Here is a 55,760-nt window from a genome sequence, read left to right on the forward strand (position 1 = left end):
CGACTGGCCCGAGTTCTTGTTGTCGGCCGGCACGGTGATGCCGGTCTTGGCCTTGATGGCCTTCAGCTGGGTGCCCCAGTCGGCCCATTCGGTCGGGCAGTTGTAGCAGATGGCGGTCTGCGCCATGGCGCTGCCGGCGACGAGCGTGGCGGCGACCAGGCCGAGGCGGGCCAGGCGGTGGAAGCGGAGGGACATGATGGGGAAGCTCCTTGGATGGAAATAGGCAAAGAACAGGAAAAGCTCAGGGGCGGGGCATTGCGGCGTTGTTGTCGTCTTCGTGCGCCGCAGCGCACGACTCGCCGTCTCGGAAGGAATGGGGTAGCAGAAGGCTCGCATCGGCCTGCAGCGCGGCGCCGCTGGCCATGGCCTGGATCAGCAGCTCGACGCCGTGCCGGCCGATGTCGCTGTTGGGCTGGGCGATGGTGGTGAGCGCGGGCGTGAGGTCTTCGCCGAGCGCGATGCCGTCGAAGCCGATGACGCTGAGATCGCCGGGCACCGACAGCCCGCTCAGGTGGGCGGCGCGGATGCTGCGGATGGCCAGCAGGTCGTTGGAGCAGATCAGCGCAGTGGGGCGGTTGCGCGACTGCAGCTGGCTCGACAGCGCGTCGACGGCCGCCTCTACGAAGGGCACCTCGATGAGCGCGGGAGCCGCCAGCCCGGCCTCGGACATGCCCTTGCGATAGCCGCGGTAGCGCTGCTGCGCGCGGTCGGACGCGGCGAGCGTGCCGCTGACCATCGCGATGCGGCGGTGGCCCAGCAGCACGAGGCGCGTGACCGCATCGGCCACCGCGGCTTCGCTGTCGACCGACACGCAGGGGTGGTCGGGGTGACGGTTGTAGGCCAGCACGTAGGGCACGCCGGCGGCCTGCAGGCGGGGCAGGGCGGCCGAGGTCGAGGGGTTCGACACCACGAGGATCAGGCCGTCGACGTTGCCTGCCAGCAGCAGGTGGACGGCGCGTTCTTCTTCGTCGAGCCGGTAGCCCGTGGTGACCGGAATGATCGCGTAGCCGCCCGCGATGGCCGCGCGCGCGATGCCCTGCAGGCATTCGGCGAAGGTCGGGTTCAGCAGCGTGGGCAGCACCACGCCGAGCACGCGGCTGCGCTGGGTGCGCAGGGTGCGCGCGCTGGCGTTCGGCACGTAGTTGAGCTCGTGCGCCACGCGCTCCACCAACTCGCGCGTGGCGGGCGTCACCTTGTCGGGAAAGTTGAAGGCGCGCGAGACGGTGGCCACGGAGACCCCGGCTTTGGCTGCAACGGCTTGGATGCTCATCGTGCGGTGCTCATGTAATCGATTACATTGAACCGCGGCAGTATGTCTTTGTTATGACATCGGGAGAAAGCGGGAGAAACCCTCGGCTTCGGCGGGGTGTGAGGTGCGCTCAAAGAAAAAGGGGCCCGGCGGGCCCCTTTTCCATGAGAGAGATGGCGAGACGGCTTACTTACCCCGTCGAACCCGCCGGATCTCGTCGACGATCAGGCAGATGGCCCCGAGCGTGATGGCGCTGTCGGCCGCGTTGAAGGCCGGGAAGTACCAGTTGCCGGCATGGAAGCTCAGGAAGTCGACCACGTAGCCGTGCATCATCCGGTCGACCACGTTGCCGACGGCGCCGCCCAGGATGCAGGCCATGGAGAACGAGAAGAGCTTCTGCCCCGCGTGCGACTTCAGCATCCACACGATGAACACCGCCGCGCCCACGCCGATGGCAGTGAACAGCCAGCGCTGCCAGCCCGAGTGGTCCGCGAGGAACGAGAAGGCGGCGCCCGTGTTGTGGGCGCGCACGACGTTGAAGAAGCTCGTCACGTAGGTCGCGTCGCCGAGCTTGTAGTAGCCCAGGATCAGCGTCTTGGTGAACTGGTCGATGATCACGATGATCACCGCCAGCCCGAGCCACGGCCAGATGCTGCCGCCGCGCGAACGCGAGGCCGACGACATGGTGCGGGCGCCGGCCATCAGGCAACGCTCCGCGATTCGCCGCTGCCGTACAGGTTGCTCGTGCAGCGACCGCAGATCGTCGGATGGGCCGGGTCGTGGCCCACGTCGTCGCGGTAGTGCCAGCAGCGATCGCATTTCTGCGCGGTGCTCGGCGTCACCACCGTCGACAGCGCCTCGCCCGCGGCCAGCGCGATGGCCGAGGTGATGAAGACGAACTTCAGGTCCTCGCCCAGCGTGTCCAGCAGCGCGAAGTCTTCGGCAGGCGCCGTCAGCTGCAGGTTGGCCTGCAGCGAGGAGCCGACCTTGCCTTCTGCGCGCACGGCCTCGATGTCCTTGTTGACCACGTCGCGGATCTCGCGGATGCGGTTCCACTTGGCCAGCAGTGCCTCGTCGGGCGCGGCGAACTGGCTGTAGGTCTGCGTGAAGATCGAGTCGCCCGGCTTGCCGGTGCCAACGATCTTCCAGGCTTCCTCGGCCGTGAAGCTCAGGAACGGCGCCATCCAGCGCAGCATTGCCTGCGAGATGTGCCACAGCGCGGTCTGGGCGCTGCGGCGCGCCAGCGAGCCCGGGGCCGTCGTGTAGAGGCGGTCCTTCAGGATGTCGAGATAGAAGCCGCCCAGGTCTTCCGAGCAGTAGATCTGCAGCTTGGCCACCACCGGGTGGAACTCGTACACCTTGTAGTGCGCGAGGATCTCGGCCTGGAACTGCGCGGCGCGCGACAGCGCGTAGCGGTCGATCTCGAACAGCTGGTCGAGCGGCACGCCGTCTTTCTCGATGTCGAAGTCGCTGGTGTTCGCCAGCAGGAAGCGCAGCGTGTTGCGGATGCGGCGGTAGGCGTCGACCACGCGGGCCAGGATCTTGTCGTCGCCCGCGATGTCGCCCGAGTAGTCGCTCGCGGCCACCCACAGGCGGATGATTTCGGAGCCCAGCTTGTTGCTGATTTCCTGCGGGTCGATGCCGTTCTTGAGCGACTTGCTCATCTTGATGCCCTTGGCATCGACCGTGAAGCCGTGCGTGAGCAGGCCGCGGTAGGGCGCGCGGTCTTCCAGCATGCAGGCGATCAGCAGCGACGAGTGGAACCAGCCGCGATGCTGGTCGTGGCCCTCGAGGTACAGGTCGGCCTCCGGCCCCGTGTCGTGGTGCACCGTGGGGTGCGTGCCGCGCAGCACGTGGGAGAAGGTCGAGCCCGAGTCGAACCACACCTCGAGGATGTCGGTGCTCTTCGTGTAGTGCGGTGCGTCCTCGGCGCCGAGGATTTCTTCGGCCGTCACGCGGCTCCAGGCCTCGATGCCGCCCTTCTCGACGATGTCGGCGGCCTGGTCGAGGATTTCCATCGTGCGCGGATGCAGCTCGCCCGAATCCTTGTGCAGGAAGAACGGGATCGGCACGCCCCAGCTGCGCTGGCGGCTGATGCACCAGTCGGGCCGGCCGGCGATCATGTCGTGCAGGCGCGCGCGACCGTTCTCGGGGTAGAAGCTGGTCTGCTCGATGGCGTCGAGCGCGGTCTGGCGCAGCGTCTTCGGGGCCTTGTCCTTGGTGAACACGCCTTCGCCCTCGTCCATGCGCACGAACCACTGCGCCGCGGCGCGGTAGATCACCGGCGTCTTGTGGCGCCAGCAGTGCGGGTAGCTGTGCGTGATGGTCTCGGTGGTCAGCAGGCGGTTGGCCTCGCGCAGTGCCGCGATGATCTCGGGCACGGCTTTCCAGATGTTCTGGCCGCCGAAGAGCGGGAAGTCGGGCGCGTAGCTGCCGTTGCCCTGCACCGGGTTCAGGATGTCGTCGTAGGCCACGCCGTGGGCGATGCACGAGTTGAAGTCGTCCAGGCCGTAGGCGGGCGAGGAGTGGACGAGGCCGGTGCCGTCGGTGGCGGTGGCGTAGTCGGCCAGGTACACGGGCGACAGGCGCTTGTAGCCGGCGTCCACGTCGTACAGCGGATGCTCGAATTCGAGGCCGCCGAGCTTCTCGCCCTTGACCGTGGCCAGCACCTTGCCGTCGAGCGCGTAGCGCGTCATGCACATCTCGACCAGCGAGTTGGCCACGATCAGCAGGCCGCGCTCGGTGTCGACCAGCGAGTACTCGAGCTCGGGGTTGAGGTTGATCGCCTGGTTGGCCGGGATGGTCCAGGCGGTGGTGGTCCAGATCACGGCGAAGATGTCGCCGAGGATCGTGTGGTCGGTGCCGAAGGCCTTGAGCACCTTCTCGCGCTCGTGCGCCTTGAAGGCGACGTCGATGGTCTGGCTCTTCTTGTCGGCGTACTCGATCTCGAACTCGGCCAGCGAGGAGCCGCAGTCGAAGCACCAGTACACGGGCTTGAGGCCGCGGTAGACGAAGCCGCGCTCGATCACGCGCTTGAACGCGCGCAGCTCGCCGGCCTCGTTGGCGAAGTCCATCGTCTTGTAGGGGTGGTCCCATTCGCCCAGCACGCCCAGGCGCTGGAAGTCGGCCATCTGCTGGGCGATCTGCCCGGTGGCGAAGGCGCGGCTCTTGGCCTGCATCTCGTCGCGGCTCAGGTTGCGGCCGTACTGCTTTTCGATGGCGTTCTCGATCGGCAGGCCGTGGCAGTCCCAGCCCGGCACGTAGAGCGCGTCGTAGCCTTCGAGCTGGCGCGCCTTGGTGATCATGTCCTTCAGGATCTTGTTCACCGCGTGGCCCATGTGGATCTGGCCGTTGGCGTAGGGAGGGCCGTCGTGCAGGATGAACTTGGGCGCGCCGTGGCGGGCGTCGCGCAGGCGGTGGTAGCGACCTTCGTCGTTCCATTCCTTCACCCAGCCCGGCTCGCGCTTGGGCAGGTCGCCGCGCATGGGGAAGGGGGTGTCGGGCAGGTTCAGCGTGGAACGGTAATCTTTGGGGGAAGCAGCGTCAGACATGTTGGATGCGAAACAGGGGGCTTGGACAGGCTCAGCCCGAACTGCATGAAGCGTGTCGGTGCGGAAGGTAAAGCCGTTCGCCCTGAGCTTGTCGAAGGGCGGCAGCACGGTGCGTGCAGGGCTAAATTCGGTCCCGCGTGGTCTGGCGGTGGGTTTCGGCGTGGGTCGATGCGAAGAACGCGCGAGCGTCGCGGCCATCCTTCGCGATGCCCGCGGTGAGGGCTTCGAGGCTGGTGTAGCGCAATTCGTCGTGCAGTTTGTGCAGGAGTTCCACGCGCACGATTTTACCGTAGGCCCCTTCGGCGCCCAGATGGGAGGGCCACTCCAGGCAATGGGTTTCGAGCAGCACCCGCCCGGCATTGACGTCGTTGGCGTCCAGCGAGGGGCGCACGCCGAGGTTGGCAACGCCCGGCAGCGGCTGCTCGGACAGGCCATGCACCAGCACCGCGAAGATGCCGCTGGCGGCCGGTTTCCAGTGCTTGAAGCGCAGGTTGAGGGTGCGGAAACCGTCGTCCTTGCCCGGCGCCGAGGCGCCCAGCGCCCGACCCAGCTTGCGGCCGTGGACCACGTGGCCCGAAATTGTGTACGGCCGGCCCAGCAGGGTGTGGGCGTCGGCCATGCGGCCTTCGGCCAGCGCTTCGCGCACGGCGGAGCTCGAAACCCGCAGGCCGTGCACCTCGTAGCTGTTCATGCGCGCCACGTCGAAGCCGTGGGCATCGCCGGCGGCGTCGAGCATGGCGTAGTCGCCGGCCCGTTTTGCGCCGAAGCGGAAGTCGTCGCCCACCAGCACGTAGCGCGCCCCCAGGCCGTCGATCAGCACGTTCTGGATGAATTCCTCGGGCGACTGGGAGGCCAACCGGGCGTCGAAGGGCAGCACGATGGTCTGCGCAACGCCGCAGGCGGCCAGCTCGCTGAGCTTGTCGCGCAGCGTGCCGATGCGCGCCGGCGCCAGGTCGGGTTTCTTGGTGACGGCGGCGAAATAGTCGCGCGGATGGGGCTCGAAGGTGAGCACGCAGCTGGGCAGCCCGCGCTGGCGGGCCTCGGTCTGCAGGAGCGCGAGCATGGCCTGGTGGCCACGATGCACGCCGTCGAAATTGCCAATGGTGAGGGCGCAGGCGGGGGCTACGCCCGGGTGCCGGAAGCCGCGAAAAACCTGCATCGGTGAGTATCTTTTTGATAGCGCCTTTCGCCCGTCGATTGGGCGAATCAGGCCGATTTGTCACAAAGCCGGTATATTGTGACGCAGTGCGTTGACCGGCGTGGGTCTCCAACGCGCTCCGTGTCCCTGGTCTTTCCGTGTTCTCTCCCTTTTCGAGGAGGCGTGTGTGAAGGTCTTGAAGCTGTCGGCCCAAGGGCTGCCCCAGTCATGGATTTCGCTGGAACAGGCGGTGATCCACTACGCGGCGGACGAAGTCCGCTGGGAGGTGGGCGCGCAGGTGGCCGTGTTCCGTGGCGGCCACAACGCCATCACCGGCGAGCAGTCGCAGATCGCGATCAACAGCATCATCGGCACCAAGGGCGTGCCGCGCATCAACCCCTTCGCCCAGCGGCCCGGACTCACCAACAGCAAGCTGTTCGCGCGCGACCGCAACGTTTGTGCCTACTGCGGCGGGCACTTCCACGAAGACGAACTCACCCGCGAGCACATCATCCCGTTCGCCCAGAGGGGAATCGACACCTGGATGAACGTGGTCACGGCCTGCAGGCCCTGCAACCACCGCAAGAGCAGCCGCACGCCCGAGCAGGCCGGCATGCCGCTGTTGTATGCCCCCTACGTGCCCAGCCTCTGGGAAGACTTCATTCTGCGGAACAGGCGCATCCTGGCCGACCAGATGGAATTCCTGATGGCGCATCTGCCCGAGAGTTCGCGGCTGCACGATTCCTAGCTGTTTCAGCCTCAGCGCTTCCAGTCCGGCGGGCGCTTCTCGATGAAGGCCTGGACGCCTTCCAGCGCGCTCTCGTCCATCATGTTGCAGGCCATGGTCTGACTCGCGTCGGCGAGCGCGGCCTCGATGCCGGTTTCGAGCTGGCGGTAGAACAGGGCCTTGCCCAGCGCGAGCGCGGCGCGGGGCTTGGCGACGATGCTGGCCACCAGCGACTCGACCGCCGCATCCAGCTCTGCGGGTGGCGCGACCCGGTTCACAAGCCCTTTCTCGCGTGCCTCCTGCGCGCTGATGAATTCACCCGTCACCAGCATCTCGAAGGCTTCCTTGCGCCCGAGGTTGCGCGAGAGCGTGACGCTCGGCGTGGCGCAGAAGAGGCCCACGTTCACTCCGCTGACCGCGAAGCGCGCATCGCTCGACGCCACCGCGAGGTCGCATACCGCGACCAGCTGGCAGCCTGCGGCCGTCGCGATGCCGTGCACGCGCGCGATCACCGGCACGGGCAGCTTCTGGATCGACAGCATCATCGCGCCGCAGCGCTCGAACAACTGCTCGTAATAGTCGAGCGAAGGGGCGGCGCGCATTTCCTTCAGGTCGTGGCCTGCGCAGAAAGCCTTGCCGGCTCCGGCGATGACCACCGCGCGCACGGTGGTATCGGCGGTGATCTGGCCCAGTGCCTGCTCGAGCGCGCCCAACATGCCTTCCGACAGTGCGTTGAACGAGGCCGGCCGGTTCAGCGCCAGCGTGACCACGCCGCGTGCGTCGCGCGACTGCAGGACGAAGGGGGAATCCGTGTCGGTCATGGCCTGGCCCGCCTTCGCTTCAATAGGTCAGCTCGAGCACCGTGACGTGCTCCTTCACCGCGGGCCAGGTCAAGCCGGTGATGCGCTCGCCGTTGAATTCGCCCGTCACCGCGCGCGGCTGCTCGGCCGTCGCGAGGCGCAGCCGCGAGCTCGACACGCCCGAGCCCTTGGGCGGAACGCCCGCGGGCGGGGTCTGGCCGTCGAAGCGCATGGTGTCGCGCTGGGCGTCGAAGTAGCCGCGGGGCCGCGTGAAGACGACGACCGCATTGGCGCTGCCGTCGGCCGGCGTGACGCGCTCGGGTCGCAGGTTCACGACGCTGCTGCTGCGCGGGAACGGGCTGCGGTAGATGTGGGTGGTGCCGTAGCTGGGCGTGGCAAGCACGAACTCGTAGGCCGCGTCACCGCGTGCCTTGAACGGGCCCCAGCGGCCGTCGGCGCCGACGGATTTCGTGAAGAGGGCTTCGCCGAGCCGCGCGCCGGTGGCGGGGTTGACCGCGTAGACGGTCACCGTGGCGCCATTCAGCGGAAGGTTTTCGGCGCCGATCGCGCGGCCGTTGAGCACGACGTCCGCCTCTGGTGCAACCTCGGTGCTGCGCGGCGCCTGCCCGGTGAGGAACTGCCATGTCGCCGCGAATGCCGCGGGCGAGAACGAAGTCTCGCGATGATCGACGCGCGGCAGCACGATGTTGGTCGCGCCCTTGAGCGCCGGTCCATCGAAGCCGATGTTGGTCGGCTTGCCGGGAGCGCCGATCCACACGCCGTCGGGCTGGGCGTACTTGTCGTTGTTGTCGGAGCGCAGGGTCAGCCATTTCACGCCGGGCGTGACTTCCTCGCCATTGGGCCCCTTCGGCTCGTTGAGCTGCTGCATGAAGCCCGAGAGCCCCGAGAACTCGTTGTTCTCGCGAAAGCCCTTCACCGCCCAGATGCCGTGCGCCGGGTTGCCGCCCAGCACCACATGGCTCACGACCGCGGCGCCGCCGCCGTTCTGCACGTAGTTTCGGATGGTGTTGCCGCCGCGCGAGTTGCCGATCAGCACCACCTTGCTCGCGCCGGTGGCCTTCAGCACCTTGTCGACCTCGGCCTTGAGGAACACCGCCGATTCGCCTGTGGAACTGCGTCCGGGCTGGGCCACTGCGTCGTCGTCGCGCGCGACCGGGTTGGGCTGGTCCACCGCGAACAGCCGCTCGCGCGGCCAGCCGTTCGACTCGAAGCGCCAGATCGTCGTCTGCCAGAGCGCGGCCGAGTCGCCGTTGCCGTGCATGAACACGATGGGCGGGCGCTCGGTGTACGACGGCGTTGGAGAGGTGGCGCAGGCGGTCAGCATGGCGGCGGTGGTCCCGGTGGCAGCCATGGCGACGAGAAGAGTGCGGCGGGTCTGCATGTTGTCTTGTTCCTGGATTCCTGTGGTGGGGGCCAAGTGAAAACGCCCGCCGGCGCGAAGGCGGGCGGGCGTTGGATGCTAGGTGAAAAAGACCGTCAGGCGAAGACGCCGGCCGTGTCCTGCATGCGGGCCGACACTTCGCCCAGATGGTGCAGCGTGTCGCCGAAAGTCATTTCCATCTGCGTGAGCTTGCGGAAGTAGTGGCTGCCGATGTACTCGTCGGTCACGCCGATGCCGCCGTGCAGCTGCACCGAGTTCGCGGCGATGTAGCGCATCGACACGCCGAGCTGGTACTTGGCGCGGGCCAGCGCCTGGCGGCGCTCTTCGGCCGGGGCGTTGAGCTTGAGCGTGGCGTAGTAGCTCATCGAGCGGGCGAGCTCGAGCTGCATCTTCATGTCGGCGACGCGGTGGCGCAGCGCCTGGAAGCTGGAGATGACCACGCCGAACTGCTTGCGCTGGTTCAGGTATTCGACTGTGAGGTCCACGGTCTTGTCCATCACGCCAACGCCTTCGGCGCAGAGGGCGGCGATACCGACGTCCACCGCGTATTCGAGGGCGGCGAGGCCGTCGAGCGTCACCAGCGTGGCGTCGGCCTTGTCGAACACGACCTCGGCGGCGCGGGAGCCGTCCTGCGTGCCGTAGCCGCGCGCTTCCACGCCGCTGGCGCTGCGCTCGACCAGGAAGAGGGCGATCTTGCCGTCGACCTTGGCCGGCACCAGGAAGGCATCGGCCTCGTCGCCCACGGGTACCACGCCCTTGGCGCCGGTCAGCGACCAGCCGCTACCCGCCTTGGCGGCATGCGCCTCGCACACGTCGAGGCGGTAGCGTGCCTTGCGCTCCTGGTAGGCCAGCACCACGATGGCCTGGCCGCCCGCGATGCGCGGCAGCCAGTTTTCCTTGGTGTCGGCACCGGCGTAGCCGCTGAGCACCGCGCCGGCGATCAGCGTCTGCGCGAAGGGCTCCAGCACGATGCCGCGGCCGAGTTCTTCCATGACGACCATGCCGGCCACCGGGCCCATGCCCAGGCCGCCGTCGTCCTCGCCGATGTAGAGGCCGCCCAGGCCGAGCTCGGCCAGTTCGTCCCAGGCCTCGCGCGAGAAGCCGCCCTTGGCCTCGATGCCGCGGCGCCGCTCGAAGTCGTAGCCCTTGTCGACCCATTTGCGGACGGCGTCGCGCAGCTGTTCCTGGTCGTCGGTGAAATTGAAGTCCATGCTTTTTGTCTCCTCAGCCCAGAACCGTCTGCGCGACGATGTTGCGTTGCACTTCGTTGCTGCCACCGTAGATGGTGGTCTTGCGCATGTTGAAGAAGGTCGACGTGAGCGGTGCGAGCGCCGGGTTGCCGCCCGGGAAGTTGCCCTGCCAGCCGGCTTCCATCGCCTCGCGGATCAGCGGCAGCGAGTAGGCGCCGCCGGCCAGCATCATCAGTTCGCTGTAGCGCTGCTGGATCTCGCTGCCGCGGATCTTGAGCAGGCCCGCCACGTCCAGCGAGTTCTTGCCCGAGGTGGCGGCCGAGAGCACGCGCAGCACCATCATCTCGAGGGCGACGACGTCGACTTCCAGCTTGGCGATCTCGTCGCGGAAGCGCTGGTCGTCGTAGACGCCTTCGGCCTTCGCGATGCGCTTGAGGCGCTCGAGTTCGCGCTTGGCGCGGTTCACGTCGGCGATGTTGGTGCGCTCGTGCGAGAGCAGGTGCTTGGCGTAGGTCCAGCCCTTGTTCTCCTCGCCGATCAGGTTCTCGGCGGGCACTTCGACGTTGTCGAAGAACACTTCGTTGACTTCATGGCCGCCGTCGAGCAGCTTGATCGGGCGCACGGTGACGCCGGGCGACTTCATGTCGAGCAGCAGGAAGCTGATGCCGGTCTGGGGCTTGCCCTCGTTGCTGGTGCGCACGAGGTTGAACATCCAGTCGCCGTACTGGCCGAGCGTGGTCCAAGTCTTCTGGCCGTTGACGATGTACTTGTCGCCCTTGCGCTCGGCCTTGGTCTTGACGGAAGCCAGGTCGGAGCCCGAGCCAGGTTCGCTGTAGCCCTGGCTCCACCAGACTTCGCCGCTGGCGATGCCGGGGAGGAAGCGCTTCTGCTGTTCGGCATTGCCGAAGGCCATGATGACCGGCGCAACCATCACGGGGCCGAAGGGCACGATGCGCGGCGCGCCGGCCAGTGCGGTTTCTTCCTCGAAGAGGTGGCGTTGGACGGCGGTCCAGCCAGGGCCGCCGAATTCCTTCGGCCAGCCGTAGCCCAGCCAGCCCTTCTTGCCGAGGATCTTGGCCCAGCCTTGCAGATCGTCGCGCGTCAGTTCGAGCGCGTTGTGTACCTTGTGCGAAATCTCCTTGGGGAGGTTGTCCTTGACCCAGGCGCGAACCTCTTCGCGGAACTTCTGTTCTTCGGGTGTGAAGCTCAAATCCATGCGTGCCTCGCTGTGTTGATCGGTTCACCGCAGACGCGGCTTGTCTCCGGAATCACGAGTTTTAGCACGGTCGTGCTGTGAAGCGGTGTCCGCGCCGCGACAAGGGCCGACCGGCTGCCGGACGACGGGCGCGGGGCACGGATAATTCTGCCTCCCATGAAGAACATCGTGATCCTGATCTCCGGCGGCGGCTCCAATATGGAGGCCATCGTGCGTGCCGCCGGGCGCGACCGCTGGGCCGAGCGCTTCGGCGCGCGCATTGCCGCCGTGGTGAGCAACAAGGCCGAGGCCGGCGGGCTGGCGATCGCCAAGGCCCAGGGCATCGACACCACGGTGGTTCCGCACAAGGATTTCGCCACCCGCGAGGCTTTCGACGAAGCGCTGGCGAAGGTGGTCGACGGTTATGCGCCGGCGCTGGTGGTGCTGGCAGGTTTCATGCGGATCCTGACGCCGGGCTTCGTCAACCGTTATGCGGGCCGGCTGGTGAACATCCATCCCTCCCTGCTGCCGGCGTTTCCGGGGCTGAACACGCATCAGCGCGCCATCGAGGCGGGCTGCAAGGTGGCGGGCGTCACGGTGCACCAGGTAACAACCGAACTCGATCACGGGCCGATCCTGGCGCAGGCCGTCGTGCCGGTGCTGCCGGACGACACGGCCGCCACCCTGGCCGGACGGGTGCTCGCACAGGAGCATCTGTTGTATCCGCGAGCCATCGCCGGCTGGCTGTCGGATACATCGTGTCACAATGAGTAAAGTTGTTTATATTCGCGGGTTTTCGGGAGTCCAGAAAGTGAAGAACCAATCGTTGCTGCTGGCGCTTGCCGGCGCCGCCCTGGTGGCGGGCTGTGCTGCTCCGGCACCCGCGCCCACCCCTGCACCCGCACCTGTTCCGCCGCCCGAGCCGGTTTACCAGTGCAATGCGGACGGCGCCCGTTTCGCCATCGGCCAGCCGCTGACGCCGCAGCTCGAAGCCGCCGCCCGCGTGCGCTCCGGCGCCGGCACGGTGCGCACGCTGAAGCCGGGCGAGGCCACCACGATGGAACTCAACGGCGGACGCCTCAATCTCGATGTCGACGCCCGCAATCGCGTCACGGACGTCCGCTGCGGTTGACCCTACCCGGGTTGCCGCAAAGAAAGAATGAGGCGGCAACCCGCACAGGCAGAACGGGCCTGCGCAGCCCGGCTGGCTAGATCGGTGTGAATCTCCTTCTGGGCACGCCGTCGATCTCGACGGTTTCGCCGAACATGGCGGCAGGCCGGACCCAGAGGCCGTGGGCACCGTACAGGGCGCGGTACAGCGTCATCGGTTCCAGCGTCTCGCTGTGCCGCACGGTACCGAGCACTTCGTATTCGCCGCCCTTGTAGTGGCGGTAGCGCCCGGGGGGCGTCTCGATCAGGGGAGGGAGGTCTTCGTCGTTCAACGGCGGCTTGCCTTTCTTCAGAAACTGTCGGAGCTTGATTTGACGGGAGTCGGATGGATCGCGCTGATTTTGTTCACCTGGTTCGACTGAGCGAGCATGCCAGTGCGGACGACAGCGCGCGCTATCGACGCAGCGTCGCGGCCTTCGCCGCGCTCGGCTACCTGTGGGTGCTGGGCTGCCTCGGGCTGTCGGTGGGCATCATCACCTGGGTGCTTTCCTCGATCGGCGAGGAGCGCTTCAACTTCACGCGCGGCTGGCTGCTGCTGTTCGCCCTGGGGCTCCTGTGGGCCACGCTGCGCGCGCTCTGGGTGCGTTTCGACGACCCCGAGGGCGTGGAACTCCGCCGCGAAGACGCGCCGGCGCTTTTCGAGGCGCTCGATCGCATCCGCGCCAGGATCAAGGGGCCGCCGGTCCACCGCGTCTACCTCGACGACGAATTCAACGCCAGCATCCGGCAGGTGCCGCGCTTCGGGCTGTTCGGCGGTGCGGTCAACTCGCTGAGCATCGGGCTGCCGCTGCTGATGATGCTCGACCGGCGGCGGCTGCTGTCGGTGCTGGCCCACGAATACGGCCACCTGCGTGGCAATCACGGCAAGCTGAGCGCCTGGATCTACCGCACCCGGCTGTCGTGGCTCAAGCTCGACGCCAGCCTGCAGCGCAACGAAGGCGTGATGGCGCTGTTCTCGCAGGCCTTCTTCCGCTGGTACTTCCCGCGCTTCGCAGCCAAGACCTTCGCGCTGGCCCGCCAGGACGAATACGAGGCCGACCGCATCTCGGGCAGGCTGCTGGGCACGTCCGTCGCCGCCGCCGCATTGACCGAGATCGCCATCAAGGGCAACTGGTACGCCAACGAGTTCTGGCCCTGGCACTGGGCCCGCGCCGAGCACGAGCCGCAGCCCCCGGGGCCGTTCGAAGCCCTTCGCAAGCGCGTGCGCACGCCGCCCGACGACGACTTCGCGCGTCAGGCGCTGCGCGAGGCGATGCGCCGCGTCAGCGACCTGGAAGATACCCATCCGGTCTTGAGGGACCGGCTCGAGGCGCTCGACCAGAAGGCGGCGATGCCCGAATGGTCGGCGCGACCGGCGCTCGACCTGCTGGTCGACCGCAGGAGGTGGATCGAGTATTTCGACAATCAGTGGCGCCGGGCCCACGCGGCCGACTGGAAGCAGCACCATGCGCATCGATCGCGCATCCGCGAGCGCATCGCGGTGCTGGCTGCGCGCGGCGAGCGCAACACGCCGGACGAAATGGTCGAGTGGGCCGATTCCGAGCGCCGGCTCGACCCGTCCGCCCCTGTGCGCGTGCGCTACGAGAACGCCCTGCGGATCGCGCCGGAGCATCCCGGCGCGCTGCGCGGACTGGCCCAGATGCTGCCGGCGAGCGACCGCGAAGCGCGCCTCGCAGTGCTCGAGCGGCTGCATGGCTCGGGTGCGGCCAGCCGGTGGTGGGCTGCCAGGAGTGCCGTCGCCTCGCTGGAAGATCCCGACACGGGTCCGCACGACGAGGAGGCGCTGAAGCTGTGGCGCGGCCGTCTCAAGGACGCGGAAGAGGCGGAGGCGCGTGCCTGGGAGGAGATCACCGGCACGCCGTTCTTCAGCCAGATCTCGCGGCACGACCTCAACGACTACGAGCTCGGCGAACTGCGGGCCGACCTCGTGCGTTGCCTGCCGGCCTCGCGGGCCTGGCTGGTGCGGAAGAACCTGCGCGAATTTCCGTGGCGCCGGGCCTACATCGTGTTCGTCGAGCTGCCGGGGCTCGACGACGAAGACCGCTGGCACCTGTGCCGCGAGCTGGAGCAGACCCTCACGCTGCCGGGCGCCGCGCTGGTGCTGTGGGCGGGGCATTCGCCGAAGCTGGAAGACATCGAGCGCGAGGCTTTCGGGGTGGTCTGGACGCGCGGCGCATAGGCTCCGGGGGCAGGCCGCCTGCGGCTGAGACAATCGGGGGATGCATCCCAAAGCCTTGTTGGAGGCCGCCGCCGATCTGGTCGGCCTCGTCCTGAAATTCGATCACCCCGCCGACCAGGTCGTCTCGCGCTTTTTCCGCGAGCACCGCGAGTTCGGCCCGCGCGAGCGCGCGACGCTCGCTGAAACCGTCTACACCGTGCTTCGCAAGAAGCTGCTCTTCGATCACCTTTCGCCTTCGGGCAGCGGCTCGAAGGAGCGGCGGATGGCGATCCTGGGCTTTCACGGCCCGCGGGATTTCCTGAAGAGCGCGCTCAACGACACCGAGAAGCGCTGGCTCGACAACTGCGACGCCGTCAAGCCGGACGACCTGCTGGAGCGGCACCGCCACAACCTGCCCGAGTGGCTGGTCGCGCCGCTGAAGGCGCAGCTCGGCGACGGCTTCTGGCCGCTGGTCGAAACGCTGCAGCAGCCCGCGCCGCTCGACCTGCGCGTCAATGCGCTGACCGACAAGCGCGCGGATGTGAAGGCCGAGCTTGCGCTGGCTGCTATCAAATCGGAAGCAACCCCGTTCTCGCCCTGGGGCCTGCGCATCGAAGGCAAGCCGGCGCTGACCAAGCTGGATGCCTTCGCGCGCGGCGCCATCGAGGTGCAGGACGAAGGCTCGCAGCTGCTGGCTCTGCTGCTGGATGCCAAGCGCGGGGAGATGGTGGTCGATTTCTGCGCTGGTGCCGGCGGCAAGACGCTGGCCATCGGCGCGACCATGCGCAACACCGGCCGGCTTTACGCGTTCGACACCTCGGCGCACCGGCTGGACGCGCTCAAGCCGCGGCTGGCGCGCAGCAAGCTGTCGAACGTGCATCCGGCGGCCATCGCCCACGAGCGCGACGACCGGATCAAGCGCCTGGCGGGCAAGATCGACCGTGTGCTGGTCGACGCGCCCTGCTCGGGGCTGGGTACGCTGAGGCGCAACCCCGACCTGAAATGGCGCCAGTCGCCCAAGGCGGTGGAGGAGCTGACGGTCAAGCAGTCGGCCATTCTGCAGAGCGCGGCACGGCTTGTTAAATCGGGTGGGCGTCTGGTTTACGCCACGTGCAGCGTGCTGCCGGAGGAAAACGAGGCGATCGCGGAGGCTTTCGGCGCCGCCAATCCCGATTTCGTGCCCGTGGACGCGGCGGAGCTGTTGCTGGGACTCAAGGTCGAGGGTTTCGAGGCGCTTTGCTCGGGCGGGGAGGGCGCCAGGCGCTACCTGCGGCTGTGGCCGCACCGTCACGCGACCGACGGTTTCTTCGCCGCGGTGTGGAACCGCAAATAGGTGCCGGACTCCAAACTAGGGTTAATCTGCGCCTTTCTTGAAGGTTTAAAGGGCTTGTTTTAAGCCCTGCCACCTTAAAATCGCGGGTTATCTGAAGGCTGCATCTTCGTGCGGCCATGATGGAGTACCTGATTCAATGTTGCTTCCTGACTCCGCCGTTCTGAATGCGGCCATCGAATGGCTCGGACACGGCCTGTGGGATCTCACCTGGTGGCAGGTCGTGCTGTACACGCTCGCCACCACGCACATCACGATTGCCGCGGTCACGATCTTCCTGCACCGCACGCAGACGCACCGGGCCATGGATCTGGGCCCGATCCCGTCGCATTTCTTCCGCTTCTGGCTCTGGATCGGCACCGGCATGGTGACGAAGGAGTGGGTCGCCATCCACCGCAAGCACCACGCCAAGTGCGAAACCCAGGACGACCCGCATAGCCCGCAGGTCAAGGGTATTGAGGAAGTGCTCTGGCGCGGCGCCGAGCTGTATCGCGCCGAGTCGAAAAACAAGGAAACGATGGAGCGCTACGGTCACGGCACGCCCGATGACTGGATCGAGCGCAACCTGTATTCGCGCTACAGCTGGCAGGGCGTCGGCCTGATGCTGGTCCTGAACCTGGCGCTGTTCGGCGCACTAGGCATGGCCGTGTGGGCCGTGCAGATGCTCTGGATTCCGATCACCGCCGCCGGCGTCATCAACGGCATCGGCCACTACTGGGGCTATCGCAACTTCGAAGCGCCCGACGCCAGCCGCAACATCATGCCCTGGGGCCTGATCATCGGCGGCGAGGAACTGCACAACAATCACCACACGTACCCCACCTCGGCCAAGTTCTCGGTCAAGAAGTACGAGTTCGACATCGGCTGGATCTACATCCAGGCGCTGCAGAAGCTGGGCTGGGCCAAGGTCAAGAAGGTGCCGCCGAAGATGCTGATGGGCGACATCCAGCCCGTGGCCAACGAGAAGACGCTCGAAGCCGTCATTGCGAACCGCTACGAAGTCATGGCCGGCTATGCGCGCGAAATGCGCCGTGCCACCAGCCTGGAACTGGCTGCCCTGAAGAACAAGGGTGCCGACCTGTCGGTGCTCAAGGCCGCCAAGCGCTGGCTGCATCGCGACGACGACAAGGTGCCTGCCTCGGCCCGCTCGCATGTCGTGCAGGCCCGTGCTGCCCATCCGGTGCTCGACAAGATGGTCACGATGCGCGAAGAGCTGCGTCAGCTGTGGCTCAACACCTCTCAGTCGCGCGAGCAGCTGGCGGCCGATCTGGCGGCCTGGTGCCATCGTGCGGAGGCCAGCGGCATTGCCGGTCTGCGCGACTTCTCGACCCGCCTGCGCGCTGCCCGCGCCTGAGGCGTTTCAGCCCCTCGATAAAAAGCCGGCCTGCGGGCCGGCTTTTTTGTGCCCGTCGTAAATCCGGCCGATTTGATCGATCGAATAAATAAACGGGCAATAAAAAACCCGCTGAATCAACAGCGGGTTTTTATTTGGGAAAACCGGAGCCGAATTACTTCAGCTTGATTTCCTTGTATTCGACGTGCTTGCGCGCCTTGGGGTCGAACTTCATGATCGACATCTTTTCAGGCATCGTCTTCTTGTTCTTGCTGGTCGTGTAGAAGTGGCCGGTACCCGCGGTGGATTCCAGCTTGATCTTTTCGCGTCCGCCTTTGCTCGTTGCCATGATTCAGCTCCTTAGGCTTGGCCGCGTGCGCGCAGGTCTGCGAGCACGGAGTCGATACCGTTCTTGTCGATCAGGCGCAGTGCGGCGCTCGAAACACGCAGGCGAACCCAGCGGTTTTCAGTCTCGACCCAGAAACGGCGGTATTGCAGGTTCGGCAGGAACCGGCGCTTGGTTTTGTTGTTGGCGTGGGAAACGTTGTTTCCGACCATCGGGCCTTTGCCCGTTACGTCGCATACGCGTGCCATGAGGACACTCTTTCTTGAACAGCTGGCACCGGTGCAATCAGGACGATTGCAGGTGTTTTGCAGCTTGACCTCGCCAGAAAACGGGTGGCGGTACCCCGGCTTTGCCGCGACTCGTGGGAGAGCCCTGTTTCGGCAAAGCCTCGGATTATAGCCCTTTTGGGCTCTCCGTTGGTTACAGCGTGCCGTCCTGCTCCAGGAAGCGCTGTGCGTCGAGCGCCGCCATGCAGCCCGTGCCGGCGCTGGTGATGGCCTGGCGGTAGATGTTGTCCTGCACGTCGCCGGCGGCGAAGACGCCCGGGATGCTGGTCATCGTGGCGAAGCCCTGCAGGCCGGAGCGGGTCAGGATGTAGTTGTCCTTCATCTCCAGCTGGCCCTGGAAGATGTCGGTGTTCGGGTGATGCCCGATCGCGATGAAGCAGCCCTTGAGGTCGATCTGCTCCGTGGCGCCGGTCTGCGTGTTCTTGATGCGGATGCCCGTCACGCCCGAATCGTCGCCCAGCACCTGGTCGAGCTCGTTGTGCAGCTTCAGCACGATCTTGCCTTCGGCGACCTTCTCCTTGACCTTGTCGATCAGGATCGGCTCTGCGCGGAACTTGTCGCGGCGATGCACCAGCGTGACCTTGTTCGCGATGTTGGAGAGGTAGAGCGCCTCCTCGACGGCCGTGTTGCCGCCGCCGATCACGCAGACCTCCTGCTCGCGATAGAAGAAGCCGTCACAGGTCGCGCAGGCGGAGACGCCGCGGCCCATGAACTTCTGTTCGGAATCCAGGCCCAGGTACTTGGCCGAGGCGCCGGTGGCGATGATCAGTGCGTCGCAGGTGTAGGTGCCGCTGTCGCCGGTGAGGGTGAAGGGGCGCTTGCTCAGGTCGACCTTGTTGATGTGATCGAACACGATCTGCGTCTTGAAGCGCTCGGCGTGTTCAAGAAAGCGCTGCATCAGGTCGGGGCCCTGCACGCCGTGAACGTCGGCCGGCCAGTTGTCGACCTCGGTGGTGGTCATCAGCTGTCCGCCCTGGGCAATGCCGGTGATGAGCAGTGGTTGCAGGTTTGCGCGTGCCGCATAGACGGCTGCGGTATAGCCGGCGGGGCCGGAGCCCAGAATCAAAACCTTGGCGTGTTGGGGTGCGGACATGAGTAGAAAACCTAGGATGGACGCTGCTTCAGCGTGTACATTTTCAGGGTGGTAGCGATATATATGGAGTATCACTGCCCGGTTCAACACCGGGTGAACGGTGTTTTCAATGCGCGCGATTGTAGTAATCCATCGGCTTGCTGCTTTCTGGATTGCTCCGCCCGCTGTCTCAGGGATTGAATAAATGTCGATGCTGTCCAACCTCGAATTGCTTCGGCGCGTTCCATTGTTCGCGTCGTTGACGGCCACGCAGTCCGCTAGCATCGCGGACGCGATCATCAAGAAGCGCTTCAAGCGCGCGGAAGTCGTCGTGGAGCAGGGCAAGAAGTCCGATGCGCTCTACATCATCCTGACCGGCCGGGCACGCGTCACGAGCGCCGACAGCCGGGGACGCGAGGTCATCCTAGCCACGCTGCATCCGGGCGACTACCTGGGCGAGATGAGCCTGATCGACGATGAACCGCATTCGGCGACCGTACGCACCGAGATCCAGTGCGACGTGCTCATGCTGGGCCGCGACGCCTTCGCGCGCTGCCTGCCCGAGAACTCCTCCATGGCCTACAACATCATGCGCGGCCTGGTGCAGCGCCTGCGCCATGCCGACCGCAAGATCGAGTCGCTGGCGCTGATGGATGTCTACGGGCGCGTGGCCCGCTCGCTGCTCGAGTTCGCCGTGGAAGACGGTGCCGGCAATCTCAAGGTGCGCGACAAGATCTCCCGCCAGGACCTGGCCAAGATGGTCGGCGCCTCGCGCGAAATGGTGAGCCGCGTGATGAAGGACCTGGAAGAGCGCGGCTTCGTCCAGACGCTCGACGACGGCTCGATGATCGTCAAGGAACGGCTCCTGTCTCTGGCATGAGCCTTCAGGGCCGGGGCCGCCGTTGCAGGCGGCCCCGGCCTTTTGTTGTAGTGTTCGTGCGTCCGGCCCCTGCTTTTCGGGGCCGGGTGCCGTGTTTTTCATGACCTATTCGCTGAATACGCTTCAATCCTCCTCTGCCGCCGAAGGGCAACCCGTTCGCGTGCGCGCGATGCGCTTCGCCCACGAGATCACGCTGATCGCGGGATTCGCAGCGCTGTTGTTCTGGCTGCTGTCGATGCTGAGCTTCACGCCTTCGGATGCCGCCTGGTCCACCTCGGGCACCGGGGGCGAAATCAAGAACTGGGGCGGGCGCATCGGCGCCTGGCTGGCCGATGGCAGCTACTACGCCGCCGGCTATTCCGTCTGGTGGTGCCTCTTCGCGGGGCTGCGCGCCTGGCTGTCGTCGCTGGCCAACTGGCTGCGCGGCGGCGAGCCCTCTGCGGCTGAGCAGGCAACGCCGCGCGGGCGCTTCAACCGCAGCCGCCTTGCCTTCTGGCTCGGCCTGATCCTGCTGCTGTGCGCGAGCACCATGCTCGAATGGTCGCGCCTGTACCGGCTCGAAGCCCATCTGCCGGGCTCCGGCGGCGGTGCGCTGGGTTATCTCGTGGGGCCCGCCAGCGTGCGCTGGATGGGATTCACCGGTTCGGCGCTGGTGGCCATCGCCGGCGGAGTGATCGGCTCCGCGCTGGTGTTCCGTTTCTCCTGGAGCCTGATCGCCGAGCGCATCGGCGCCCGGTTCTACTCCCTGTTCGAGTCGCGCCGCGAGAAGCGTGAACTGGCAGCCGACATCGCGATGGGCAAGCAGGCAGCCCGCGAGCGCGCCGAAGCCGACGAACCGGCCTTCACGCGTGGCGATGCTGATTCCGGCCGGTCCGAGCCCTCGATGGCCCCGTCACACGGCGCCTTTGCCGGCGACGACGACGAAATCCGCATCGACCCGCCCCCCAAGCGCCGCGCCCCTTCGCCACCGGTCCAGATCGAGCCGGCGATGACCGAGGTGCCCCGCAGCGATCGCGTCGTCAAGGAGCGCCAGAAGCCGCTCTTCAAGGAACTGCCCGACAGCAAGCTGCCGCAGGTCGACCTGCTCGACCCCGCGCAGGCGCGCCAGGAGACGGTTTCGGCCGACACGCTCGAGATGACCTCGCGCATGATCGAGAAGAAGCTCAAGGACTTCGGCGTCGAGGTGCGCGTGGTGCTCGCCTCGCCGGGCCCCGTCATCACGCGTTACGAGATCGAGCCCGCCACCGGCGTCAAGGGCTCGCAGATCGTCAACCTCGCGAAAGACCTGGCGCGCTCGCTCTCGCTGGTGTCGATCCGCGTGGTCGAGACCATCCCGGGCAAGAACTACATGGCGCTCGAGCTGCCGAACGCCAAGCGCCAGTCGATCAAGCTCAGCGAGATCCTGGGCTCGCAGGTCTACAACGAAGGCAAGTCGATGCTCACCATGGGCCTCGGCAAGGACATCATCGGCAACCCCGTGGTGGCCGACCTCGCGAAGATGCCGCACGTGCTGGTGGCCGGTACCACCGGCTCGGGCAAGTCGGTGGGTATCAACGCGATGATCCTGTCGCTGCTGTACAAGGCCGAGGCGCGCGACGTGCGCCTGCTCATGATCGACCCGAAGATGCTCGAGATGTCGGTCTACGAGGGCATCCCGCACCTGCTGGCGCCCGTGGTCACCGACATGCGCCAGGCCGCGCACGGCCTGAACTGGTGCGTGGCCGAAATGGAGCGCCGCTACAAGCTCATGAGCAAGCTCGGCGTGCGCAACCTGGCCGGCTACAACACCAAGATCGACGAAGCGAAGGCGCGCGAGGAGTTCATCTACAACCCCTTCAGCCTCACGCCCGACGATCCGGAGCCGCTCAAGCGCGAGCCGCACATCGTCGTGGTGATCGACGAGCTGGCCGACCTGATGATGGTGGTCGGCAAGAAGATCGAAGAACTCATCGCCCGCCTCGCGCAGAAGGCGCGCGCCGCCGGCATCCACCTCATTCTTGCCACCCAGCGCCCCAGCGTCGACGTGATCACCGGCCTCATCAAGGCCAACATTCCGACCCGCATCGCCTTCCAGGTGTCGAGCAAGATCGACAGCCGCACCATCCTCGACCAGATGGGCGCCGAGGCGCTGCTCGGCATGGGCGACATGCTCTACATGCCCAGCGGCACGGGCCTGCCGATCCGCGTGCACGGCGCCTTCGTCAGCGACGACGAAGTGCACCGCGTGGTGGCCTACCTCAAGAGCCAGGGCGAGCCCGACTACATCGAAGGCGTGCTCGAAGGCGGCACGGTCGATGGCGACGGTGACGGCGACCTGCTCGGCGGCGGTGGCGACGGCGAGAAGGATCCCATGTACGACCAGGCGGTCGAAGTGGTGCTCAAGAACCGCAAGGCCAGCATCTCGCTGGTGCAGCGCCACCTGAAGATCGGCTACAACCGCGCGGCCCGCCTCGTCGAGGACATGGAGAAGGCCGGCCTGGTCAGCGCCATGAGCGGCAGCGGCCAGCGCGAGATCCTGGTGCCGGCACGAGCTGCCGAATGACCGGCTGCGAGGAGCGGCGAGCGGCAACCATCCGGGTTACGTGCTGAAAGGCAATTTGCAAAAGCGCCTTGCGGCATTGCAAATCTTCATCAAGGCCTACACCTGCCGCAATTCGCGGCGGGTAGGGTCGAAAGCCTGATGCACAGCCATTCAGAGGAATCCAAATTGAAATTGCGTCACTGGCTACTGATCGGCCTCCTGAGTTCCGCCAACGCCTGGGCGGGCGGGCTCGAGAGCCTCGAAACCTTCGTGAGGACGGTGAAGTCCGGCCGCGCCGACTTCACCCAGACCGTCACCGCCCCCGCGCGTGAAGGGCAGCCGGGCCGTACCAAGACCTCGGCCGGCACCTTCGAATTCCAGCGTCCCGGCAAGTTCAAGTTCGACTACCAGAAGCCCTTTGCGCAGAGCATCGTGGCCGACGGAAAGACGCTCTGGCTCTACGACGCCGACCTGAACCAGGTCACGCAGCGCGCGCAGGCACAGGCACTGGGTTCCACGCCCGCGGCACTGATCGCCGCCGCACCCGACCTGAAGGCCCTGCAGGCCGATTTCATGCTCGAAGCCGCGCCCGAGCGCGACGGCCTTCAGTGGGTCAAGGCCACGCCGAAGAACAAGGACGGACAGCTGCAGAGCGTGCAGGTCGGCTTCCAGGGCGATGCACTGGCGGCGCTCGAGATCCTCGACAGCTTCGGCCAGCGCTCGGTGCTCAAGTTCAGCAAGGTCGAGGTGAATCCCTCGCTGCCCGCCAGCGTGTTCGACTTCAAGCCGCCGGCCGGCGCCGACGTCGTCAAGCAGTAAAAGTAAAAAGCCCACGGGATTGGCCTCCACCGCGCATCAACCCCTTGCCGAACGCCTGCGTCCCAAGACGCTGGGCGAGGTGATCGGCCAGCAGCACCTGCTCGGCCCGGGCATGCCGCTGCGCATCGCCTTCGAGTCGGGCCAGCCGCATTCCTGCATCCTCTGGGGGCCGCCGGGCACCGGCAAGACCACCATCGCGCGCCTGATGGCCGATGCCTTCGACGCGCAGTTCCTGAGCATCAGCGCGGTGCTCGGCGGCGTGAAGGACATCCGCGAAGCGGTGGAGCGCGCCACCGCCGCGCGCGACGGGCTGACGCAGCAGCGCACCATCGTCTTCGTCGACGAAGTGCACCGCTTCAACAAGAGCCAGCAGGACGCCTTTCTGCCGCACGTGGAGTCGGGCCTCTTCACCTTCATCGGCGCGACCACCGAGAACCCTTCGTTCGAAGTCAACTCGGCGTTGCTGTCGCGGGCTGCCGTCTACGTGCTGCAGTCGCTCGACGAAAGCAACCTCAAGCAGATCGTGGCGCGTGCGCAGGCCATACAGGCCGTGCCCGCCATCGACGACGTCGCGGTCGATCGCCTCGTGGCGTATGCCGACGGCGATGCCCGCCGGCTGCTCAACACCCTCGAGACGCTCGCGGTCGCGGCCCGCGCCGAGAAGCTCGACCACATCACCGACGAGTGGCTGCTGCGCGTGCTCGGCGAGCGCATGCGGCGCTACGACAAGGGCGGCGAGCAGTTCTACGACACCATCAGCGCGCTGCACAAGTCCGTGCGCGGCAGCGACCCTGACGCCGCTCTCTACTGGTTCGTGCGCATGCTCGACGGCGGCGCCGACCCGCGCTACATGGCGCGCCGGCTGGTGCGCATGGCCAGCGAGGACATCGGCCTGGCCGACCCGCGCGCGTTGCGCCTCGCGCTCGATGCCGCCGAGGTCTACGAGCGACTGGGTACCCCCGAGGGCGAGCTGGCGCTGGCCGAATGCGTGGTCTACCTCGCGATCGCACCCAAGTCGAACGCCGTCTACAAGGCCTACAACGCGGTGCGCGCACTCGTGAAGACCGACAGCACGCGCCCGGTGCCCATGCACCTGCGCAATGCGCCGACCAAGCTCATGAAGGAGCTCGACTACGGCAAGGGCTACCGCTACGCGCACGACGAGGAGAGCGGTTTCGCCGCCGGCGAGCGATACCTTCCCGATGGCCTGGAGGGCCAGGTTTTCTACGAACCGGTAGAGCGTGGACTCGAAATCCGCATCGCGGAAAAGCTGCGCGACCTGCGCCGGCGCAACGACGAAGCCAAGGGCTGATACAGCCGTCTATACCCTGTTGCAGCATGCGCGCGAAGCGTGCATGACCCCACGCGCATACAGCATGACGTGAGCGGGTAAACCCCGGTCCGCGCGCACCAAATCAGCGCTGGTGCGTGACTACAATCCCGCCCACAAATCCGCCGGCGACACATGCTGGCTGGTTTTTTGCTTGTCAAGCCAGGGGCGCCAAACCGGTGACCCGGTGGGTGAATGGCACCCCAACGGTGCAACACATAGGAAATCGCGTTATGGACATTTTGCTGCAGCAGATCATCAACGGTCTGGTTCTCGGCAGCATGTACGCCTTGATAGCCCTGGGCTACACAATGGTGTACGGCATCATCAATCTGATCAACTTTGCGCACGGTGAAGTGCTGATGGTGGGGGCTCTCACGAGCTGGACCATCATCGGCCTCATGAAGGACGGCATGCCCAACACGCCGGGCTGGCTCATCCTCTTCATCGCGCTGATCATCGCCTGCGTCGTCGCGGCAACCCTGAACTTCGTGATCGAGAAAGTGGCCTACCGGCCGCTGCGCAACAGCCCCAAGCTCGCGCCGCTCATCACCGCCATCGGCATGTCGATCCTGCTGCAGACGCTGGCAATGATCATCTGGAAGCCGACCAACAAGGCATACCCGACGCTCCTTCCCTCCGACCCCATCCACCTCGGCGGCGCGGTCATCTCTCCCACCCAGGTCATGATCCTCAGCGTCACGGCGTTCTCGCTCGTGGTGCTCATGTGGCTGGTCAACTACACCAAGCTCGGCCGCGCGATGCGCGCCACCGCCGAGAACCCGCGCGTTGCGGCGCTCATGGGCATCCGCCCCGACATGGTCATCTCGGCCACCTTCATCATCGGCGCCGTGCTCGCCGCCATCGCCGGCGTGATGTACGCCTCCAACTACGGTATCGCGCAGCACGCCATGGGCTTCCTGCCCGGCCTCAAGGCCTTCACCGCGGCCGTGTTCGGCGGCATCGGCAACCTTGCCGGCGCAGTGGTCGGCGGCATCCTGCTGGGTCTCATCGAGGCCATCGGCTCGGGCTACATCGGAACGCTGACCGGCGGCGTGCTCGGCAGCAACTACAGCGACATCTTCGCGTTCATCGTGCTGATCGCCATGCTCACGCTGCGCCCGTCGGGCCTGCTGGGCGAACGCGTGGCCGACCGCGCCTGAGGAGCTCGCCATCATGAAGAACAGCAAGAACCTCGCCCTCTACGTCATCGGCGCCATCGCCGTGCTCGCGCTGCCGCTGCTGCTGCAGATGCAGGGCAACGCCTGGGTGCGCATCGCCGACATCGCACTGCTCTACGTGCTGCTGGCCCTGGGCCTGAACATCGTGGTCGGCTACGCCGGCCTGCTCGACCTGGGCTACGTCGCCTTTTTCGCGGTGGGGGCCTACCTCTTCGCGCTGATGGGCTCCACGCACCTGTCCGAGACCTTCGAGTGGTTCAAGATCACGTTCCCGAACGGCATGCACACCTCGCTGCTGATCGTGATACCGCTGGCCTTCGTGCTGGCCGCGGTGCTCGGCGTGCTGCTGGGCGCGCCCACGCTCAAGCTGCGCGGCGACTACCTCGCCATCGTCACGCTCGGCTTCGGCGAAATCATCCGCGTGTTCCTGAACAACCTCGACCAGCCGGTGAACATCACCAACGGTCCGAAGGGCATCACCTCGATCGACTCGATCAAGTTCTGGGGGCTCGACCTGGGCAAGGCGCTGAAGTTCGACGGCTTCACCATCTCGTCGGTCACGCTCTACTACTACCTGTTCCTGGCGCTGGTGCTGGCCACCATCCTCATCTCGCACCGCCTGCAGCTCTCGCGCATCGGCCGCGCCTGGATGGCCATTCGCGAGGACGAGATCGCCGCCAAGGCCATGGGCATCAACACCCGCAACATGAAGCTGCTGGCCTTCGGCATGGGCGCGAGCTTCGGCGGCGTCTCCGGCGCGATGTTCGCGGCCTTCCAGGGCTTCGTGTCGCCCGAGTCCTTCAGCCTGATGGAGTCGGTGATGATCGTGGCCATGGTGGTGCTCGGCGGCATCGGCCACCTGCCCGGCGTGATCCTGGGCGCCATCCTGCTGGCGGCGCTGCCTGAAGTGCTGCGCTACGTGGCCGGTCCGCTGCAGTCGCTGACCGACGGCCGCCTCGACGCGTCCATCCTGCGCCAGCTGTTCATCGCGCTGGCCATGATCATCATCATGCTGGTGCGCCCGCGCGGCCTGTGGCCCTCGCCGGAGCACGGCAAGTCGCTGACCAGGAAGGGCGGCGTGCCCGTCGACCCGACCCATGCCGCAGTGGCCCCCGGCTCGCTGCAGACTCACGCGCCGGGCGTCGATTCGCCCGCCGACGAGCTGCCTGGCGGCGCCAACCGTCCCATGTCGATCAATCCCTGAACGCCGAAGGAGAAATCAACATGACGGCAGACACCATCCTCGACGTCCGAGGCATCTCCAAGCGCTTCGGCGGGCTGCAGGCCCTGTCCGACGTGGGCATCACCATCAAGCGCGGCCAGGTCTACGGCCTGATCGGCCCCAACGGCGCCGGCAAGACCACGTTCTTCAACGTGATCACCGGCCTGTACACGCCCGACAGCGGCACCTTCGAGCTCGCGGGCAAGCCCTACCAGCCGACGGCCGTGCACGAAGTGGCCAAGGCCGGCATCGCGCGCACCTTCCAGAACATCCGCCTCTTCGCCGAAATGACGGCGCTCGAGAACGTGATGGTCGGGCGTCACATCCGCACCCATTCGGGCGTGCTCGGCGCGATGTTCCGCACCGGCGGCTTCAAGGCCGAGGAAAAGGCCATCGCCGACCGCGCGCACGAACTGCTCGACTACGTGGGCATCGGCAAGTTCGCCGACTACAAGGCGCGCACGCTGTCGTACGGCGACCAGCGCCGCCTCGAGATCGCACGCGCGCTGGCCACCGACCCGCAGCTCATCGCGCTGGACGAGCCCGCCGCCGGCATGAACTCCACCGAGAAGGTGGCGCTGCGCGAGCTGATCGACCGCATCCGCCGCGACAACCGCACCATCCTGATCATCGAGCACGACGTCAAGCTCATCATGGGCCTGTGCGACCGCGTCACCGTGCTGGACTACGGCAAGCAGATCGCCGAGGGAACGCCGGTGGACGTGCAGAAGAACGAGAAGGTGATCGAGGCCTACCTCGGCACCGGAGGACATTGAGATGAGCGCAGCAACGATGACGAGCGAACAAGACACCGCGACGAAGACGGCGGGCAAGGTGCTGCTGAAGGTCAACGGCCTGAAGGTGGGCTACGGCGGCATCCAGGCCGTCAAGGGCGTGGACTTCGAGGTGCGCGAAGGCGAGCTGGTCTCGCTGATCGGCTCCAACGGCGCCGGCAAGACCACCACCATGAAGGCCATCACCGGCACGCTGCCGGCCGGGGCCGGCCACATCGAGTTCCTGGGCCGCAGCATCAAGGGCCGCGGCGCGTGGGACCTGGTGGAAGAGGGCCTCGTGATGGTGCCGGAAGGCCGTGGCGTGTTCACGCGCATGACCATCACCGAGAACCTGCAGATCGGCGCCTACATCCGCAAGGACAAGGCCGCGATCGCGAGCGACATGGAGCGCGTGTTCGTCACCTTCCCGCGCCTGCGTGAACGCAAGGACCAGCTCGCCGGCACGATGTCGGGCGGCGAGCAGCAGATGCTGGCCATGGGCCGTGCGCTGATGGCGCGCCCCAAGGTGCTGCTGCTGGACGAGCCCACCATGGGCCTGTCGCCGATCATGTGCGACAAGATCTTCGAGGTGGTGCAGACCGTGGCCTCGCAGGGCGTGACCATCCTGCTGGTGGAGCAGAACGCCAACCGCGCGCTGCAGCTGGCCGACCGCGGCTATGTGATGGAGTCCGGGCTCATCACCATGAGCGGCGAGGCCAAGGCCCTGCTGAGCGATCCGCGCGTGCGGGCCGCGTACCTCGGCGAATAAGCGGACGTTCCGTTCGCCACAGGCGGTGCGGGCCGCGCCCGGATGGCGCGGCGGTACGCACCGCCTTTTTCTTTTTGCTGCCGGCTACATCATTGCCGCGGCGGCCTTGATCGCCTCGCGGATGCGGCCGTAGGTGCCGCAGCGGCACACGTTCTCGATGGCGTCGATGTCGGCGTCCGTCGGGTTGCGCGTGCGGCGCAGCAGGTCCACCGCCGCCATGATCTGCCCCGGCTGGCAGAAGCCGCATTGCGGCACGTCGAGGTTCAGCCAGGCCTGCTGCACCGGGTGCAGCGTGTTGCCGTTGGCCAGCCCCTCGATGGTCGTCACCTGCCGGCCGCGCACGTCGGAGACGCGCACCGAGCACACCGTCACCGCCTTGCCGTCCACGTGGCATGTGCAGGCCTTGCAGACGTTGATGCCGCAGCCGTACTTCGGCCCGGTGATGCCTAGCTTGTCGCGCAGCACCCAGAGCAGGGCCATGTCGTCGGGCGCCTCGACGTCGACGCTCTGGCCGTTCACCTTGAAAGATTGCACGGGCATGGGGAGCCTCCTCAGGTCGGGATCGGAACGTTGACAGGCGTGGGCAGCTTGCCCGGCGGGATCGGCGTGAAGTCGACCGGGAAGTTCAGCGGAAAGCTGCGCGGCTTGGTGCCGGTGGCGCGCGCATATGCGTTGGCGATGGCACCCGAGCTTGCCGACAGGCCGACCTCGCCCAGGCCGCCGATGGCCTCGCCGCTGGCCGGCATGATGATGACCTTCACGTCCTTCGGGTAGTGCTTCATTCGCGAGAAGTGGTACTGCGAATAACTGCCTTCAAGCGGCAGCCCGTTCTGGATGTGCAGTCCCGCGCTAAGCACCAGCGCGATCGACTCGCACAGGCCGCCCTGCATCTGCGCCTCGATGCCCGATGGGTTGATCGGCGTGCCGACGTCGATGGCGATGGTCGCGCGCACCACCTTCGCGGCCGAGGGCACCCGCGCGTCGATCTCGACGATGCAGGCCGTGAACGACTTCGACTCCTGGTGCACGCCCACGCCCTGCGCGAAGCCCGCGGGCATCGCCTTGCCCCACTGCGCCGCCTCGGCCACCGTCTTGAGCACCGCGCGGGCGCGCGGCAGGCGCAGGTACTCGAGCCGGAAGGCGACAGGGTCCTTGCCCGCCGCCTTGGCCATCTCGTCGACCAGGATCTCCTCGACCAGCCGCGAAGGCTGGATGTGCACCGAGCGGTACGAGCAGGTGTTCATGTCCATCGCCACCGGCGTCAGCAGCTTGGTCGTGACGCCGAAGTTGTAGGGCGAGGTGACCATGGTCTTGAACATGATCTGCTCGATCGCGAAGTTGCCCACCGTCTGCGGAAAGGCGTTGGGCAGCGCGATGGCCGCGGCTTCCAGCATGTTGCCGAAGCCGTGGCGCGTGTCGAGCCGCACGCCGGCGATGCGTTGCTCGAAGGCGATCACCTGGCCCAGCAGCATCGTGGCGCGCGCCTTGTGGAACATCGGCGGGCGCACGCGCGTGTGGCGCATGTCGTCGGTGCGGTGGTACATCAGGCGGCAGGGGCGCCCGAGTGCCTTGGAGACCTGGATCGCCTGCAGCACCGGGTCCCAGAAGAGACGCCGGCCGAAGGAGCCGCCCGAGGGCACCGCATGCACGATCACCTTGCTCAACGGCAGGCCGAGTTCGGCCGCCACGGCCTGCTGCGTGACGATGGGACTCTGCAGCCCGGCCCAGATCTCGGCCCGGTCGGGGCGCACGTCGGCGATCGCGCATTCGACTTCCATCGGGCAGTGCGCGGCGGGTGCGAACTCGAACTCGCCCTCGACCGTCAGCGCGCCCAGCGGCGGCAGCGCGAACGGCAGCAGCGCCGACTTCAGCTTGCGCATGATGGTGGCGTTCGATTCGCCGTCGATAGGGCCGGCGGCCCAGGTCACGTCGAGCGCGTTCACCGCGGCCCATGCCTGCCCGAAGGTCTCGGCCATCACGGCCACGCCGGGCGGCGTCGGCGTGATGCCGTTGGTCGATGGAATCGGCACCACGCCGATCACGCCCGGCATGGCCGTCACCGTGTTCATGTTGTTGATGCTCACGAACTTGCCGTTGATGGTCGGCGGGCGCCGCACCATCGTCGGCATCGCGCCGGGCACTGACTGGTCGAGCGTGAACTTCTTGCGCCCGGTGACGATATCGAGCGCGTCGAGCCGCGTGACGCGCTGCCCGACCACCGAGGGCGTGGAGCCCGAGAGCAGTCCGCCCAGTCCGCCCAGCACGGGCATCCCGGCATGCAGCGAGCGCACGCTCGACGAGCCGCCGGTGAGCTGGTTCCAGATCAGCTCGGGGCTTGCGTCGGCCGAGGTCACCTCGATGGCGCTCAGCGGCAGCCGCAGCTTGTCGGCCAGCATCATCGCGGTGGCCGTGGCGATGCCCTGGCCCACCTCCAGGCGTGGCAGCGCGAGCCGCACGCGGCCGTTCTCGCCGTTCGTCACTTTCACCAGGGGCATGGTCGGCAGCGAAGTCACCGTCACCGCGTCGCCGATGTCGATCAGGTCGGTGGTGTCGGGCGGCGTCATCGGCAGCAGCGCGGCGGCTGCGGTGGAGGGGGCCGCGAGGCCGGCAAGTCCGGCGACCCCGGCCGTTGCCGACACCAGCGGCGCGGCTGTCGCGTAGCCCAGCACCTCGCGCCGGCGCAGGCCCGGCGCATCACCGTCGTCCGGCCCGCGAGGGGGGCGTGAAGGACGCGGGCTCTCGTTCGAGCGCTTCATCGTTGTCTCCTTGTTGTGGTGGCGAACGCGGGCCACTGTGGCATCATGGCCGCGCCGAGGATGTCGTTGGAACGACATTTCTTACGGCCCCGGTGGCCGGCCCCCGCGACGGGCCGCCAGCTGTCTTGGGAGGAGACCGCAGGAGGAGGCCTGACGATGTCGACGAGCGCGCTGGAGAACATGCTCCGCGAGAGCCTGTGGGCACGAGCCCTCACGAGCGAGGAGCTCGATCGCGTCGTGCAGGAGTCCCACGAGCGCGCGGTTCCCGCCGGCGGTTTTGTCGTGCGGCGAGGCGAGCCCGCCGATCACTGGGTCGGCGTGATGGACGGCCTGCTGAAGATGTCCGTGTCGCTGCCCGACGGGCGCGTTTCCACCTTCACCGGCGTCACAGCCGGAGGCTGGAGCGGAGAGGGCTCCCTGCTCACCCCCGGATGCTGGCGCTACGACGGCGTGGCATTGCGTCCGACCCGCGTTGCATGCATTCCGCGGCACAGCTTCGAGCGCCTGCTGGCCTCGAACATCGAATTCAATCGGTTTCTGTTGTTACACATCAATGCGCGGTTGAGCCTGTTCATCGGGCTCATGGAATTCGACCGCCTGCTGGGGCCGGACGCGCGCGTGGCGCGCTGCCTTGCGAGCCTGTTCGATCCGATCCTGTATCCACGCGCGGACCGTTTCGTGCGGCTGAGCCAGGACGAGATCGGCCTGCTGTCGGCGGTGTCGCGGCAGCGGGCCAATCGCGCGCTGCATGCGTTGCAGCGCGACGGGCTGCTGCGCGTGGAGCACGGCGGTGTCGAGGTGCTCGACCTGGCGGGGCTGCGCAGCTACTCGGGCGAGGCTTCGACGGCGGGGCGCGGCGCTGATGCCTTGTCCGGGGACCTCGTCAGTCCACCTTCGCGCCGGTGGCCTTGACGACCTTCTCGTACTTGCCGAGCTCGCTTTTCATGAAGGCGCCGAACTGCTCGGGCGAGCTGCCGACCGGCTCGGCCAGCAGCGATGCGAAGCGGGTTTTCGTTTCGGGCGCGTTCAGCGCCGCCACGAAAGCCTGATTGAGCTTCACCACCACGTCGTGCGGCGTGCCGGCCGGCGCGACCAGTCCCCACCAGGTGTCGATCGAGAAGCCCTTGAGCGTGTCGGCCACGGGCGGCACCTCGGGCAGCGAGCTGCTGCGCTGAAGCGTCGTCACCGCGAGCGCCTTGAGCTTGCCCGAGCGGATGTTCGGCGCGGCGGTGGCGAGGTTGTCGAAGTTGAAGTCGACCTGCCCCGAGATCAGCGCCAGCTGCGCCGGGCTGCCGCCGTTGTACGGAATGTGCAGCGCGAAGATGCCAGCTTCCTTCTTGAACAGTTCGCCCGCGAGGTGCCCCGCGCTGCCGTTGCCGCCGCTACCGTAGTTGAGCTTGGCCGGGTTGGCCTTGGCGTAGCGGATCAGGTCGGCCACGCTGTTGATGTTCAGGCGCTTCGCGGTGTCGGCGTTCATCACCAGCACGTTGGGCACGCGCACCATCTGCGTGATCGGCGCGAAGTCGGTCGCGGCGTTGAACGGCATCTTGCTGTAGAGCCACGGGTTCACCGCGTTGGTGGCGGTGGCCGCGATGCCAATCGTCAGGCCGTCCGCGGGGGCCTTGGCCACCACGTCGGCGCCGATGTTGCCGCCCGCGCCGGGCTTGTTGTCGATGATGACCGTGCCCAGCGAGTCCTTCACGCGTTCGGCCAGGATGCGCGCGGTGTTGTCGATCGGGCCGCCCGCCGCGTAGGGCACGACGAGGCGGATGGGGCGCTGCTGTTGCTGCGCCATCGTCTGACCGGTGCCCAGCAGGGCGGTGGCGCTTGCGAGGAGGGTGAGGAGGAAGTGTCTCGTCTTCATTTTGTTCTTGGGTCTGTTCTCGGGGAGCGGGGAATCAGGGGCTCAGGGCAATCTCAGGGGAGGGCCTTGTCCGCCTCCGTGGTGAATGCGTCGGCGAAGAATTCTTCTTCTGGCAGGCCCGCCAGCGCCACGTAGTCGCGCTTGGCCGAGTCGACCACGATGGGCGCGCCGCAGGCATACACCTGGTGGCCCGAGAGGTCGGCGAAGTCTTCGAGCACGGCCTTGTGGACGAAGCCGGTGCGGCCGGTCCAGTTGTCCTCGGGCGTGGCGTTGGAGACCACCGGCACGTAGCGCAGGTTCGGCATCTGGGCCATCTGCTCGCGCAGCCAGCCGTCCATGTACAGGTCTTCGGGGCGGCGACCGCCCCAGTACAGCGTGGCAGGGCGGTCGATGCTCTTGAACTGCATGTGCTCCAGCAGCGCCTTGATGGGCGCGAAGCCGGTGCCGGAGGCCAGCAGGATCATCGGCTTGTCGGAGTCCTCGCGCAGGAAGAAGCTGCCGAAGGGGCCTTCGATGCGCAGGATTTCCTTTTCCTTCATCGTGCCGAACACGTGGTCGGTGAACTTGCCGCCGGGCAGGTGCCGCAGGTGCAGCTCGATGCCCGTGCCGGGCTGGCCCACGGTGTGCGGCGCGTTGGCCATCGAATAGCTGCGGCGTGCGCCGTCGCGCAGGATGAATTCGACGTACTGGCCCGCGTAGAACTGCAGCGGCTCGCCGGCCGGCAGCTGCAGGCGCACCAGCATCACGTCGTGCGACTGGCGAGTGAGGGCCATCACGCGCACCGGCATCTTGCGGATCGGCAGTGCGCCGGCCTCGGTGACCTGGCGCGATTCGAGCACCACGTCGCTCGTGGGGTGGGCGCAGCAGGTCAGGACATAGCCGGCGAGCTGCTCCTCGGCGCTCAGGGCCTTGCTCTGGTGCGGGCCGAGGGTGACCTCGCCCGAGAGCTTTTTGCACTTGCACGAGCCGCAGGCGCCGTCCTTGCAGCCGTAGGGCAGGCCGATGCCCTGGCGGATGCCGGCGGCCAGGATGGTTTCGTCGCCCTGGACCACGAAATGGCGTCCGCTGGGTTCGACGGTGATGGAAAAGCCCGCTTCATGCGGCGCCGGGACAGTCATCGGTATTCTTCGAGGGGTAACGCTCTTTCCGGCCGCAAACGGCCCGGGAGCAACTGAATTGGGAAGACGGGAACAGGATTTTGCCTTCAATCAATAGCCCCTCCGGCGCGCTGCCAGCGCGGTTCCGGCGAGAACGCCTGCTGATCGTCGGTTGCGGCGACGTGGGCCAGCGCGTGGTGCGCGACCTGCGCGGCCGCATGCAGCTGGTGGCGCTCACTTCATCGGCCGAGCGCGTGGGAGCCCTGCGCGCGGCCGGAATACGCCCGCTGACGGGCAACCTTGACGATCCGGCCACCCTGCGCCGGCTCGCGGGCATCGCCACCCGGGTGCTGCATCTCGCACCGCCCGCCCGCGACGGCGGAGCCGCCTGGTGGCGCGACCAGCGCACCACGGACCTCGCGAGGGCCCTGCGCCTGCGGTCCGTGCCCTCGACCTTCGTCTACGGATCGACCAGCGGCGTCTACGGCGACTGCGGCGGCGCCCGCATCGACGAAACCCGCACCGTGCGCCCCGACACGCCGCGCTCCCACCGCCGCGTGGACGCCGAACGGGCAGTGCGCTGGCTGGGCCGCAGCGCGGGCGTGCGCGCCAGCATCCTGCGCATCCCGGGCATCTACGCCCCCGATCGCGAGAACGGCACCCCCCGTGCCCGCCTGCAGCGCGGCACGCCCGTCCTGCGGCAAGAGGACGACGTCTACACCAGCCACATCCACGCCGACGACCTCGCCCGCGCCTGCATCGCCGCGCTGTTCCGCGGCAAGCCGCAGCGCGTCGTGCATGCATCGGACGACACCGAGCTGCGCATGGGCGACTACATTGACCTCGCCGCCGACATCTACGGCATGCCCCGCCCGCCGCGCGTGGCCCGCGGCGAGGCCGAGCGGCAGCTTCCGCTGCAACTGCTGAGCTTCATGGGGGAATCGCGCCGGCTGGACAACACGCGGCTGAAGCGCGAGCTGAGAGTGCGACTTGCGCACCCGACAGTACACACCGGCCTGCAAGAACAGGCCGGGTCGAGATAAGGCAGGGGAGGGGCCCATTCCAGGGACACCGTGGATCCGGCTCCGCCGGTCCACCGGTGTCGCCCCCGGAAGGGGGTTGGCGCAGCGACACGAAGTGCGCGAAGCCTGGGGGAGAGCCAAGCCGTGGTGCCCGGGGCCGGAATCGAACCGGCACGCCTTGCGGCGGGGGATTTTGAGTCCCCTGCGTCTACCAATTTCACCACCCGGGCAGGGTTCTGAACGAAGCCCAAAATTATGGCACAGTGGCTGGCATGAACTATCCGACGATCGAAGACGCCATCGGCAAGACCCCTCTGGTCGCACTGCAACGCATCAATGCCGCAGAAAACGCCAGGCGCGGCAACGTGATTCTCGGCAAGCTCGAAGGCAACAATCCCGCCGGCTCCGTGAAAGACAGGCCGGCTCTCTCGATGATCCGGCGCGCGGAAGAGCGCGGCGAAATCAAGCCCGGCGACACCCTGATCGAAGCCACCTCCGGCAACACCGGCATCGCCCTCGCGATGGCTGCGGCCATCAAGGGCTACCGCATGGTGCTCATCATGCCGGAGGACCTCTCCGTGGAGCGCGCGCAGACCATGAAGGCATTCGGCGCCGAGCTCGTGCTCACGCCCAAGAGCGGCGGCATGGAATACGCACGCGATCTCGCCGAGCAGATGGTGGCCCAGGGCAAGGGCCGGGTGCTCGACCAGTTCGCCAACCCCGACAACCCGCGCATCCACTACGAGACCACCGGCCCCGAGATCTGGGCCGACACCAAGGGCAAGGTCACGCACTTCGTGAGCGCCATGGGCACCACCGGCACCATCACCGGCGTGTCGCGCTTCCTCAAGGAGAAGAACCCGGCGGTGCGCATCATCGGCGCGCAGCCGGCCGAGGGCTCGCGCATTCCGGGCATCCGCAAGTGGCCTGCCGAGTACCTGCCGAAGATCTTCGATCCGAGCCGCGTCGACGAGGAAATCAACGTGAGCCAGAGCGACGCGGAGGAAATGTGCCGTCGCCTCGCGCGCGAGGAAGGCATCTTCGGCGGCATCTCCGCAGCCGGTGCGCTGTGGGCTGCATTGGAAGTGTCGAAGACGGTCGAGAACGCGACCATCGTGTTCGTGGTCTGCGACCGCGGCGACCGCTATCTGTCGACAGGCGTCTTCCCGGCCTAAGCTGCGGCCGATTGCAGCGCCTGCCAAAGGCGGGCAGACCGTCCAATAAAAGAAAGACACCCCATGCCCCATCCCAAGTTCTGCCAGGTCTGTGCCACGCCGCTCGAGTGGATCGCGTTGATGGAAGACGGCGGCCCCAAGGAGCGCCTGCGCTGCCCAAACTGCGGCCACACGCACTGGAACAACCCGACGCCCGTGCTCGCCGCCATCGTCGAGTACCGCGGCCAGGTGCTGCTGGCGCGCAATGCCGCGTGGCCGGGCAAGATGTTCGCGCTCATCACCGGCTTCATGGAGGCCGGCGAGACGCCCGAGGAAGGCATCGCGCGCGAGGTGAAGGAAGAAACCAACCTCGACGTGAGCGCCGCCAGGATCGTCGGCGCCTACGACTTCCAGCGCATGAATCAGGTCATCATCGCCTACCACGTGGTGGCCGACGGCGAGGTGAAGCTCTCGCCCGAACTGGTCGACTACCGCCTCTACGACCTGCCCGATCTCAAGTGCTGGCCCGCCGGCACCGGCTACGCGCTGGCCGACTGGCTGCGCACGCGCGGACACGAGCCTGTGTTCTTCACGGCCGCCGAGAACGAGGAGCGCCGCCGCGGCCTGAACCTGCCGCCGGAGCCAGGCAATGCAAGTTGATCGCGAGCTCGACACGCGCGGGCTGAACTGCCCGCTGCCCATCCTCAAGGCGAAGAAGTCGCTCAACGAGATGGCGAGCGGCCAGCTGCTGAAGGTGGTGTCGACAGACCCGGGATCGATCCGCGACTTCCAGGCCTTCGCACGCCAGACGGGCAACGAGCTGATGGAGCAGGAAACCGTCGGCACCGACTTCATCCACGTGCTGAAGCGCCGCTGACAGGGTTGCAGAAGCAGCAAAGAAAAAGGGCCGCAGTCGCGGCCCTTTTTGTTCGTGTGCTCGAAGCGGCGATTACAGCTTCAGGCTCTTGAGGTACTCGCGGAAATCCGCGCCCACTTCCGGGTGCGCTAGCGCCAGTTCCACCGATGCCTGCAGGAAGCCTTCCTTGCTGCCGCAGTCGTAGCGGATGCCCTTGTACGAGTACGCGTAGACCGATTCCTTCTTCATCAGCGCCGCGATGCCGTCGGTGAGCTGGATCTCGCCACCCGCGCCCTTGGGCTGGTTGCGGATCTCGTCGAACACGCCCGGCGTGAGGATGTAGCGGCCTGCCACACCGAGACGTGAAGGCGCCTCTTCGGGCTTCGGCTTCTCGACCATGCGGCTGACCTTCACGAGGCCTTCCTCGATCGCGTCGCCAGCCACGATGCCGTAGCGCTTGACGTGCGCGAGCGGCACTTCCTGCACTGCCAGTAGCGAGCCGCCGAGGCGGCCGAAGGCTTCGGTCATCTGCGCCAGCACGGGCTGTCCGCCATCGGGGCCGACCATCAGGTCGTCCGCCAGCAGCACGGCGAAGGGTTCGTTGCCGACCAGGTGCTCGGCGCACAGCACCGCATGGCCCAGGCCCAGCATGCGCGGCTGGCGCACATACGAGCAGGTCATGTCGTCGGGCATGACCGAACGGGCGATGTTCAGCAGCGCGGTCTTGCCGCTGGCCTCGAGCTGGCTCTCGAGCTCGTAGGCGGTGTCGTAGTGGTCTTCGATGGCGCGCTTGTTGCGACCGGTCACGAAGATCATGTCGCGGATGCCGGCTGCGTACGCCTCTTCGACGGCGTACTGGATCAGCGGCTTGTCGACCACCGGCAGCATTTCCTTGGGTTGCGCCTTGGTGGCCGGCAGGAAGCGGGTGCCGAAGCCTGCAACGGGAAATACGGCCTTGCGGATGCGGGTCGCGGATGTGGACATGGGCAGTTCAGCGTCTTTCGTCAAAGGTAGGGATGGCAGGATGCGGAACGGCGCGGGGCCGCTCCAAGCATCCTAAACGCCTTCGAAACTCCGAGTCTGTCAGCCGAGGCGCACAAGCTGGTCGCGCAAGCGCTCCAGAGTGGCAGTGAAGTCAGTCAGACGTTTACGTTCCTGCTCGATCACGGCCGGCGGAGCCTTCGCGACGAAGGCTTCGTTGCCCAGCTTGGAGTGCACCTTGGCAATTTCGCCTTCGACGCGTGCAACTTCCTTGCCAATGCGAACTTTCTCCGCAGCCTTGTCGATCTCCATGTGCAGGCACAGGCGTGCGGCGCCCACCACGGCGACGGGTGCGGCTTCGGCGGCAGCCGACCACGAGGCCTCGTCGTCGAAGACCTTCACTTCCTTGAGCTTGGCGAGCGCCTGCAGCACCGAGGCCGATTCACGCAGGAAAGCCGCGCCTTCGGCATCGTCTGCCACCGCGTAGAGCGGCAGGCGCGTGGCGGGCGACACGTTCATTTCGCCACGCAGCGTGCGGCACGCATCCACCAGTGCCTTCAACCGCGCCACGTAAGCCTCGGCCGCCTCGTCGATCTTCTCGGGCTGGCTCTTCGGATAGGCCGCGATCATGATCGACTCGCCCTCACGTCCTGCAACCTTCGACACCTTCTGCCACAGCTCTTCCGTGATGAACGGAATGATGGGGTGCGCCAGGCGCAGCAGCGTCTCGAGCACGCGGATGAGCGTGCGGCGCGTGGCGCGCTTCTGTGCGTCGTCGCCGGTCTGGATCTGCACCTTGGCGATCTCGAGGTACCAGTCGCAGAACTCGTCCCAGGCGAACTGGTAGATCGTGGTGGCCACGTTGTCGAGGCGGTATTCCTCGAAGCCCTGAGCCACTTCGGCCTCCACGCGCTGCAGCTTCGACACGATCCAGTAGTCGGCGCGGCTGAACTTCAGGTAGCCGTGCGCCGGGCCGCCGACCTTGCACTCTTCCTTCGTGTGCTCCAGCAGGCCGCAGTCCTGGCCTTCGCAGTTCATCAGCACGAAGCGCGTGGCGTTCCACAGCTTGTTGCAGAAGTTGCGATAGCCCTCGCAGCGCTTCGAGTCGAAGTTGATGCTGCGGCCCAGCGAGGCGAGCGAGGCGAAAGTGAAACGAAGCGCATCGGCGCCGAAGGCCGGAATGCCGTCCGGAAACTCCTTCTGCGTGTTCTTGCGCACGGCGGGCGCCGTCTCGGGCTTGCGCAGGCCTTGCGTGCGCTTGTCGAGCAGCGCGGGCAGCTCGATGCCGTCGATCAGGTCCACCGGGTCGAGCACGTTGCCTTCCGACTTGCTCATCTTCTTGCCCTGCGCGTCGCGCACCAGGCCGTGGATGTACACGTGCTTGAAGGGCACCTTGCCGATGAAGTGCTTGGTCATCATGATCATCCGGGCGACCCAGAAGAAGATGATGTCGTAGCCGGTCACCAGCACGGTCGAGGGCAGATACAGGTCGAGGTCCTGCGTCTTCTCGGGCCAGCCCAGCGAAGAGAAGGGCACCAGCGCCGACGAATACCAGGTGTCGAGCACGTCCTCGTCGCGCGTCAGCTTCTTGCCGGGCGCCTTGGCCTGGGCGGCGGCTTCGTCCTCCGCCACGTACACGTTGCCTTCCTCGTCGTACCAGGCCGGAATCTGGTGGCCCCACCAGAGCTGGCGCGAGATGGTCCAGTCCTGGATGTTCTCCATCCAGTGGTTGTAGGTGTTGACCCAGTTCTCGGGCACGAAGCGCACTTCGCCCGACTTCACCACGTCGATGGCCTTCTGCGCGATCGACTGGCCGTCGGCACCGGGGCGCGTCATGGCCACGTACCACTGGTCGGTGAGCATCGGCTCCACGATGGCGCCCGAGCGCGCGCAGCGCGGCACCATCAGCCTGTGCTTCTTCACCTCGACCAGCAGGCCCAGCGCGTCGAGGTCGGCCACGATGGCCTTGCGCGCCACGAAGCGGTCGAGGCCGCGGTACTTCTCGGGCGCGTTGTCGTTGATGGTGGCGTCGAGCGTGAGCACGCCGATCATCTCGAGCTTGTGGCGCTGGCCGACGGCGTAGTCGTTGTAGTCGTGCGCGGGCGTGACCTTCACGACACCGGTGCCGAATTCCTTGTCGACGTAGTCGTCGGCAATGATCGGAATCAGCCGGTCCACCAGCGGCAGCTTCACGCGCTTGCCAATGAGATGCTTGTAGCGCTCGTCCTCGGGGTGGACCATCACGGCCGTGTCGCCGAGCATGGTCTCGGGCCGGGTGGTGGCCACGGTCAGCGTGCCGCTGCCGTCTTCGAGCGGGTAGGCGATGTGCCAGAGCGAGCCGTCTTCTTCCTCGCTCTCGACCTCGAGGTCGCTCACGGAGGTCTTGAGCACCGGGTCCCAGTTGCCCAGGCGCTTGCCGCGGTAGATCAGGCCCTCTTCGTACAGCTTCACGAAGGTATGCGTCACGACCTTGGAGAGGTCGTCGTCCATCGTGAAGTACTCGCGGCTCCAGTCCACCGTGTCGCCCATGCGGCGCATCTGCTGGGTGATGGTGTTGCCCGATTTTTCCTTCCACTCCCACACGCGCGCCACGAAGTTCTTGCGGCCCAGGTCGTGGCGGCTGACCTTCTGCTCCTGCAGTTGGCGCTCCACCACGATCTGAGTCGCGATGCCGGCGTGGTCGGTGCCGGGCACCCACAGCGTGTTGTCGCCCTTCATGCGGTGGTACCGCGTGAGGCCGTCCATGATCGTCTGGTTGAACGCATGGCCCATGTGCAGCGTGCCCGTCACGTTGGGCGGCGGCAGCTGGATCGCGAACGACTCGGCGCCATCCTTGGGTTGCTGCGTGCCTCTGAAGCCGGCCTTGGCGTAGCCGCGCTTCTCCCATTCGGGGCCCCAGTGCGCCTCGATGGCGGCGGGCTCGAACGATTTGGAAAGGCTGTCCAGTCCAGGCTGGGCGGGAGGGGTGGTGGGTTCGCTCATGGGAAATGCAGGAACGGCCCTTCGGGGAGCCGTTGGGGGGACACAGGTGGGTAGCCGGCGATTTTACCGGGGCGGCCCCGTGTCACGGCAGCCACTGATAATTCCGGGATGCTGTTCCTGCTTTCCCCTGCAAAGTCACTCGACTACGACACCCCGGTCCCCTCCGAACTCCCCGCCACCCAACCCCATTTCGAATCGCCCCGCGGCCCCTCGGTCGAACTCATCAAGCTGCTGCGCGAGAAGTCGCCCCAGCAGATTTCCGAGCTCATGAGCCTGTCGGACAAGCTCTCGGCACTGAACGTGGCCCGTTACGAGGCCTGGTCGAGCAAGAGCACCCCGAAGAACGCCCGCCAGGCCGCCTTCGCCTTCGACGGCGACGTCTACGGCGGCCTCGACGCCCGCACCCTCACGAAAACCCAGCTGGCCTGGGCGCAGGACCACGTCTGCATCCTCAGCGGCCTCTACGGCCTGCTGCGCCCGCTCGACCTGCTGCAGCCCTACCGCCTCGAAATGGGCACCCAGCTGGCCAACCGCCACGGCAAGGACCTCTACGCCTTCTGGGGCCCGCGCATCGCCGAGCACCTGAACGAACGCCTCGCGGCCGACCGCACCCCCGTGGTGGTCAACGTCGCCTCGCAGGAATACTTCAAGTCGGTCGACCGCAAGGTGCTCAAGGCGCGCGTGGTCGAATGCGTGTTCGAGGAATGGAAGGGCGACCGGTACAAGATCGTGAGCTTCTTCGCCAAGCGCGCCCGCGGCCTGCTGGCGCGCTGGGCCGTGCAGCACAAGGCGGCCACGCCCAAGGCACTGGAAAAGTTCGACCTCGAGGGTTATGGTTTCGACGCGGAAGTGTCCAAACCCGACAGGTTGGTGTTCAGGAGAAGGCTGGACTGACCCCGGCCTTCGCGCACTTCGTGTCGCTGCGCCAGCCTGTCTTTCAGGCGGCGACACCGGCGGCCCGGCAGAGCCGGTTCCGCGGTGTTCCCGGAATGGGGCGTGGCGGTTTTTTCATGCGTTGCGGGGATTGCCGCGGCGTGGAGGAGTATTGAGATGTCCCAAGCGATCAGTCCGGAACTGCGCGAATGGCTGGTTGCCCAGCTCGCCGCCGGGCATTCGGTGCCGGCCCTGCGCGCCTCGATGCGCGCGGCCGGCTGGCACGACGCCGCCGCCGACGTGGCGCTGGCCCAGCTCGAAGCCGGCTTCCCCAACGTGGAAGTCGCGCTGCCTTCCGTGCAGGCGAAGATGCCCGGGCCCGACCTCGACGGCGCGCCCCTGTACATCGATGCGGGCGACCGCCGCGTGCAGGTGCTGCAGACCATGCGGCACCCGCGCGTGGTGGTTTTCGGCAACCTGCTGTCTGCCGAGGAATGCGAAGGCCTGATCGCCGCCGCGCGCGTGCGGCTCGCGCGCTCGCTCACCGTCGAGACGCGCACCGGCGGCGAGGTGCTCAACGTCGATCGCACCAGCGACGGCATGTTCTTCGAGCGCGGCGAGAACGAGATCGTCGCGCGCCTCGAGCAGCGCATTGCCGCGCTGCTGCGCTGGCCGCTCGAGTTCGGCGAGGGCCTGCAGATCCTGCGCTACGCCCCCGGCGCGCAATACCGCCCGCACTACGACTATTTCGACCCGAACGAGCCCGGCACGCCCACCATCCTCAAGCGCGGCGGGCAGCGCGTCGCCACGCTGGTGATGTACCTGCAGGAGCCCGAGGGCGGCGGCGCCACCACTTTCCCCGACGTGGGACTCGAAGTGGCCCCGGCGCGCGGCTGCGGCGTGTTCTTCAGCTACGACCGGCCCGACCCCGTCACCCGCACCCTGCACGGCGGCGCGCCGGTGCTGGCGGGCGAGAAGTGGGTCGCCACCAAGTGGCTGCGCGAGCGCGAGTTCAAGTAGCGGAAGAACAAGCAAGGACCCGATGAAAGTCACCGCCAACGGGCTGCAGATCGAAGTCGACGACACCGGAGGCGAGGGGCGCCCCGTCATCCTGCTCATCATGGGCCTGGGCATGCAGCTCGTCGCGTGGCCGACGGCCTTCGTGCGGCAGCTGGCCGACGCGGGCTTTCGCGTGATACGTCACGACAATCGCGACATCGGCCTGAGCCAGGGCTTCGACCATGCCGGCACCGGCAACATCGTGTGGGAGACCATCCGCCACCGCCTCGGCCTGAAGGTGCGCTCGGCCTACACCCTGCAGGACATGGCCATCGATTCGCTCGGCGTGCTCGACGCGCTGGGCATCGAGAAGGCCCACATCGTCGGCGCCTCCATGGGCGGCATGATCGCGCAGCGCATCGCGGCCTTCGCGCCGCAGCGCACGACCAGCCTCGTGAGCATCATGAGCTCCAGCGGCGCGCGCGGACTGCCCGGCCCGCGCCGCGAGGTCACCACCATGCTCATGCGCCGCCCGGCCAGCCGCGACGAGGCCGCGCTGGTCGCGCACAGCATCCGGCTGCTGCGGCTCATCCAGAGCCCGGCCTACCCGCAGACCGACGAGGAACTGGCCGAGCGCCTCACCTTCGGCCTGCGTCGCGCGTACCACCCGGCCGGACTGCTGCGGCAGATGCTGGCCATCGGCGCCGACGACGAGCGCCCCCGCATACTGCAGGGCATCCGCTCGCCCACGCTGGTGCTGCACGGCGACGCCGATGCGCTCGTGCCCATCGCCTGCGGCGAAGACACGGCCCGGCGCATTCCGGGCTCGCAATTCGTTTCCATTCCCGGCATGGGCCACGACCTGCCGCCCGAGGTGTGCAACATCCTCGCCAACCACATCGCACCGTTCGCCCAGGCGGCGGATGCCGCAGATACGAGACCATCATGAGCCACGACCCGCACAACCCCAACACCCCCGAGCAATCGCAACTGGGCCGCGCCTCGGCCTACGCCGACCGCTACGACCCGACGCTGCTCTTTCCCATCGCGCGCGCCACGCAGCGCGAGGCCATGGGCATCAAGACCGGCGCCTTGCCCTTCTTCGGCGCCGACCTCTGGACCGCCTTCGAGGTGAGCTGGCTCAACCTTCGCGGCAAGCCGCAGCTGGCCATCGCGCACTTCACCATTCCCTGCGAGACGCCCAACATCATCGAGAGCAAGAGCTTCAAGCTCTACCTCAACAGCTTCAACAACAGCCAGTTCGCGAGCGCAGACGCCGTGCGCGAGCGCCTGCGCGCCGACCTGTCGGAAGCCGCATGGCGCGGCAGCGACCAGCAGGCCACCATCGGCGTGAGCCTGCTCGCGCCCGACATGTTCGACCGCGAGCCGGTGCACGAACTCGACGGCCTCGACCTCGACCGCCTCGACATCGAGTGCACCCACTACCAGCCCACGCCCGAGCTGCTGAGCAGCGACACCACGCAGGCGCCCGTCAACGAAACGCTCACCAGCCGCCTGCTGAAGAGCAACTGCCTCGTCACCGGCCAGCCCGACTGGGGCAGCGTGCAGATCCGTTACAGCGGCCCGCCCATCGACCAGGCGGGGCTGCTCGCGTACATCATCAGCTTCCGCAACCACAACGAGTTCCACGAGCCCTGCGCCGAGCGCATGTTCACGGACATCTGGACCCGCTGCAAGCCGAACAAGCTCGCGGTGTACGCGCGCTACACGCGGCGCGGCGGCCTGGACATCAACCCGTTCCGCACGAGCTGGCCGCAGGCGCTGCCGCCGAACATCCGGACGGCGAGGCAGTAAACCGACGGGCCTGCGGGCCCCGCCGCCGAAGCCCCTCTTCGGAAACCCGAAACCCGCTCCAGCCCCGCCTGTGGCATTCTGGATTTCACCCGCGAGTCCGCGGTCGAATGAACATCTGGAGCGCAGACAAATGGTTGAAGGAAAAGTGGTCGTCGTCACCGGCGCGGGCGGTGGCATCGGGCGCGACATCGCGCTGGCGATGGCGGCGCATGGCGCGAAGGTGGTGGTCAACGACATCGGCGCGGCGCTCGATGGTGCCGGCGGCAGCGCAGGCCCCGCGCAGCAGGTGGTCGACGAGATCCGCTCGGCCGGCGGACAGGCCGTGCCCAACACCGACAGCGTGGCCGATGCCGCGAGCGCGGTGCGCATCGTGGAATGCGCGGTCGAGAACTTTGGGCGCATCGACGCGGTGGTGAACAACGCCGGCATCCTGCGCGACCGCTTCTTCCACAAGATGTCGGTGGACGAGTGGGACTCGGTGCTCAAGGTGCACCTGTACGGCGCGTACTACGTGAGCCGTGCCGCCGCCACGCATTTCAAGGAGCAGGAGTCGGGCGCGCTGGTGCACATGACTTCCACCTCGGGCCTCATCGGCAACTTCGGGCAGGCCAACTACGCGGCGGCCAAGCTCGGCATTGCCGCGCTGTCTAAGTCGATCGCGCTGGACATGCAGAAATTCAACGTGCGCTCCAACTGCATCGCGCCCTTCGCCTGGAGCCGCATGATCGGCGCCATTCCCACCGACACCGACGAGCAGCGCGCCCGCGTCGACAAGATCAAGCAGATGACGCCGGCCAAGGTCGCTCCGCTGGCCGTGTACCTCGCGAGCGACGCGGCCGGTGCGGTCAACGGCCAGATCTTCTCGGTGCGCAACAACGAGATCTCGCTCATCAGCCAGCCGCGCCCGGTTCGCTCCATCCACCGCTCGGAGGGCTGGACGCCGCAGAGCATCGCCGAGCACGCCATGCCCGCGATGCGCGCCAGCTTCTACCCGCTGGACCGCTCGGCCGACGTGTTCAGCTGGGACCCGGTCTGAGGACAAACCCGCAGAGGGCGGCGAGCAGCCTCATTCGCCGGACAATGCGCGTTCCGTTTCCCCCTGATACCGGCGCCCGGTGAACCTGCACTTCGACCTGTTCGACCTGAAACTGTTCGTCTACGTGGCGGACGCGCACAGCCTCACGCGCGGCGCGGAGAAGGCCTGCATCTCGCTGGCCGCGGCCTCCACCCGCATCAAGCAGATGGAGGAGGCCGTGGGCGGCAAGCTGCTGCACCGCAGCGCGCAGGGCGTGAGCCTCACGGCGGCGGGGCAGGCGGTGCTCTACCACGCCAAGCGCGTGATGCAGCAGATGGAGCACCTGCGCTGCGACATGCAGGACTTCGGCAAGGGCATCAAGGGCCATGTGCGGGTGTTCGCCAACACCACCTCGATCACCGAATACCTGCCGCAGAAGCTGGCGGGTTTTCTCACGCAGCACCCGGCCGTGCAGGTGGACCTGCGCGAGTACCTCAGCGAAGAGATCGTGCGCGCCGTGGCCGATGGCGAGGCCGACATCGGCATCCTCGCGGGCGACGTGCACACGGGCGACTTCGACGCGCGGCCTTTCGGCAGCAACCAGCTCGTGCTGGTGGTGCCCACTACGCACCGGCTCGCGGGTGCGCCCTCGGTGGCCTTCGCCGACACGCTCGATGAACAGCACGTGGGCCTGCACCACGGCAGTGCCATCCATCGCTTCCTGCAGCGCCGCGCCGAGCTTGCGGGGCGCGGCTTCAACCCGCGCATCCAGGTCAGCAGCTTCGAGGCCATCTGCCTGATGATCGAAGCGGGCGTGGGCATCGGCGTGCTGCCGATGTCGTCGGCGCAGCGGCTTTCGATGGCGATGCGCATCTCGACCGTGGCGCTCAGCGACACCTGGGCCGAGCGCGAGCTGAAGCTGATCGCGCGCAGCCGCGAGCAGCTGCCCGCCCTGGCGCGCGAGTTGTTCGACCACCTCGCAGCGCGTTGAGGAGGCCGCAGCCATGTCGGCCGACCTGAAGTCGCTGCGCCTGTTCGTGGCCGTTGCCGACAACGGCAGCATCAGCGAGGGCGCCAAGCGCTGCCACATCGCGCTGGCGGCTGCCAGCAAGCGCATCTCCGACCTGGAGGCCCGTGCGCGGCTGCCGCTGCTGGTGCGCCATGCGCGCGGCGTCACGCTCACCTCGGCGGGGCACGGGCTGCTGCTGCATGCGCGCGCCGTGCTCTCGGCCATGGACCGCCTCGGCGCCGAGCTCGACGACTTCCAGAACGGCGTGGCCGGCGTGGTCAGCATCACGGCCAATGCCTCGACCATCGCGCAGTTTCTTCCGGCGCAGATCGGCTCCTTCCTGCGCCTGCATCCGGTGCTGAAGATCGACCTGCAGGAGCGCGCCAGCACCGAGGTGGTGAAGGCGGTGCAGGCGGGCCTGGCCGACATCGGCGTGATCGAGGGCAACACGCCCGCCGAGGGCCTCGAGTGCCTGCCGTATCGCACCGACGAACTGGCCGTGGTGGTGGCGCGCGACCATCCGCTGGCGCGGCGCAGGCGCATCGGCGTCGACGAGGTGCTGAGCCACGACCACATCGTGGTGCGCGAAGGCACGGCGCTGCACCGCGTGCTGCTGGCCGCGGCGCTGGAGGCGCAGGTGCCGCTGAAGGTGCGCATGCAGGTGGGCAGCTTCGACATGGTCTGCCGCATGGTGGAGCAGGGCGCGGGCATCGGCGTGCTGCCCTACGCGGCCATCCTGCCGCAGCTGCAGATACTGAAGCTGCGCTGCCTGAAGCTCGACGCGCCCTGGGCCAACAGGCGCCACCTGCTGTGCGTGCGCAGGCAGCAGGACCTGACGGTGGCCGCGCGCTCGGTGCTGGAGCATCTGGGCTTGCCCGACTGAGCGGGTTCTTGCGGCAGCCTTCGCGCCACGCGAAGGCTCGAACTCGCCAAAAACGAATTGTTCTCCCGCGGTTCGCACGCAAAGATGCGCGCACCAACAAAGGAGACACTCTTGAAGATCGTTCGCGTCAGCGCCACGCCGCTGAACATTCCCGTCACCATCGACGTGGTCGGCATGAACAAGCAGACCTCGCTGTCGCTGTGCCTCACCGAGATCGAGACCGACACCGGCCTCGTCGGCCATGGCATGACGGCCATCACCGAGGAGGAGATCATCGCCGCCGCCGTGCGCGAGGTGGCCGGCCCGGCGCTGATCGGCGAAGACCCGATGGCCACCGAGCGCCTGTGGGAAAAGCTCTACTGGCTGCTTTCGCCGCGCGGCCAGACCGGCTACGCCAGCCACACCATCGCCGCGCTCGACATCGCGCTGTGGGACATCAAGGCCCGCGCGCTGGGCCAGCCGCTGTGGCGCCTGCTCGGCGGCGCGCGCGCGAAGGTGCCGGTGTACGCCACCTTCGGCTTCGGCTTCTTCGAGCGCGACCAGCTCGCGGCGGCGGCGAAGCTGTGGGTCTCGCAGGGCTTCCAGCGGCTGAAGATGACTGTCGGCAACCATGCGCTCGCGCGCCGCGATGAGCCGCGCCCGCTCGACGAGGTCATCGCCGAAGACGTGCGCCGCGTCGCCGCCGTGCGCGAGGCGGTCGGCCCCGACGTGAAGCTCTACGTCGACGCCAACTGCGGCCTCGACCTGTTCCACGCCACCGAACTGGCGCACCGCATCGAACCCTACGGCATCAGCTTCTTCGAGGAGCCGCTCACGCAGAACGACGTGCGGCAGATGGCCCAGCTGCGCGCGCGCACCCGCATCCCGCTGGCCTGCGGCCAGAACGAGGGCCTGGCCTTCCGCTTCCGCGATCTGCTGGTGAACCAGGCGGCCGACGTGCTGCAGCCCAACGTGACCATCTCGGGCGGCTATTCGCAGGTGCTGAAGATCGCCGGCATGGCGCAGGCCTTCAACGTGCCCATCGACAACGGCGGCGCCTGGCCCTTCCACAACATGCACCTGCATGCGGGCGTGTCGAACGGCGGGCTGGTCGAGTACCACTACGTGGCGGTGCAGATGCTCAAGCAGATCTTCGATGGCCTGCCGGTGCCCGAGCAGGGCTGGCTCACGCTGCCCGAGACGCCCGGCCTGGGCTTCGCGCCCAATGCCGAGCGAGTGCGAGAGCTGGCGAAGCTGCCGACCTCGCACGGCAAGGGCAAGGCCTGAGCGGCCCGCGTCGCCGCGGGGGCGACACTTTCTTCCTTCACGACCGGGCCGCGACAGACGGCCGGCGTCCGATCAAGACAACGGAGACATGATGAAAGCCAGACAAGCGATTCGACCACCCGCGCGCCGCCATGCATTGCGCGCGATGGCCGCCCTGGGCCTCGCGGCCGCCTTCGTGGCGCCCGCGGCCTGGGCCCAGAAATACCCCGACAAGCCCATCCGCCTCATCGTCGGCTACTCCGCCGGCGGCGGCGTCGATGCGGTGGCGCGGCTGCTCGGCACGCGCCTGTCGAACGTGCTGGGCCAGCAGGTGCTGGTGGAGAACCGCACCGGCGCAACGGGGCTCATCGCGGCCGACTTCGTCGCCAAGGCGCCGCCCGACGGCTACACGCTGATGATGGGCGACAGCGCCTTGCTCGCCGCCAAGCTGCTGCAGCCGAAGATCGCGATCGACCCGCTCACCAGCTTCAGGCCGGTGGCGGGGGCCTTCATCTCGCCGCTGATGATCGTGGCCAGCAACGACTTTCCGGCGAAGACGCCGGCGGAGCTGGTGAAGGAGCTCAAGGCCAACGCCTCGCGCTACTCGTACGCCACTTCGGGCGTGGGCACCGTGCAGCACCTGGGCTTCGAGATGCTCAAGCAGGCCACCGGCAGCCCGGTGGTGCACGTGCCCTACCGCGGCGCGGCGCAGATCGTGCCCGACGTGATCGGCGGCCAGATTCCCCTGGGCGTGGTGAGCGCCACGGCCGGCATGGCGCAGGCCAAGGCGGGCAAGCTGCGCGCGCTGGCGATGATGAACACGGCCAAGCTCGAAGGCGCGGAGAACGTGCCGCCGCTGGCCGACGCCTTGCCCGGCTTCGACGTGGCGCCGCGCATCTTCGTGCTGGCGCCGGCCGGCACGCCGAACGACATCGTCGACAAGCTCTCGGCCGCGGTGAAGTCGGTGCTCGACACGCCGGAAGCCGGCACCGCTGCCGCCGCGCAGGGCACGCTGCGCGCCTACTCCACGCCGGCCCAGCTCGGCAAGGACATGGCAGCGGAGACCTCGCGGTGGAAGAAGATCATCGAGGACCAGCGCATCGTCGCCGAGGGGAGCTGAGCATGGCGCAGCCTCATCTGGGACTGATCGTGCCGCCCGCCGCGGGCGCGGTGCCGGTGGACGGACCGCTGCTGTACGGCGAGCGCATCCGCTTCAGCGCGCGCGGGCTTGGCCTGGGAGAAATCTCCACGCGCGGCTACCTCGACGTGATCGACTCGGTGGTCGCGAAGGCGGTCGAGCTGAAGAAGGAAGAGGGCGTTTCCGCGATCTCGCTCATGGGCACCTCGCTGAGCTTCTTCCGCGGCGCGACCTTCAACCGCCAGCTCGAGGTCGAGATGGCGCGCGCCACCGGCCTGCCGTGCACGACCATGAGCAACGCCATCGTCAACGGGCTGCGCCACCTGAAGGTGCGGCGCGTGGCGGTGGCCACGGCCTACATCGACGAGGTCAACGCGCAGCTGCGCGGCTACCTGGAGCAGAGCGACTTCGAGCCGCTGGCGCTCGAAGGCCTTTCGATCTCCGACGTGCAGGCCGTGGGCAAGGTGCCGACCAGGGCGCTGGTGGACCTGTGCGTGAAGGTGTTCGAGGCGCAGCCGGGAGCCGACGGCATCCTGATCTCGTGCGGCGGGCTGGTCACGCTCGATGCGGTGCGCGAGGTGGAGGAGCGCCTGCAGGTGCCCGTGGTGTCCAGCTCGCCAGCCGGCTTCTGGGACCTTGCGCGCACCGCGGGGCTCGACGCACGCTCGCCCGGCTGCGGACGGCTCTTCGCCTGGACCGCGCCGGCCTGAACGTCCTCAGGCCAGCCAGCGCCCCACGCGCGGCGTGTCGGCCAGCTGCCAGACACGCTGGCACAGCGCCTTGGCCTCGTCGGCGGTCGCGCCTTCGCCGTAGTGCGCGAGGCGCTGCATCTTGTCCTCGATCTCGGCGCGGCTCAGGCTGTTGCCGGGGTCGCCCTTGGGCTCGTCCACGCGGCCCTGCAGCGTGCGGCCGTCGGCGGTCTGCACGCTGACCTTGCCGATCCAGCGCGCGGGGTAGGCCGTGTCGACCTCCTCGTCGAGCTGCATCGCCACCTTCTCGCGGAAGGCCGAGACCTCGGGCGCGAGGAAATCGCGGTCGAACTCGCCCAGGCCCGCGCGGCCGTGCACGGCGATGAGGCCCAGCACCGTGCCCATCGAGAACTTGCCCTGGTGCACCGTGGCGGGCACGTCGACGCGGCCCAGCACGTCGATGGCACCCTGGTGCACGTGCGTGGTCACGCGCGACACGTCCGCGGGCTTCAGCCTGTTCTGCGTCATCACCTGCAGCAGCGCGTCGGCGGCAGGGTGCGTGTGACGGCAGGAGGCATGGTACTTGAAGGAGGTCTCGGCCAGCGTCCAGCGCGTGCCCAGGCCGTCGATGAGCTTCGCCGGGTCGGCGTCGCTCGACATGCCCACGCCCAGGCCCTGCGCGCCTTCGAGGATCTTCGCGGCGCCCGTGAAGCCGTCCTGCGCGAGGTAGGCCGACATCAGCCCGCTTGCCGCAGCGTGCGCGCAGTGCAGCTGCTTGGAGTCCGCCGCGTCGCGCAGGAACTCCCACACGCCGGCCGATTGCGTGCCTGCGGAGCCGAATGCATGCAGCATCTGCTGCGGCGTGAGTTCCAGCAGGCGCCCCACTGCAGCAGCGGCCGCGAGCGTGCCCGCGGTCGCCGTCGTGTGGAAGGTCTTGTAGTGCGAACGGCCGAGGAACTCGCCGACGCGGATGCCGACCTCGTAGCCGGCGACCACGGCCGTGAGCAGTTGCGCGCCGCTCGCGCCGATGCTCTGCGCCACCGCGAGCGCGGGCGCGATGACGACGGCGGCCGGGTGGAACACCGAGCCGTTGTGCACGTCGTCCTGCTCCACGAAGTGCGAAGCCGCCGCGTTGACCAGTGCCGCGAACACCGGCGAGGTGGTGCGGCGCGAAGTCAGCAGTTCGCTGGGCCCTTCGGCGGGCCCCATCATCTGAGCGAAGCGCTCGATGCTGCGTACGGGCCGCGCCGTACGGGCCGCGAGCACCGAGCCCAGCCAGTCGAGCATCAGGTCTTCTGTGCGGCGCAGCACGGGGGCGGGAATGTCGGCGAACTTCAGGTCGGCCGCGAAAGTCGCGAGCACCTTGCTCGGATGGTCGATGGAGTTCATGGGAAGTCCTTCAGAACGAACGGGGGAGGCCGAGCATGTGCTCGGCCACGTAGCTCAGGATCAGGTTGGTCGAGATCGGTGCCACCTGGTAGAGCCGCGTCTCCCTGAACTTGCGCTCGATGTCGTATTCGCAGGCGAAGCCGAAGCCCCCGTGGAACTGCAGGCAGGCATTGGCCGCCTCCCAGCTCGCCTTGGCCGCAAGGTACTTCGCCATGTTGGCCTGCGCGCCGCAAGGCTGGTGCGCGTCGAACAGGCGGCAGGCCTCATAGCGCATGAGGTTGGCGGCTTCCACCTCGATGAACGATTCGGCGATCGGGAACTGCACGCCCTGGTTCTGGCCGATGGGCCTGCCGAACACCACGCGCTCCTTCGTGTACTTCGTGACCCGGTCGATGAACCAGTAGCCGTCGCCGATGCACTCGGCCGCGATCAGCGTGCGCTCCGCGTTGAGTCCGTCGAGGATGTACTTGAAGCCCTGGCCTTCCTCGCCGATCAGGTTCTCGGCCGGAATCTCCAGGTTCTCGAAGAAGAGTTCGTTGGTCTCGTGGTTCACCATGTTCAGGATGGGTCGCACCTCCAGCCCCTTGCCGATGGCCTCGCGCAGGTCGACGATGAAGATCGACATGCCCTCGGACTTCTTCTTCACCTCCGAAAGCGGCGTGGTGCGGGCCAGCAGGATCATCAGGTCGGAGTGCTGGATGCGCGAGATCCACACCTTCTGGCCGTTGACGACGTAGCGGTCGCCCTTCTTCACGGCGGTGGTCTTGATCTTGGTGGTGTCGGTGCCGGTGGTGGGCTCGGTCACGCCCATGGACTGCAGGCGCAGTTCGCCGTTGGCGATCTTCGGCAGGTAGGCGCGCTTCTGCGCCTCGCTGCCGTGGCGCAGCAGCGTGCCCATGTTGTACATCTGGCCGTGGCAGGCACCGGAGTTGCCGCCGCAGCGGTTGATCTCTTCCATGATGACCGAGGCCTCGGTCAGGCCCAGGCCCGAGCCGCCGTACTCCTGCGGGATCAGCGCGGCCATCCAGCCGGCCTTGGTGAGCGCGTCGACGAAGTCGGCGGGGTAGCCGCGCTCCTCGTCGACCTTGCGGAAGTAGGCGTCGGGAAACTGCGCGCACAGGTCGCGCACGGCGTCGCGGATGTCGGGAAAGTTCTTGTCGTTGGCGTTGTTCATCGGTCTTGGCTCAGTCCTGGCGGGGGCCGCCCGCTTCCTTTTCCACGCGCTGCCAGATCTCGATGGCCATCGGGTCGTCGATCTCCTCCAGGATGTGGCCCACCAGGCCGATGGCCCGCGCCATCACGCCGAAGCCGCGGATGATCTTCCAGGGAAAGCCGAACTCGGCCGCGATGGCGCCGATGGCACCCGTCGCATTGATCGGCAGCGACTTGCCCGACACGCGCTCGGCCTCTTCCTGCACCGCCTGCATCAGCGCGACGTAGTGCGTGGAAAGGCCGTTCTCCGCCGCGATCTGGAAGAGCCTCGGCGTGCGCGGATCGATGGGCTTGTGCAGCGGATGGCCCAGCCCCGGCACGATCAGCTTGCGCGCGCGGTGGTCGGCCACGATGTCCTTCGCCATGTCGGCCAGCGGACGCGAGGGCTTCTCGCCGAAGGGGATCGCCTCGTAGAGCATCTTCGCGGCGCCCTCGGTGCTGCCGACGAACACCGTGCCCAGCCCGCACAGGCCGGCCGCCACGGCCGCCTGCAGCGCCTCGGGCGCGCCTGCATAGGTGAGGCGCGCGGCCAGCGCGCTGGGCGTGACACCGTGCTCCACCAGTGTGACGACGATGGCGTTGAAGGTCACCGACTCCTGCGGCGTCGGGATGCGCCCGGTCAGCTCCAGGAAGGCCATGTCGCCGAGGTTGAGGTGGCCGAGGATCTCCGAGGGCAGGTCGCGCCCGCGCACGGTGATCCTGTCGGGCGTGCTGTGGCCCAGCTCCGTGTGCAGGGATTTCTTGATCTTGGTGGTCATGGGCCGAATCTAGCCCGCGCACGCGCGCAGCGGCTCTCTGATTGTGAAACCCTCCCTTCGGCAAATGCAAATGCCGCCCGGCGGGGTCTTCGGGCACGCTGCGGCGATGGACCTCGAATCACTTTCGGCAGTGCGCGAATCGGCGCTCGACTACTTCACCCGCAGCCGTGCGCTCCAGCGGCGGCGCGCGCGAATGGAGCGCCCGGGCGGCGACGAAGCCGAGGGCTGGCAGGACATCGCCGGACTCGGTTGGACCGGCATGCTGGCACCCGAATCGGCCGGAGGCCTCGCGCTGGGGCTTGACGGCGCGGCCGAGATCTTCCGCGCAGCGGGCGAGCATGCCGCGCCCGAACCGCTGCTGGCTGTGGCAGGCCTCGGCGCGCTGCTGCTGGCTCGGCTGGGCACGCCCGGTGCGAGCGCGCTGCTCGCCGAACTGGTCGCGGGCCGAACCCTGCCCGCGCTGGCCTGGCAGGAAAGCGCCGGCGACCTGAGCGCCGTGCCGCTGGCCTGCGGTTGCGAGGCACGGCCCGGGCACCGGGGCGGCGTGCTGCTGCAGGGCGAAAAGCTCATGGCGCTGCCCGGCGCGGCCGCCAGCGGCTGGCTGGTGTCGGCGCGCGGCGAAGACGATGCCGTGCTGCTGTGGGTGCCGCGCGGCACCGAAGGCGTGATCGAAACGCCGGTGCCGCTGGTCGACGGCAGCCAGGCCTCGAACCTGCGCTTCGAGCAGGTGGCGCTGCCGGCCGATGCGGTGCTGGCCGAAGGCCCGGCCGCGCAGGAGGCCCTGCGCCATGCGCTCGCGGCCGGCCAGATCCTGCAGTCGGCCGAGCTGCTGGGCGCGGGGCAGGCCATGCTGGCACAGACGCTGGCCTACCTGCGCACGCGCTCGCAGTTCGGCAAGCCCATCGGCAGCTTCCAGGCGCTGCAGCACCGCTGCGTCGACATGTTCATCCATCTCGAAGTGGCGAAGGCCACGCTGGACGAGGTGCTGGCGCTGGCGGCGCAGGGCCTGCCGGCGCAGCGGCTCGAGGCCGAGGCCAGCCGCGTCAACGCGCGCTGCACCGCCGCCGCGCTGCAGGCCTCGCGCGCTTCCGTGCAGCTGCACGGCGCCATCGGCTACACGCAGGAGTGCGACCTGAGCCTGTTCTACAAGCGCGTGCTGTGCCTTTCGGCGTGGCTGGGCAATGTGAGCGCGCATCAGCGCAGGCATGCGGCGCTGAGCGGCGATGCGGACACGGTGGCGGTCTCCGCCGCATGGGAAGGCGAATTCCCGCGCACCGCCGATTGGTCCTCGATGTCCGAGGCCGATTTCCGCCGCATGGTGCGCGCCTTCCTGCAGCAGCGCTACCCGCAGCAACTGCGCTACCTCTCGCACCGTGCGCGCTGGAGCGAGATGCGCGAGTGGTATCTCACGCTCTCGGCGCAGGGCTGGGTCGCGCCCGCGTGGCCGCAGTCGCACGGCGGCATGGGGCTGCCGGCCGACAAGCTCATCGCATGGATCGAGGAACTGGAGCAGTACGGCGTGGCGCGCGCGCCCGACCAGGGCATCGTGATGATCGGACCGCTGCTGATCCAGCACGGCA

At 67.5% G+C, this 55,760-nt stretch carries 52 protein-coding genes and 1 tRNA gene (2 of these 53 running past the window's edge); 30 read left to right on the forward strand and 23 right to left on the reverse strand.

Annotated elements, in window-relative coordinates:
- The 5 genes from EJP69_RS11840 to EJP69_RS11860 all read right to left on the reverse strand — a co-directional run.
- Positions 1–195, reverse strand: the start of a protein-coding gene (locus tag EJP69_RS11840; protein WP_093205458.1) for an ABC transporter substrate-binding protein. Its footprint begins 816 nt before the window's first position; 195 of the gene's 1,011 nt are visible here — the first part of the coding sequence; its start codon is at positions 193–195; the stop codon falls past the left edge of the window.
- Between the two features lie 46 nt (positions 196–241).
- A complete protein-coding gene (locus EJP69_RS11845; protein ID WP_126470240.1) occupies positions 242–1,270 on the reverse strand; it encodes a LacI family DNA-binding transcriptional regulator in 1,029 nt (342 codons plus the stop codon).
- 165 nt (positions 1,271–1,435) lie between these two features.
- Positions 1,436–1,951: a signal peptidase II gene (gene lspA / locus EJP69_RS11850; RefSeq protein ID WP_093305995.1), complete on the reverse strand. Its 516-nt coding sequence runs from the start codon at positions 1,949–1,951 to the stop codon at positions 1,436–1,438.
- On the reverse strand, positions 1,951–4,800 hold the full coding sequence (gene ileS, locus EJP69_RS11855; RefSeq protein ID WP_126470242.1) for an isoleucine--tRNA ligase: 2,850 nt from the start codon (positions 4,798–4,800) through the stop codon (positions 1,951–1,953). The genes lspA and ileS overlap by 1 nt, the downstream gene beginning before the upstream one ends.
- 121 nt (positions 4,801–4,921) lie before the next feature.
- Complete coding sequence (locus EJP69_RS11860; protein WP_126470244.1) at positions 4,922–5,959, reverse strand: bifunctional riboflavin kinase/FAD synthetase; 1,038 nt, start codon at positions 5,957–5,959, stop codon at positions 4,922–4,924.
- A 166-nt stretch (positions 5,960–6,125) separates the two neighbouring features.
- On the opposite strand from EJP69_RS11860, the gene EJP69_RS11865 reads away from it, so the two are divergent.
- The gene (locus EJP69_RS11865; protein ID WP_093205450.1) at positions 6,126–6,686 is read left to right on the forward strand and encodes an HNH endonuclease; all 561 of its coding nucleotides are present in this window, start codon (positions 6,126–6,128) and stop codon (positions 6,684–6,686) included.
- Positions 6,687–6,697: 11 nt separating this feature from the next.
- Here EJP69_RS11865 and EJP69_RS11870 read toward each other — a convergent pair whose 3' ends face one another.
- The 4 genes from EJP69_RS11870 to EJP69_RS11885 form a co-directional block, all read right to left on the reverse strand.
- A complete protein-coding gene (locus tag EJP69_RS11870) occupies positions 6,698–7,486 on the reverse strand; it encodes an enoyl-CoA hydratase (RefSeq protein WP_126470246.1) in 789 nt (262 codons plus the stop codon).
- Between the two features lie 19 nt (positions 7,487–7,505).
- Complete coding sequence (locus EJP69_RS11875; RefSeq protein ID WP_126470248.1) at positions 7,506–8,867, reverse strand: alpha/beta fold hydrolase; 1,362 nt, start codon at positions 8,865–8,867, stop codon at positions 7,506–7,508.
- 95 nt (positions 8,868–8,962) lie between these two features.
- On the reverse strand, positions 8,963–10,078 hold the full coding sequence (locus EJP69_RS11880) for an acyl-CoA dehydrogenase family protein (RefSeq protein ID WP_126470250.1): 1,116 nt from the start codon (positions 10,076–10,078) through the stop codon (positions 8,963–8,965).
- 13 nt (positions 10,079–10,091) lie between these two features.
- The gene (locus EJP69_RS11885; RefSeq protein ID WP_093205442.1) at positions 10,092–11,273 is read right to left on the reverse strand and encodes an acyl-CoA dehydrogenase family protein; all 1,182 of its coding nucleotides are present in this window, start codon (positions 11,271–11,273) and stop codon (positions 10,092–10,094) included.
- Between the two features lie 156 nt (positions 11,274–11,429).
- Here EJP69_RS11885 and purN point away from each other — a divergent pair, with 156 nt between their 5' ends.
- The gene (gene purN / locus EJP69_RS11890) at positions 11,430–12,026 is read left to right on the forward strand and encodes a phosphoribosylglycinamide formyltransferase (protein ID WP_126470252.1); all 597 of its coding nucleotides are present in this window, start codon (positions 11,430–11,432) and stop codon (positions 12,024–12,026) included.
- A 37-nt stretch (positions 12,027–12,063) separates the two neighbouring features.
- On the forward strand, positions 12,064–12,384 hold the full coding sequence (locus EJP69_RS11895; protein ID WP_126470254.1) for an I78 family peptidase inhibitor: 321 nt from the start codon (positions 12,064–12,066) through the stop codon (positions 12,382–12,384).
- A gap of 76 nt (positions 12,385–12,460) precedes the next feature.
- Here EJP69_RS11895 and EJP69_RS11900 read toward each other — a convergent pair whose 3' ends face one another.
- Complete coding sequence (locus tag EJP69_RS11900; RefSeq protein WP_093205436.1) at positions 12,461–12,694, reverse strand: DUF1653 domain-containing protein; 234 nt, start codon at positions 12,692–12,694, stop codon at positions 12,461–12,463.
- A gap of 53 nt (positions 12,695–12,747) precedes the next feature.
- Here EJP69_RS11900 and EJP69_RS11905 point away from each other — a divergent pair, with 53 nt between their 5' ends.
- From EJP69_RS11905 to EJP69_RS11915, 3 genes are all read left to right on the forward strand, one after another.
- Positions 12,748–14,601 carry a M48 family metallopeptidase gene (locus EJP69_RS11905; protein WP_126470256.1) on the forward strand — a complete coding sequence of 618 codons (1,854 nt, stop codon included), beginning with the start codon at positions 12,748–12,750 and terminating at the stop codon, positions 14,599–14,601.
- Between the two features lie 40 nt (positions 14,602–14,641).
- Entirely contained in the window at positions 14,642–15,913 is a 1,272-nt protein-coding gene (locus EJP69_RS11910; RefSeq protein WP_126470258.1) for an RsmB/NOP family class I SAM-dependent RNA methyltransferase, read from the forward strand.
- A 136-nt stretch (positions 15,914–16,049) separates the two neighbouring features.
- Entirely contained in the window at positions 16,050–17,264 is a 1,215-nt protein-coding gene (locus EJP69_RS11915; protein WP_093305979.1) for a DesA family fatty acid desaturase, read from the forward strand.
- A gap of 154 nt (positions 17,265–17,418) precedes the next feature.
- Here EJP69_RS11915 and rpmG read toward each other — a convergent pair whose 3' ends face one another.
- The 3 genes from rpmG to trxB all read right to left on the reverse strand — a co-directional run bounded on the left by rpmG (position 17,419) and on the right by trxB (position 18,969).
- Entirely contained in the window at positions 17,419–17,592 is a 174-nt protein-coding gene (gene rpmG / locus EJP69_RS11920) for a 50S ribosomal protein L33 (protein ID WP_007830291.1), read from the reverse strand.
- 11 nt (positions 17,593–17,603) lie between these two features.
- Positions 17,604–17,837: a 50S ribosomal protein L28 gene (rpmB, locus tag EJP69_RS11925; RefSeq protein ID WP_081265743.1), complete on the reverse strand. Its 234-nt coding sequence runs from the start codon at positions 17,835–17,837 to the stop codon at positions 17,604–17,606.
- A gap of 172 nt (positions 17,838–18,009) precedes the next feature.
- Positions 18,010–18,969, reverse strand: coding sequence for a thioredoxin-disulfide reductase (trxB, locus tag EJP69_RS11930; protein ID WP_093205428.1), 960 nt, complete (start codon positions 18,967–18,969; stop codon positions 18,010–18,012).
- Between the two features lie 184 nt (positions 18,970–19,153).
- On the opposite strand from trxB, the gene EJP69_RS11935 reads away from it, so the two are divergent.
- From EJP69_RS11935 to EJP69_RS11970, 8 genes are all read left to right on the forward strand, one after another.
- A complete protein-coding gene (locus tag EJP69_RS11935) occupies positions 19,154–19,828 on the forward strand; it encodes a Crp/Fnr family transcriptional regulator (RefSeq protein ID WP_007830295.1) in 675 nt (224 codons plus the stop codon).
- A gap of 100 nt (positions 19,829–19,928) precedes the next feature.
- On the forward strand, positions 19,929–22,370 hold the full coding sequence (locus EJP69_RS11940) for a DNA translocase FtsK (RefSeq protein ID WP_126470260.1): 2,442 nt from the start codon (positions 19,929–19,931) through the stop codon (positions 22,368–22,370).
- A gap of 165 nt (positions 22,371–22,535) precedes the next feature.
- On the forward strand, positions 22,536–23,168 hold the full coding sequence (gene lolA / locus EJP69_RS11945; protein WP_093205426.1) for an outer membrane lipoprotein periplasmic chaperone LolA: 633 nt from the start codon (positions 22,536–22,538) through the stop codon (positions 23,166–23,168).
- Positions 23,169–23,187: 19 nt separating this feature from the next.
- Entirely contained in the window at positions 23,188–24,480 is a 1,293-nt protein-coding gene (locus EJP69_RS11950) for a replication-associated recombination protein A (RefSeq protein WP_126470262.1), read from the forward strand.
- A gap of 251 nt (positions 24,481–24,731) precedes the next feature.
- Positions 24,732–25,661: a branched-chain amino acid ABC transporter permease gene (locus tag EJP69_RS11955; protein ID WP_019654264.1), complete on the forward strand. Its 930-nt coding sequence runs from the start codon at positions 24,732–24,734 to the stop codon at positions 25,659–25,661.
- A gap of 13 nt (positions 25,662–25,674) precedes the next feature.
- Complete coding sequence (locus tag EJP69_RS11960) at positions 25,675–26,883, forward strand: branched-chain amino acid ABC transporter permease (protein WP_093305976.1); 1,209 nt, start codon at positions 25,675–25,677, stop codon at positions 26,881–26,883.
- A gap of 20 nt (positions 26,884–26,903) precedes the next feature.
- Positions 26,904–27,677, forward strand: coding sequence for an ABC transporter ATP-binding protein (locus tag EJP69_RS11965; protein ID WP_093205417.1), 774 nt, complete (start codon positions 26,904–26,906; stop codon positions 27,675–27,677).
- A gap of 1 nt (position 27,678) precedes the next feature.
- Positions 27,679–28,443: an ABC transporter ATP-binding protein gene (locus tag EJP69_RS11970; protein WP_240652121.1), complete on the forward strand. Its 765-nt coding sequence runs from the start codon at positions 27,679–27,681 to the stop codon at positions 28,441–28,443.
- 84 nt (positions 28,444–28,527) lie between these two features.
- Here EJP69_RS11970 and EJP69_RS11975 read toward each other — a convergent pair whose 3' ends face one another.
- Entirely contained in the window at positions 28,528–28,983 is a 456-nt protein-coding gene (locus EJP69_RS11975; RefSeq protein ID WP_126470264.1) for a (2Fe-2S)-binding protein, read from the reverse strand.
- Between the two features lie 11 nt (positions 28,984–28,994).
- Positions 28,995–31,199, reverse strand: coding sequence for a xanthine dehydrogenase family protein molybdopterin-binding subunit (locus EJP69_RS11980; RefSeq protein WP_126470266.1), 2,205 nt, complete (start codon positions 31,197–31,199; stop codon positions 28,995–28,997).
- 156 nt (positions 31,200–31,355) lie between these two features.
- Between EJP69_RS11980 and EJP69_RS11985 the strand changes: the two genes are divergently transcribed.
- On the forward strand, positions 31,356–32,111 hold the full coding sequence (locus EJP69_RS11985; RefSeq protein ID WP_093205409.1) for a Crp/Fnr family transcriptional regulator: 756 nt from the start codon (positions 31,356–31,358) through the stop codon (positions 32,109–32,111).
- Here EJP69_RS11985 and EJP69_RS11990 read toward each other — a convergent pair.
- Positions 32,083–33,063, reverse strand: coding sequence for a Bug family tripartite tricarboxylate transporter substrate binding protein (locus EJP69_RS11990; RefSeq protein ID WP_126470268.1), 981 nt, complete (start codon positions 33,061–33,063; stop codon positions 32,083–32,085). The two genes, EJP69_RS11985 and EJP69_RS11990, sit on opposite strands and share 29 nt — an antisense overlap.
- Before the next feature lie 53 nt (positions 33,064–33,116).
- Positions 33,117–34,181: a CDP-6-deoxy-delta-3,4-glucoseen reductase gene (locus EJP69_RS11995; RefSeq protein ID WP_093205404.1), complete on the reverse strand. Its 1,065-nt coding sequence runs from the start codon at positions 34,179–34,181 to the stop codon at positions 33,117–33,119.
- 80 nt (positions 34,182–34,261) lie between these two features.
- Between EJP69_RS11995 and EJP69_RS12000 the strand changes: the two genes are divergently transcribed.
- Complete coding sequence (locus tag EJP69_RS12000) at positions 34,262–35,203, forward strand: SDR family oxidoreductase (protein ID WP_126470270.1); 942 nt, start codon at positions 34,262–34,264, stop codon at positions 35,201–35,203.
- Positions 35,204–35,327: 124 nt separating this feature from the next.
- Here EJP69_RS12000 and EJP69_RS12005 read toward each other — a convergent pair.
- Positions 35,328–35,412, reverse strand: a tRNA-Leu gene (locus tag EJP69_RS12005).
- Between the two features lie 42 nt (positions 35,413–35,454).
- On the opposite strand from EJP69_RS12005, the gene cysM reads away from it, so the two are divergent.
- From cysM to EJP69_RS12020, 3 genes are all read left to right on the forward strand, one after another.
- Complete coding sequence (gene cysM, locus EJP69_RS12010; protein WP_093205399.1) at positions 35,455–36,357, forward strand: cysteine synthase CysM; 903 nt, start codon at positions 35,455–35,457, stop codon at positions 36,355–36,357.
- 63 nt (positions 36,358–36,420) lie between these two features.
- Entirely contained in the window at positions 36,421–36,996 is a 576-nt protein-coding gene (locus tag EJP69_RS12015; protein WP_093205397.1) for an NUDIX domain-containing protein, read from the forward strand.
- Positions 36,986–37,213 (forward strand): sulfurtransferase TusA family protein, encoded by a 228-nt coding sequence (locus EJP69_RS12020; RefSeq protein ID WP_093205394.1) that lies wholly within the window; start codon positions 36,986–36,988, stop codon positions 37,211–37,213. The genes EJP69_RS12015 and EJP69_RS12020 overlap by 11 nt, the downstream gene beginning before the upstream one ends.
- A gap of 72 nt (positions 37,214–37,285) precedes the next feature.
- Here the strand turns inward: EJP69_RS12020 and galU are convergent, their stop codons facing one another.
- A complete protein-coding gene (gene galU / locus EJP69_RS12025; RefSeq protein ID WP_093205389.1) occupies positions 37,286–38,176 on the reverse strand; it encodes a UTP--glucose-1-phosphate uridylyltransferase GalU in 891 nt (296 codons plus the stop codon).
- Between the two features lie 99 nt (positions 38,177–38,275).
- Complete coding sequence (locus tag EJP69_RS12030) at positions 38,276–41,155, reverse strand: valine--tRNA ligase (protein ID WP_126470272.1); 2,880 nt, start codon at positions 41,153–41,155, stop codon at positions 38,276–38,278.
- 108 nt (positions 41,156–41,263) lie between these two features.
- Here EJP69_RS12030 and yaaA point away from each other — a divergent pair, with 108 nt between their 5' ends.
- The 10 genes from yaaA to EJP69_RS12080 all read left to right on the forward strand — a co-directional run bounded on the left by yaaA (position 41,264) and on the right by EJP69_RS12080 (position 50,842).
- A complete protein-coding gene (gene yaaA / locus EJP69_RS12035) occupies positions 41,264–42,049 on the forward strand; it encodes a peroxide stress protein YaaA (protein ID WP_093205384.1) in 786 nt (261 codons plus the stop codon).
- 156 nt (positions 42,050–42,205) lie between these two features.
- The gene (locus EJP69_RS12040) at positions 42,206–43,048 is read left to right on the forward strand and encodes a 2OG-Fe(II) oxygenase (protein ID WP_093305845.1); all 843 of its coding nucleotides are present in this window, start codon (positions 42,206–42,208) and stop codon (positions 43,046–43,048) included.
- A gap of 22 nt (positions 43,049–43,070) precedes the next feature.
- A complete protein-coding gene (locus EJP69_RS12045) occupies positions 43,071–43,976 on the forward strand; it encodes an alpha/beta fold hydrolase (protein WP_126470274.1) in 906 nt (301 codons plus the stop codon).
- Positions 43,973–44,842: an NADPH-dependent 7-cyano-7-deazaguanine reductase QueF gene (gene queF / locus EJP69_RS12050; protein ID WP_093205378.1), complete on the forward strand. Its 870-nt coding sequence runs from the start codon at positions 43,973–43,975 to the stop codon at positions 44,840–44,842. Before EJP69_RS12045 ends, queF begins: the two co-directional genes overlap by 4 nt.
- Before the next feature lie 130 nt (positions 44,843–44,972).
- Positions 44,973–45,878, forward strand: a complete 906-nt coding sequence (locus EJP69_RS12055; RefSeq protein WP_126470276.1) for an SDR family NAD(P)-dependent oxidoreductase — start codon at positions 44,973–44,975, stop codon at positions 45,876–45,878.
- 79 nt (positions 45,879–45,957) lie between these two features.
- A complete protein-coding gene (locus tag EJP69_RS12060; RefSeq protein ID WP_093205376.1) occupies positions 45,958–46,848 on the forward strand; it encodes a LysR family transcriptional regulator in 891 nt (296 codons plus the stop codon).
- Positions 46,849–46,861: 13 nt separating this feature from the next.
- On the forward strand, positions 46,862–47,749 hold the full coding sequence (locus EJP69_RS12065) for a LysR family transcriptional regulator (RefSeq protein ID WP_093205373.1): 888 nt from the start codon (positions 46,862–46,864) through the stop codon (positions 47,747–47,749).
- Positions 47,750–47,860: 111 nt separating this feature from the next.
- The gene (locus tag EJP69_RS12070; RefSeq protein WP_093205370.1) at positions 47,861–49,015 is read left to right on the forward strand and encodes a mandelate racemase/muconate lactonizing enzyme family protein; all 1,155 of its coding nucleotides are present in this window, start codon (positions 47,861–47,863) and stop codon (positions 49,013–49,015) included.
- A gap of 91 nt (positions 49,016–49,106) precedes the next feature.
- Entirely contained in the window at positions 49,107–50,114 is a 1,008-nt protein-coding gene (locus EJP69_RS12075) for a Bug family tripartite tricarboxylate transporter substrate binding protein (protein WP_126470278.1), read from the forward strand.
- Between the two features lie 2 nt (positions 50,115–50,116).
- Positions 50,117–50,842 (forward strand): arylmalonate decarboxylase, encoded by a 726-nt coding sequence (locus EJP69_RS12080; RefSeq protein ID WP_093205368.1) that lies wholly within the window; start codon positions 50,117–50,119, stop codon positions 50,840–50,842.
- 6 nt (positions 50,843–50,848) lie between these two features.
- On the opposite strand, the gene EJP69_RS12085 is transcribed toward EJP69_RS12080, so the two are convergent.
- Genes EJP69_RS12085 through EJP69_RS12095 form a run of 3 tightly spaced genes read right to left on the reverse strand, consistent with a single transcriptional unit; the run spans position 50,849 to position 54,180 of the window.
- Entirely contained in the window at positions 50,849–52,210 is a 1,362-nt protein-coding gene (locus EJP69_RS12085) for an MmgE/PrpD family protein (protein ID WP_126470280.1), read from the reverse strand.
- Positions 52,211–52,220: 10 nt separating this feature from the next.
- Positions 52,221–53,384 carry an acyl-CoA dehydrogenase family protein gene (locus EJP69_RS12090; RefSeq protein ID WP_126470282.1) on the reverse strand — a complete coding sequence of 388 codons (1,164 nt, stop codon included), beginning with the start codon at positions 53,382–53,384 and terminating at the stop codon, positions 52,221–52,223.
- A gap of 10 nt (positions 53,385–53,394) precedes the next feature.
- Positions 53,395–54,180, reverse strand: a complete 786-nt coding sequence (locus EJP69_RS12095) for a citryl-CoA lyase (RefSeq protein WP_093205361.1) — start codon at positions 54,178–54,180, stop codon at positions 53,395–53,397.
- 106 nt (positions 54,181–54,286) lie between these two features.
- On the opposite strand from EJP69_RS12095, the gene EJP69_RS12100 reads away from it, so the two are divergent.
- On the forward strand, positions 54,287–55,760 hold the 5' portion of the coding sequence (locus EJP69_RS12100; protein ID WP_126470284.1) for an acyl-CoA dehydrogenase family protein. It continues 854 nt past the right edge of the window; the window shows 1,474 of its 2,328 coding nt (coding positions 1–1,474); the start codon lies at positions 54,287–54,289; the stop codon falls past the right edge of the window.

It is taken from the genome of Variovorax gossypii (genome assembly GCF_003965815.1).
In the GTDB taxonomy this organism is placed as follows: Bacteria; Pseudomonadota; Gammaproteobacteria; order Burkholderiales; family Burkholderiaceae_C; genus Variovorax; species Variovorax gossypii.

What these genes read in the sequence shown, in the direction of transcription:
- EJP69_RS11995 (WP_093205404.1), bottom strand. Translation starts at nt 34,181, where the DNA reads ATGACTGTCCCGGCGCCGCATGAAGCGGGCTTTTCCATCACCGTCGAA.
- EJP69_RS12080 (WP_093205368.1), top strand. Translation starts at nt 50,117, where the DNA reads ATGGCGCAGCCTCATCTGGGACTGATCGTGCCGCCCGCCGCGGGCGCG.
- EJP69_RS11910 (WP_126470258.1), top strand. Translation starts at nt 14,642, where the DNA reads ATGCATCCCAAAGCCTTGTTGGAGGCCGCCGCCGATCTGGTCGGCCTC.
- EJP69_RS12075 (WP_126470278.1), top strand. Translation starts at nt 49,107, where the DNA reads ATGAAAGCCAGACAAGCGATTCGACCACCCGCGCGCCGCCATGCATTG.
- EJP69_RS12015 (WP_093205397.1), top strand. Translation starts at nt 36,421, where the DNA reads ATGCCCCATCCCAAGTTCTGCCAGGTCTGTGCCACGCCGCTCGAGTGG.
- EJP69_RS12085 (WP_126470280.1), bottom strand. Translation starts at nt 52,210, where the DNA reads ATGAACTCCATCGACCATCCGAGCAAGGTGCTCGCGACTTTCGCGGCC.
- EJP69_RS11985 (WP_093205409.1), top strand. Translation starts at nt 31,356, where the DNA reads ATGTCGACGAGCGCGCTGGAGAACATGCTCCGCGAGAGCCTGTGGGCA.
- EJP69_RS11880 (WP_126470250.1), bottom strand. Translation starts at nt 10,078, where the DNA reads ATGGACTTCAATTTCACCGACGACCAGGAACAGCTGCGCGACGCCGTC.
- EJP69_RS12020 (WP_093205394.1), top strand. Translation starts at nt 36,986, where the DNA reads ATGCAAGTTGATCGCGAGCTCGACACGCGCGGGCTGAACTGCCCGCTG.
- trxB (WP_093205428.1), bottom strand. Translation starts at nt 18,969, where the DNA reads ATGTCCGCACCCCAACACGCCAAGGTTTTGATTCTGGGCTCCGGCCCC.
- rpmB (WP_081265743.1), bottom strand. Translation starts at nt 17,837, where the DNA reads ATGGCACGCGTATGCGACGTAACGGGCAAAGGCCCGATGGTCGGAAAC.
- EJP69_RS11875 (WP_126470248.1), bottom strand. Translation starts at nt 8,867, where the DNA reads ATGCAGACCCGCCGCACTCTTCTCGTCGCCATGGCTGCCACCGGGACC.
- cysM (WP_093205399.1), top strand. Translation starts at nt 35,455, where the DNA reads ATGAACTATCCGACGATCGAAGACGCCATCGGCAAGACCCCTCTGGTC.
- EJP69_RS11860 (WP_126470244.1), bottom strand. Translation starts at nt 5,959, where the DNA reads ATGCAGGTTTTTCGCGGCTTCCGGCACCCGGGCGTAGCCCCCGCCTGC.
- EJP69_RS11845 (WP_126470240.1), bottom strand. Translation starts at nt 1,270, where the DNA reads ATGAGCATCCAAGCCGTTGCAGCCAAAGCCGGGGTCTCCGTGGCCACC.
- EJP69_RS11935 (WP_007830295.1), top strand. Translation starts at nt 19,154, where the DNA reads ATGTCGATGCTGTCCAACCTCGAATTGCTTCGGCGCGTTCCATTGTTC.
- yaaA (WP_093205384.1), top strand. Translation starts at nt 41,264, where the DNA reads ATGCTGTTCCTGCTTTCCCCTGCAAAGTCACTCGACTACGACACCCCG.
- ileS (WP_126470242.1), bottom strand. Translation starts at nt 4,800, where the DNA reads ATGTCTGACGCTGCTTCCCCCAAAGATTACCGTTCCACGCTGAACCTG.
- EJP69_RS11870 (WP_126470246.1), bottom strand. Translation starts at nt 7,486, where the DNA reads ATGACCGACACGGATTCCCCCTTCGTCCTGCAGTCGCGCGACGCACGC.
- EJP69_RS11905 (WP_126470256.1), top strand. Translation starts at nt 12,748, where the DNA reads ATGGATCGCGCTGATTTTGTTCACCTGGTTCGACTGAGCGAGCATGCC.
- EJP69_RS11915 (WP_093305979.1), top strand. Translation starts at nt 16,050, where the DNA reads ATGTTGCTTCCTGACTCCGCCGTTCTGAATGCGGCCATCGAATGGCTC.
- EJP69_RS11980 (WP_126470266.1), bottom strand. Translation starts at nt 31,199, where the DNA reads ATGAAGCGCTCGAACGAGAGCCCGCGTCCTTCACGCCCCCCTCGCGGG.
- lspA (WP_093305995.1), bottom strand. Translation starts at nt 1,951, where the DNA reads ATGGCCGGCGCCCGCACCATGTCGTCGGCCTCGCGTTCGCGCGGCGGC.
- purN (WP_126470252.1), top strand. Translation starts at nt 11,430, where the DNA reads ATGAAGAACATCGTGATCCTGATCTCCGGCGGCGGCTCCAATATGGAG.
- EJP69_RS12095 (WP_093205361.1), bottom strand. Translation starts at nt 54,180, where the DNA reads ATGACCACCAAGATCAAGAAATCCCTGCACACGGAGCTGGGCCACAGC.
- EJP69_RS11975 (WP_126470264.1), bottom strand. Translation starts at nt 28,983, where the DNA reads ATGCCCGTGCAATCTTTCAAGGTGAACGGCCAGAGCGTCGACGTCGAG.
- EJP69_RS12040 (WP_093305845.1), top strand. Translation starts at nt 42,206, where the DNA reads ATGTCCCAAGCGATCAGTCCGGAACTGCGCGAATGGCTGGTTGCCCAG.
- EJP69_RS12045 (WP_126470274.1), top strand. Translation starts at nt 43,071, where the DNA reads ATGAAAGTCACCGCCAACGGGCTGCAGATCGAAGTCGACGACACCGGA.
- EJP69_RS11990 (WP_126470268.1), bottom strand. Translation starts at nt 33,063, where the DNA reads ATGAAGACGAGACACTTCCTCCTCACCCTCCTCGCAAGCGCCACCGCC.
- queF (WP_093205378.1), top strand. Translation starts at nt 43,973, where the DNA reads ATGAGCCACGACCCGCACAACCCCAACACCCCCGAGCAATCGCAACTG.
- EJP69_RS11965 (WP_093205417.1), top strand. Translation starts at nt 26,904, where the DNA reads ATGACGGCAGACACCATCCTCGACGTCCGAGGCATCTCCAAGCGCTTC.
- EJP69_RS11970 (WP_240652121.1), top strand. Translation starts at nt 27,679, where the DNA reads ATGAGCGCAGCAACGATGACGAGCGAACAAGACACCGCGACGAAGACG.
- EJP69_RS12090 (WP_126470282.1), bottom strand. Translation starts at nt 53,384, where the DNA reads ATGAACAACGCCAACGACAAGAACTTTCCCGACATCCGCGACGCCGTG.
- EJP69_RS11960 (WP_093305976.1), top strand. Translation starts at nt 25,675, where the DNA reads ATGAAGAACAGCAAGAACCTCGCCCTCTACGTCATCGGCGCCATCGCC.
- EJP69_RS12065 (WP_093205373.1), top strand. Translation starts at nt 46,862, where the DNA reads ATGTCGGCCGACCTGAAGTCGCTGCGCCTGTTCGTGGCCGTTGCCGAC.
- EJP69_RS12030 (WP_126470272.1), bottom strand. Translation starts at nt 41,155, where the DNA reads ATGAGCGAACCCACCACCCCTCCCGCCCAGCCTGGACTGGACAGCCTT.
- EJP69_RS12055 (WP_126470276.1), top strand. Translation starts at nt 44,973, where the DNA reads ATGGTTGAAGGAAAAGTGGTCGTCGTCACCGGCGCGGGCGGTGGCATC.
- rpmG (WP_007830291.1), bottom strand. Translation starts at nt 17,592, where the DNA reads ATGGCAACGAGCAAAGGCGGACGCGAAAAGATCAAGCTGGAATCCACC.
- EJP69_RS11940 (WP_126470260.1), top strand. Translation starts at nt 19,929, where the DNA reads ATGACCTATTCGCTGAATACGCTTCAATCCTCCTCTGCCGCCGAAGGG.
- EJP69_RS11955 (WP_019654264.1), top strand. Translation starts at nt 24,732, where the DNA reads ATGGACATTTTGCTGCAGCAGATCATCAACGGTCTGGTTCTCGGCAGC.
- EJP69_RS11885 (WP_093205442.1), bottom strand. Translation starts at nt 11,273, where the DNA reads ATGGATTTGAGCTTCACACCCGAAGAACAGAAGTTCCGCGAAGAGGTT.
- galU (WP_093205389.1), bottom strand. Translation starts at nt 38,176, where the DNA reads ATGTCCACATCCGCGACCCGCATCCGCAAGGCCGTATTTCCCGTTGCA.